General features: G+C 46.0%; 59 protein-coding genes, 1 tRNA gene and 1 pseudogene. 31 read left to right on the plus strand and 30 right to left on the minus strand.

Translation table 11 applies throughout. The features are described from left to right. Window positions 1-158: 158 nt before the first annotated feature. Window positions 159-1,034 carry a bifunctional methylenetetrahydrofolate dehydrogenase/methenyltetrahydrofolate cyclohydrolase FolD gene (gene folD, locus IQ270_RS02595; protein WP_193971692.1) on the plus strand — a complete coding sequence of 292 codons (876 nt, stop codon included), beginning with the start codon at window positions 159-161 and terminating at the stop codon, window positions 1,032-1,034. A gap of 173 nt (window positions 1,035-1,207) precedes the next feature. Here folD and IQ270_RS02600 read toward each other — a convergent pair whose 3' ends face one another. Continuing rightward, window positions 1,208-1,972, minus strand: coding sequence for a methyltransferase domain-containing protein (locus tag IQ270_RS02600; RefSeq protein ID WP_193971694.1), 765 nt, complete (start codon window positions 1,970-1,972; stop codon window positions 1,208-1,210). A 93-nt stretch (window positions 1,973-2,065) separates the two neighbouring features. Further along, entirely contained in the window at window positions 2,066-2,554 is a 489-nt protein-coding gene (locus IQ270_RS02605; RefSeq protein WP_193971696.1) for a GNAT family N-acetyltransferase, read from the minus strand. Between the two features lie 112 nt (window positions 2,555-2,666). Between IQ270_RS02605 and IQ270_RS02610 the strand changes: the two genes are divergently transcribed. From IQ270_RS02610 to IQ270_RS02620, 3 genes are all read left to right on the plus strand, one after another. After that, window positions 2,667-3,554, plus strand: coding sequence for a LysR family transcriptional regulator (locus tag IQ270_RS02610; RefSeq protein ID WP_193971698.1), 888 nt, complete (start codon window positions 2,667-2,669; stop codon window positions 3,552-3,554). Window positions 3,555-3,746: 192 nt separating this feature from the next. After that, a complete protein-coding gene (crtE, locus tag IQ270_RS02615) occupies window positions 3,747-4,673 on the plus strand; it encodes a geranylgeranyl diphosphate synthase CrtE (RefSeq protein ID WP_193971760.1) in 927 nt (308 codons plus the stop codon). Between the two features lie 14 nt (window positions 4,674-4,687). Next, a complete protein-coding gene (locus IQ270_RS02620; RefSeq protein ID WP_193971700.1) occupies window positions 4,688-5,146 on the plus strand; it encodes a divergent PAP2 family protein in 459 nt (152 codons plus the stop codon). Between the two features lie 67 nt (window positions 5,147-5,213). On the opposite strand, the gene IQ270_RS02625 is transcribed toward IQ270_RS02620, so the two are convergent. The 4 genes from IQ270_RS02625 to IQ270_RS02640 all read right to left on the minus strand — a co-directional run bounded on the left by IQ270_RS02625 (window position 5,214) and on the right by IQ270_RS02640 (window position 7,880). Continuing rightward, the gene (locus IQ270_RS02625) at window positions 5,214-5,717 is read right to left on the minus strand and encodes a YbjN domain-containing protein (RefSeq protein ID WP_193971702.1); all 504 of its coding nucleotides are present in this window, start codon (window positions 5,715-5,717) and stop codon (window positions 5,214-5,216) included. 385 nt (window positions 5,718-6,102) lie between these two features. Continuing rightward, window positions 6,103-7,014 carry a ferritin-like domain-containing protein gene (locus IQ270_RS02630; protein WP_193971704.1) on the minus strand — a complete coding sequence of 304 codons (912 nt, stop codon included), beginning with the start codon at window positions 7,012-7,014 and terminating at the stop codon, window positions 6,103-6,105. Window positions 7,015-7,317: 303 nt separating this feature from the next. Beyond that, window positions 7,318-7,551 (minus strand): hypothetical protein, encoded by a 234-nt coding sequence (locus IQ270_RS02635; RefSeq protein ID WP_193971706.1) that lies wholly within the window; start codon window positions 7,549-7,551, stop codon window positions 7,318-7,320. 2 nt (window positions 7,552-7,553) lie between these two features. Beyond that, entirely contained in the window at window positions 7,554-7,880 is a 327-nt protein-coding gene (locus tag IQ270_RS02640) for a hypothetical protein (protein WP_193971708.1), read from the minus strand. Between the two features lie 76 nt (window positions 7,881-7,956). Between IQ270_RS02640 and IQ270_RS02645 the strand changes: the two genes are divergently transcribed. After that, window positions 7,957-8,394, plus strand: a complete 438-nt coding sequence (locus IQ270_RS02645; RefSeq protein WP_368670076.1) for a hypothetical protein — start codon at window positions 7,957-7,959, stop codon at window positions 8,392-8,394. Window positions 8,395-8,706: 312 nt separating this feature from the next. Here the strand turns inward: IQ270_RS02645 and glnA are convergent, their stop codons facing one another. After that, on the minus strand, window positions 8,707-10,128 hold the full coding sequence (glnA, locus tag IQ270_RS02650) for a type I glutamate--ammonia ligase (RefSeq protein WP_193971712.1): 1,422 nt from the start codon (window positions 10,126-10,128) through the stop codon (window positions 8,707-8,709). A gap of 356 nt (window positions 10,129-10,484) precedes the next feature. Here glnA and apcB point away from each other — a divergent pair, with 356 nt between their 5' ends. Next, the gene (gene apcB, locus IQ270_RS02655; RefSeq protein ID WP_193971714.1) at window positions 10,485-10,994 is read left to right on the plus strand and encodes an allophycocyanin subunit beta; all 510 of its coding nucleotides are present in this window, start codon (window positions 10,485-10,487) and stop codon (window positions 10,992-10,994) included. A 114-nt stretch (window positions 10,995-11,108) separates the two neighbouring features. Here the strand turns inward: apcB and IQ270_RS02660 are convergent, their stop codons facing one another. Continuing rightward, the gene (locus tag IQ270_RS02660) at window positions 11,109-11,306 is read right to left on the minus strand and encodes a hypothetical protein (protein WP_193971716.1); all 198 of its coding nucleotides are present in this window, start codon (window positions 11,304-11,306) and stop codon (window positions 11,109-11,111) included. 125 nt (window positions 11,307-11,431) lie between these two features. Here IQ270_RS02660 and IQ270_RS02665 point away from each other — a divergent pair, with 125 nt between their 5' ends. From IQ270_RS02665 to IQ270_RS02675, 3 genes are all read left to right on the plus strand, one after another. Then, the gene (locus IQ270_RS02665; RefSeq protein ID WP_193971718.1) at window positions 11,432-11,617 is read left to right on the plus strand and encodes a hypothetical protein; all 186 of its coding nucleotides are present in this window, start codon (window positions 11,432-11,434) and stop codon (window positions 11,615-11,617) included. An 88-nt stretch (window positions 11,618-11,705) separates the two neighbouring features. After that, window positions 11,706-12,554 (plus strand): TlyA family RNA methyltransferase, encoded by an 849-nt coding sequence (locus IQ270_RS02670; protein WP_193971720.1) that lies wholly within the window; start codon window positions 11,706-11,708, stop codon window positions 12,552-12,554. Window positions 12,555-12,694: 140 nt separating this feature from the next. After that, window positions 12,695-13,384 carry a hypothetical protein gene (locus tag IQ270_RS02675; RefSeq protein ID WP_193971722.1) on the plus strand — a complete coding sequence of 230 codons (690 nt, stop codon included), beginning with the start codon at window positions 12,695-12,697 and terminating at the stop codon, window positions 13,382-13,384. A gap of 81 nt (window positions 13,385-13,465) precedes the next feature. On the opposite strand, the gene IQ270_RS02680 is transcribed toward IQ270_RS02675, so the two are convergent. The 5 genes from IQ270_RS02680 to IQ270_RS02700 all read right to left on the minus strand — a co-directional run bounded on the left by IQ270_RS02680 (window position 13,466) and on the right by IQ270_RS02700 (window position 18,992). Next, window positions 13,466-14,113, minus strand: a complete 648-nt coding sequence (locus IQ270_RS02680; protein ID WP_193971724.1) for a type I restriction endonuclease subunit R — start codon at window positions 14,111-14,113, stop codon at window positions 13,466-13,468. Beyond that, entirely contained in the window at window positions 14,110-15,561 is a 1,452-nt protein-coding gene (locus IQ270_RS02685; RefSeq protein WP_193971725.1) for a GTP-binding protein, read from the minus strand. The genes IQ270_RS02680 and IQ270_RS02685 overlap by 4 nt, the downstream gene beginning before the upstream one ends. Before the next feature lie 197 nt (window positions 15,562-15,758). Next, window positions 15,759-17,207, minus strand: coding sequence for a YcjF family protein (locus IQ270_RS02690; RefSeq protein ID WP_193971726.1), 1,449 nt, complete (start codon window positions 17,205-17,207; stop codon window positions 15,759-15,761). A 325-nt stretch (window positions 17,208-17,532) separates the two neighbouring features. Then, window positions 17,533-18,615, minus strand: coding sequence for an ATP-dependent 6-phosphofructokinase (locus IQ270_RS02695; protein WP_193971727.1), 1,083 nt, complete (start codon window positions 18,613-18,615; stop codon window positions 17,533-17,535). A 134-nt stretch (window positions 18,616-18,749) separates the two neighbouring features. Next, window positions 18,750-18,992, minus strand: coding sequence for a hypothetical protein (locus tag IQ270_RS02700; protein WP_193971728.1), 243 nt, complete (start codon window positions 18,990-18,992; stop codon window positions 18,750-18,752). Between the two features lie 137 nt (window positions 18,993-19,129). Here IQ270_RS02700 and IQ270_RS02705 point away from each other — a divergent pair, with 137 nt between their 5' ends. The 3 genes from IQ270_RS02705 (at window position 19,130) to IQ270_RS02715 (ending at window position 21,772) form a co-directional block, all read left to right on the plus strand. Further along, complete coding sequence (locus IQ270_RS02705; RefSeq protein ID WP_193971729.1) at window positions 19,130-19,633, plus strand: hypothetical protein; 504 nt, start codon at window positions 19,130-19,132, stop codon at window positions 19,631-19,633. Window positions 19,634-19,872: 239 nt separating this feature from the next. Continuing rightward, window positions 19,873-20,691 (plus strand): FkbM family methyltransferase, encoded by an 819-nt coding sequence (locus IQ270_RS02710; protein WP_193971730.1) that lies wholly within the window; start codon window positions 19,873-19,875, stop codon window positions 20,689-20,691. 109 nt (window positions 20,692-20,800) lie between these two features. After that, window positions 20,801-21,772, plus strand: a complete 972-nt coding sequence (locus IQ270_RS02715) for a substrate-binding domain-containing protein (RefSeq protein WP_193971731.1) — start codon at window positions 20,801-20,803, stop codon at window positions 21,770-21,772. A gap of 138 nt (window positions 21,773-21,910) precedes the next feature. Here IQ270_RS02715 and IQ270_RS02720 read toward each other — a convergent pair whose 3' ends face one another. The 3 genes from IQ270_RS02720 to IQ270_RS02730 form a co-directional block, all read right to left on the minus strand. Beyond that, window positions 21,911-22,960 carry a folate-binding protein YgfZ gene (locus IQ270_RS02720; protein ID WP_193971732.1) on the minus strand — a complete coding sequence of 350 codons (1,050 nt, stop codon included), beginning with the start codon at window positions 22,958-22,960 and terminating at the stop codon, window positions 21,911-21,913. Window positions 22,961-23,050: 90 nt separating this feature from the next. Further along, on the minus strand, window positions 23,051-23,434 hold the full coding sequence (locus IQ270_RS02725) for a hypothetical protein (RefSeq protein ID WP_193971733.1): 384 nt from the start codon (window positions 23,432-23,434) through the stop codon (window positions 23,051-23,053). Window positions 23,435-23,626: 192 nt separating this feature from the next. Then, window positions 23,627-23,698: transfer RNA gene (locus tag IQ270_RS02730), tRNA-Val, on the minus strand. Between the two features lie 71 nt (window positions 23,699-23,769). Between IQ270_RS02730 and IQ270_RS02735 the strand changes: the two genes are divergently transcribed. Both IQ270_RS02735 and mazG read left to right on the plus strand, forming a co-directional pair. Then, window positions 23,770-24,360: a metal-binding protein gene (locus IQ270_RS02735; protein WP_193971734.1), complete on the plus strand. Its 591-nt coding sequence runs from the start codon at window positions 23,770-23,772 to the stop codon at window positions 24,358-24,360. Between the two features lie 6 nt (window positions 24,361-24,366). Next, the gene (gene mazG, locus IQ270_RS02740; protein ID WP_193971735.1) at window positions 24,367-25,194 is read left to right on the plus strand and encodes a nucleoside triphosphate pyrophosphohydrolase; all 828 of its coding nucleotides are present in this window, start codon (window positions 24,367-24,369) and stop codon (window positions 25,192-25,194) included. 123 nt (window positions 25,195-25,317) lie between these two features. Here the strand turns inward: mazG and IQ270_RS02745 are convergent, their stop codons facing one another. After that, entirely contained in the window at window positions 25,318-25,719 is a 402-nt protein-coding gene (locus tag IQ270_RS02745) for a helix-turn-helix transcriptional regulator (protein WP_193971736.1), read from the minus strand. 181 nt (window positions 25,720-25,900) lie between these two features. On the opposite strand from IQ270_RS02745, the gene IQ270_RS02750 reads away from it, so the two are divergent. Further along, window positions 25,901-26,284, plus strand: coding sequence for a hypothetical protein (locus tag IQ270_RS02750; RefSeq protein ID WP_193971737.1), 384 nt, complete (start codon window positions 25,901-25,903; stop codon window positions 26,282-26,284). A gap of 130 nt (window positions 26,285-26,414) precedes the next feature. Here IQ270_RS02750 and apcD read toward each other — a convergent pair whose 3' ends face one another. Further along, entirely contained in the window at window positions 26,415-26,900 is a 486-nt protein-coding gene (gene apcD / locus IQ270_RS02755; RefSeq protein ID WP_193971738.1) for an allophycocyanin subunit alpha-B, read from the minus strand. 516 nt (window positions 26,901-27,416) lie between these two features. On the opposite strand from apcD, the gene rlmD reads away from it, so the two are divergent. Next, window positions 27,417-28,829: a 23S rRNA (uracil(1939)-C(5))-methyltransferase RlmD gene (rlmD, locus tag IQ270_RS02760; protein ID WP_339384233.1), complete on the plus strand. Its 1,413-nt coding sequence runs from the start codon at window positions 27,417-27,419 to the stop codon at window positions 28,827-28,829. 155 nt (window positions 28,830-28,984) lie between these two features. Here rlmD and IQ270_RS30630 read toward each other — a convergent pair. From IQ270_RS30630 to IQ270_RS02775, 3 genes and pseudogenes are all read right to left on the minus strand, one after another. After that, a pseudogene (locus IQ270_RS30630) lies at window positions 28,985-29,137 on the minus strand (type II toxin-antitoxin system RelE/ParE family toxin); the annotation flags it as partial. A gap of 165 nt (window positions 29,138-29,302) precedes the next feature. Beyond that, entirely contained in the window at window positions 29,303-29,434 is a 132-nt protein-coding gene (locus IQ270_RS30635) for a type II toxin-antitoxin system ParD family antitoxin (protein ID WP_228056026.1), read from the minus strand. 106 nt (window positions 29,435-29,540) lie between these two features. After that, window positions 29,541-30,041, minus strand: coding sequence for a DNA-binding response regulator (locus tag IQ270_RS02775; RefSeq protein ID WP_193971739.1), 501 nt, complete (start codon window positions 30,039-30,041; stop codon window positions 29,541-29,543). 638 nt (window positions 30,042-30,679) lie between these two features. On the opposite strand from IQ270_RS02775, the gene IQ270_RS02780 reads away from it, so the two are divergent. Continuing rightward, window positions 30,680-32,686 carry a hypothetical protein gene (locus IQ270_RS02780; RefSeq protein ID WP_193971740.1) on the plus strand — a complete coding sequence of 669 codons (2,007 nt, stop codon included), beginning with the start codon at window positions 30,680-30,682 and terminating at the stop codon, window positions 32,684-32,686. A 129-nt stretch (window positions 32,687-32,815) separates the two neighbouring features. Further along, window positions 32,816-33,574, plus strand: coding sequence for a calcium-binding protein (locus IQ270_RS02785; protein ID WP_193971741.1), 759 nt, complete (start codon window positions 32,816-32,818; stop codon window positions 33,572-33,574). Between the two features lie 146 nt (window positions 33,575-33,720). On the opposite strand, the gene IQ270_RS02790 is transcribed toward IQ270_RS02785, so the two are convergent. After that, the gene (locus tag IQ270_RS02790; protein ID WP_193971742.1) at window positions 33,721-34,056 is read right to left on the minus strand and encodes a DUF5615 family PIN-like protein; all 336 of its coding nucleotides are present in this window, start codon (window positions 34,054-34,056) and stop codon (window positions 33,721-33,723) included. Further along, window positions 34,049-34,369, minus strand: coding sequence for a DUF433 domain-containing protein (locus IQ270_RS02795; protein WP_027248967.1), 321 nt, complete (start codon window positions 34,367-34,369; stop codon window positions 34,049-34,051). Before IQ270_RS02795 ends, IQ270_RS02790 begins: the two co-directional genes overlap by 8 nt. A 318-nt stretch (window positions 34,370-34,687) precedes the next feature. On the opposite strand from IQ270_RS02795, the gene IQ270_RS02800 reads away from it, so the two are divergent. The 4 genes from IQ270_RS02800 to IQ270_RS02815 all read left to right on the plus strand — a co-directional run bounded on the left by IQ270_RS02800 (window position 34,688) and on the right by IQ270_RS02815 (window position 38,857). Further along, a complete protein-coding gene (locus IQ270_RS02800; RefSeq protein ID WP_193971743.1) occupies window positions 34,688-35,803 on the plus strand; it encodes an SPFH domain-containing protein in 1,116 nt (371 codons plus the stop codon). A gap of 391 nt (window positions 35,804-36,194) precedes the next feature. Beyond that, window positions 36,195-36,509 (plus strand): YkvA family protein, encoded by a 315-nt coding sequence (locus IQ270_RS02805; protein WP_193971744.1) that lies wholly within the window; start codon window positions 36,195-36,197, stop codon window positions 36,507-36,509. Between the two features lie 144 nt (window positions 36,510-36,653). Then, on the plus strand, window positions 36,654-37,694 hold the full coding sequence (gene lpxD / locus IQ270_RS02810) for a UDP-3-O-(3-hydroxymyristoyl)glucosamine N-acyltransferase (RefSeq protein ID WP_193971745.1): 1,041 nt from the start codon (window positions 36,654-36,656) through the stop codon (window positions 37,692-37,694). Window positions 37,695-37,993: 299 nt separating this feature from the next. Then, complete coding sequence (locus IQ270_RS02815; protein WP_193971746.1) at window positions 37,994-38,857, plus strand: CPBP family intramembrane glutamic endopeptidase; 864 nt, start codon at window positions 37,994-37,996, stop codon at window positions 38,855-38,857. 299 nt (window positions 38,858-39,156) lie between these two features. On the opposite strand, the gene IQ270_RS02820 is transcribed toward IQ270_RS02815, so the two are convergent. Next, window positions 39,157-40,152 carry a pentapeptide repeat-containing protein gene (locus tag IQ270_RS02820; RefSeq protein ID WP_193971747.1) on the minus strand — a complete coding sequence of 332 codons (996 nt, stop codon included), beginning with the start codon at window positions 40,150-40,152 and terminating at the stop codon, window positions 39,157-39,159. Window positions 40,153-40,264: 112 nt separating this feature from the next. Next, window positions 40,265-41,950, minus strand: coding sequence for a hypothetical protein (locus tag IQ270_RS02825; protein ID WP_193971748.1), 1,686 nt, complete (start codon window positions 41,948-41,950; stop codon window positions 40,265-40,267). A 317-nt stretch (window positions 41,951-42,267) separates the two neighbouring features. Between IQ270_RS02825 and IQ270_RS02830 the strand changes: the two genes are divergently transcribed. Further along, on the plus strand, window positions 42,268-43,767 hold the full coding sequence (locus IQ270_RS02830) for an NAD(P)/FAD-dependent oxidoreductase (RefSeq protein ID WP_193971749.1): 1,500 nt from the start codon (window positions 42,268-42,270) through the stop codon (window positions 43,765-43,767). Between the two features lie 184 nt (window positions 43,768-43,951). On the opposite strand, the gene IQ270_RS02835 is transcribed toward IQ270_RS02830, so the two are convergent. Continuing rightward, complete coding sequence (locus IQ270_RS02835; RefSeq protein ID WP_193971750.1) at window positions 43,952-44,965, minus strand: leucine-rich repeat domain-containing protein; 1,014 nt, start codon at window positions 44,963-44,965, stop codon at window positions 43,952-43,954. 252 nt (window positions 44,966-45,217) lie between these two features. On the opposite strand from IQ270_RS02835, the gene IQ270_RS02840 reads away from it, so the two are divergent. Then, on the plus strand, window positions 45,218-45,676 hold the full coding sequence (locus tag IQ270_RS02840; protein ID WP_193971751.1) for an ABA4-like family protein: 459 nt from the start codon (window positions 45,218-45,220) through the stop codon (window positions 45,674-45,676). A 259-nt stretch (window positions 45,677-45,935) separates the two neighbouring features. Here the strand turns inward: IQ270_RS02840 and IQ270_RS02845 are convergent, their stop codons facing one another. Further along, window positions 45,936-48,866, minus strand: coding sequence for a GAF domain-containing protein (locus IQ270_RS02845; protein WP_193971752.1), 2,931 nt, complete (start codon window positions 48,864-48,866; stop codon window positions 45,936-45,938). Window positions 48,867-49,203: 337 nt separating this feature from the next. Between IQ270_RS02845 and IQ270_RS02850 the strand changes: the two genes are divergently transcribed. Continuing rightward, entirely contained in the window at window positions 49,204-50,367 is a 1,164-nt protein-coding gene (locus IQ270_RS02850) for a quinone-dependent dihydroorotate dehydrogenase (RefSeq protein ID WP_193971753.1), read from the plus strand. On the opposite strand, the gene IQ270_RS02855 is transcribed toward IQ270_RS02850, so the two are convergent. Beyond that, window positions 50,329-50,547, minus strand: a complete 219-nt coding sequence (locus IQ270_RS02855) for a hypothetical protein (RefSeq protein WP_193971754.1) — start codon at window positions 50,545-50,547, stop codon at window positions 50,329-50,331. The genes IQ270_RS02850 and IQ270_RS02855 overlap by 39 nt on opposite strands. A 40-nt stretch (window positions 50,548-50,587) precedes the next feature. Between IQ270_RS02855 and IQ270_RS02860 the strand changes: the two genes are divergently transcribed. The 5 genes from IQ270_RS02860 (at window position 50,588) to IQ270_RS02875 (ending at window position 52,887) form a co-directional block, all read left to right on the plus strand. After that, complete coding sequence (locus IQ270_RS02860; protein WP_193971755.1) at window positions 50,588-50,848, plus strand: ParB N-terminal domain-containing protein; 261 nt, start codon at window positions 50,588-50,590, stop codon at window positions 50,846-50,848. Window positions 50,849-51,038: 190 nt separating this feature from the next. Then, the gene (dps, locus tag IQ270_RS02865; RefSeq protein WP_255532357.1) at window positions 51,039-51,464 is read left to right on the plus strand and encodes a DNA starvation/stationary phase protection protein Dps; all 426 of its coding nucleotides are present in this window, start codon (window positions 51,039-51,041) and stop codon (window positions 51,462-51,464) included. Continuing rightward, complete coding sequence (locus IQ270_RS31765) at window positions 51,379-51,591, plus strand: ferritin-like domain-containing protein (RefSeq protein ID WP_339384234.1); 213 nt, start codon at window positions 51,379-51,381, stop codon at window positions 51,589-51,591. The genes dps and IQ270_RS31765 overlap by 86 nt, the downstream gene beginning before the upstream one ends. A gap of 164 nt (window positions 51,592-51,755) precedes the next feature. After that, the gene (locus tag IQ270_RS02870) at window positions 51,756-52,355 is read left to right on the plus strand and encodes a helix-turn-helix domain-containing protein (RefSeq protein WP_193971762.1); all 600 of its coding nucleotides are present in this window, start codon (window positions 51,756-51,758) and stop codon (window positions 52,353-52,355) included. 205 nt (window positions 52,356-52,560) lie between these two features. Next, window positions 52,561-52,887: an STAS domain-containing protein gene (locus IQ270_RS02875; protein WP_193971756.1), complete on the plus strand. Its 327-nt coding sequence runs from the start codon at window positions 52,561-52,563 to the stop codon at window positions 52,885-52,887. A gap of 56 nt (window positions 52,888-52,943) precedes the next feature. Here IQ270_RS02875 and IQ270_RS02880 read toward each other — a convergent pair whose 3' ends face one another. After that, a complete protein-coding gene (locus IQ270_RS02880) occupies window positions 52,944-54,080 on the minus strand; it encodes a PP2C family protein-serine/threonine phosphatase (RefSeq protein WP_193971757.1) in 1,137 nt (378 codons plus the stop codon). A 533-nt stretch (window positions 54,081-54,613) separates the two neighbouring features. On the opposite strand from IQ270_RS02880, the gene IQ270_RS02885 reads away from it, so the two are divergent. Then, complete coding sequence (locus tag IQ270_RS02885; RefSeq protein ID WP_193971758.1) at window positions 54,614-55,123, plus strand: ATP-binding protein; 510 nt, start codon at window positions 54,614-54,616, stop codon at window positions 55,121-55,123. 16 nt (window positions 55,124-55,139) lie between these two features. Here IQ270_RS02885 and IQ270_RS02890 read toward each other — a convergent pair whose 3' ends face one another. Continuing rightward, window positions 55,140-55,907 carry a DUF1350 family protein gene (locus tag IQ270_RS02890; protein WP_193971763.1) on the minus strand — a complete coding sequence of 256 codons (768 nt, stop codon included), beginning with the start codon at window positions 55,905-55,907 and terminating at the stop codon, window positions 55,140-55,142. Window positions 55,908-56,066 lie beyond the last annotated feature (159 nt).

A 56,066-nucleotide genomic window follows, 5' to 3' on the forward strand; every position in this document is an offset into this window, starting at 1 on the left:
TCCCATAAGAACAATAAAAATGGTAAGTTATTTAATTCTCATTCCTTACTTTAACAGAATTCCCAGAATCGATCGCAAGTAAGAAATTTCTCTAGTGTAGTCCGAGTCTGCGATTAAGCTAAAATCTAAAATCGTCAGCCCCTAACCCAGAGTCTACAATGGATGCCAAAACTGCTCAAATACTAGATGGGAAAGCTTTAGCGAAAAAGATTCAAAGCGAGCTGAGCGATCTAGTCCGCACCCTACAGCCCCAGATTGGTCGTCCTCCGGGACTTGCGGTGCTGATGGTGGGGGACAACCCAGCCAGCGCGGCTTACGTGCGGAACAAAGAGCGGGCCTGCGCTAAGGTTGGCATAGCTTCCTTCGGCCAGCATTACCCAGCCAATGCGAGTCAAGCCGAACTCGAACTTGCAATTAAAGCGCTCAACGAGGACGATCGAGTAGACGGCATTTTAGTGCAACTCCCGCTACCAGAAAACTTAGATGCAATTGCGCTGCTGTACCAGATTGCTCCCGACAAAGACGCTGACGGACTTCACCCGATAAATTTAGGTCGCTTAGTGCGCGGGGAAGAAGGTTTGCGGAGTTGTACTCCCGCCGGAGTGATGCGGTTGTTGCAGGAATATCAGATTGATTTGAAAGGAAAAAATGCTGTTGTTTTGGGGCGGAGTATTTTGGTAGGTAAACCGATGGCGCTGATGCTGTTAGAAGCTGATTGTACTGTGACTGTAGCTCATTCGCGGACGCAAAACCTAGAATCAGTTACCAGCCAAGCCGATATTTTAATTGCCGCCGTCGGCCGCACAGAAATGATTGCAGCTAATATGGTTAAACCGGGAGCAGTAGTAATTGATGTTGGTATTAACCGCGTCGTCAATCCTGATGGTACTAGCCGTTTGGCGGGAGATGTAGATTTTGATGCTGTGAAAACAGTAGCCGGGTTGATTACACCGGTGCCGGGAGGAATTGGGCCGATGACTGTTGCTATGTTGTTGGAAAATACAGTTTCTAGTTATACGAAAAAGATGGTTTGACGAGCGCGCGCATCATAGCGGAAATGTGCAGTTTTGCCTTTATATGAGATTGCTGTATCCGCTTTTTTGATTGCCGAAGCAAGGAGCGGATACAAGACTAAAATCAGAAAATGCCTTTTACAAAAATGAGCGGTTCCTACTGAGATAATTCCGGCTAATTTGGGTAATGCCGACTATTTGTTGACAGCAACAACGCGAATTCGGCGATAATCTGCACTCCAATTACCATCGCGGTAAAGTGCAGACCGCAAACGTTCTTCAACTTGTTTAATTACGTGCGATCGCACTTCCGGCGACAAACCCGACAAAAACTCGCCAGCAAACATTTCAATCCAATTTACCATACCAGCGCTGCCGCCTGCTAGGGGAGTCGGGCGATCGAACAAAACCGCATAAACCACATCAAAACCATGATTTTCCAAAAGCCCAGCATACTCGCCGACACTCGGAAAATACCAAGGATTAAGCGATTGGGGTTCCCCCAAGCCAATTTCTGACAAAACACTCAAAAGCGTCCGGGCGATCGCCCCCACATTCCCCTTACCGCCAAACTCAGCCACAAAACGCCCTCCCGGGCTCAGCGCTTTTTCCACACAATCGATCGCAGCATCCGGCTGCTTAATCCAGTGCAAAACAGCATTAGAAAACACAGCATCCAGCGGCTGTTCCACTTGAAAATCCCTAGCATCCGCCACCGCAAAATTAATGTGAGGATAGTTAACTTTTGCCGTAGAAATCATAGACAAAGATGAATCAATACCTTGCACAAAAGCACCGCTTTCAGCAATTTTTCCAGTTAACTGTCCCGTACCGCAGCCCAGATCCAGAATTCGTTCGCCAGCCTTCGGAACCAGCAACTCCAAAAGCGACTCGCCGTACTGCCAAACAAAAGCGTGTTGTTCTTCGTAAAGAGCTGTATTCCAAGAATTTTGTGCCATAATAACTACCCTAAATCTGTCTTCTCTTTCTCTGTGCTCTCTGTGTTCTCTGCGGTTAATAAAAACAAATCCTCCTTCACAACATCAATCAAATTATTTGCTAGCAAGTTTTGAGATCGCACTTCCCTCAATTCTGCAAACCCTAATATTTTCCAAAATGCGAGCACCCTGCTTTTCGTAAAAAGCAATACCAGGCGCATTCCCACTATTAACAGTCCATTCAATCCGCCCGCAATTCGTGGATTCAGCAATTTGCGCCAAATGTTTCAACAGCGCTGTACCCACTCCCATGCCGCGCATAGGAGCTTGCACAAATAAATCATCCAGCCAGAGGCACGGCTGCGCCAACAGACTTGAATAGGAAGCATAAAACATCGCAAATCCTACCGCTTTTTCGGCAACTTCCGCCAACAATACTCGCACTAGGGGAGACTCGATAAATAGTGTTTGCTGCAATTTATCTGTTGTTGCTGCTAACAGATGTCTAGCTCCATCAAACTCGCTTTTTTGCAAAACAAAAGCCAGAATCACTTCTAAATCTGCCAGCTCTGCTTCTCTAACTTTGATATTTAAATTAGCCATTATTTGAATTTTCAATTTCGCCTATTAATCACTGTATTAAATGCCATCATAAATGTCCAATATCTGTTTAAATAACAACTGATACTTTTAAAATATTAATGAATGGGAAATCATGGAACTGCGACATTTGCGTTATTTCATTGCGGTTGCAGAAGAGTTGAATTTCACTCGCGCAGCCGATCGACTGCATATGGCTCAACCTCCGCTGAGCCAACAAATCCAGAATTTGGAGACCGAGTTGGGTTTTCAATTGTTTCGCCGCACCAAACGCACAGTAATGCTAACGGCTGCGGGACAGGTTTTTTTTGAGGAATCGCAAAAAATTATGCAGCAAGTCGATCGGGCAATTCAACTCGGCAAACAGACAAGCCGGGGCGAATTAGGCCAACTAACTGTAGGCTTTGTGAGTTCCGCCTCTCACAATGTGGTTCCAGGCATCTTGCAGGCCTTTGGCACTCAATGTCCCGCCGTCAAGCTCGAATTGCACGAACTGACGACAAACGAACAGTTGCAGCGGTTGCGGTTCGGCCAAATTGATATCGGCTTCGTGCGCCCTCCCGTCGAGGAAGATGGCATAAATTCGGAAATCGTGTTTCGAGAACCGCTGATCGCGGCACTGCCAGAAACGCATCCGGCGACCGATCGCGCGATCGTGGAATTGCGCGAACTTTCAGGCGAACCGTTCATCTTATTTCCGCGTTCTTTGGCTCCGGGATTGTACGATGCGATCGTCAGTCTTTGTCAACAAGCCGGTTTTAGCCCGATCGCGGGTCAAGAAGCGATTCAAATGCAGACAATTATCAGCTTAGTAGCCGCCGAGATGGGCGTGGCGATCGTCCCGGCATCAATGCAAAATTTCCAGCGCCGCGGGGTTGTTTACAAATCTTTGCCAGAATCAACCTGCGAGGTGGCGATCGCCCTAATTTGGCGCCACCATCCCGCGCCGGTGGTGCAGCGGTTTTTGGAAGTCGCCAGACAAATCAGCAGATTTGAGATTTGAAACAATTGTAAATTTTAGATTGACTGGTAATTTGACAAAGTTATCAAAACTCAAAGATTTTCTGTGCAACAACACCCGTAGAATGATTAATTGATGCTCCGAGTGCGGGCAACCACCGCCGTAAAAGTCGGCACGATCCGACCCGAACAACTCAAAGTATCCCCAGTCACATTCAGTACAAGAGAGCAAAGGATGGTATTGGCAACAGAAATGGATTCTTCCACACCCGAATCCGCTTTCGACTTATCTCGTTACCTAGTCGAGCAAAAAAAGGCGATCGATGTAGCTCTCGACAGTGCACTACCGGTCATCTACCCAGAGCAAATTTACGAAGCAATGCGCTACTCGCTGCTAGCGGGAGGAAAGCGCTTGCGTCCGATCCTGTGTCTGGCTAGCTGCGAACTCGCTGGCGGCACTACATCTATGGCAATTCCCACAGCTTGCGCTTTGGAAATGATCCACACAATGTCGCTGATTCACGACGATTTGCCGGCAATGGACAACGACGACTATCGGCGCGGCAAACTGACGAACCACAAAGTCTATGGCGAAGATATCGCCATTTTGGCTGGCGATGGTTTGTTGACTTATGCTTTTGAATTTATCGCCACTAAAACTCAGAACGTACCCCCTCATCTGGTGTTGCAGGCGATCGCCCATTTGGCGCGGGCATCCGGCGCAGCAGGACTCGTAGGTGGCCAAGTGGTGGACTTGGAATCGGAAGGAAAAACAGATGTTTCTCTAGAAACTTTGAACTATATTCACGCTCACAAAACCGGCGCATTGTTAGAAGCCTGCGTAGTTTGTGGGGGAATTCTGGCTGGGGCTTCGGCTGCAGATTTGCAGCGGATGTCTCGTTTTGCTCAAAATATTGGGCTGGCTTTCCAGATAATTGACGACATTCTGGATATTACAGCCACTCAAGAAGAACTGGGCAAAACTGCTGGGAAAGATGTTCAAGCAGGGAAAGTGACGTATCCAAGTTTGTGGGGAATTGATGAGTCTCGGCGCCAAGCCACACAGCTTGTTGCTGATGCGAAGTCTCAACTCGAAGCGTTTGGGAGCAAAGCTCTACCGATGCTGGGAATTGCTGATTTTATTACCAGCCGCAGTAACTAAAAATACCAAACACTATGCAGGAAATTTGCAGCGGCATTTTAAACAATCATGTACTAATGGTTGCTTTAATTGCTTGTCTGGCGGCTCAGATCATGAAGTTGCCGATCGAATTAGTCAAAAATCGCAAATTCAATCTTCGGAATTTAGTCACAACCGGCGGAATGCCCAGCGCTCATTCGGCCTTTGTCGGCGCTTTGGCGACAGGAGTGGGACAAACAATGGGCTGGGAAAGTTCAGAGTTTGCGATCGCCACGATTTTTGCAATTATCGTTATGTACGACGCTGCTGGCGTCCGCCAAGCCGCCGGCAAACAAGCCCGCATTCTCAACCAACTAATTGACGAATTTTTTGAAGAAGATCACAATTTTAACGAGGCTCGCCTGAAAGAGTTGCTGGGACACACTCCTTTTCAAGTGCTTGTCGGTTTGGGGCTGGGAATTGCTATTTCTTGGCTCGCCTGGCCTGCATATTAGTTAACAGTTAACTGTTAACTGTTAACTGTTAACTGTTGACTGTTGACTGTTGACTAATGACTAATGACTACTGACCGAATTCTGCTTGCAGCAAGTCGTCGTTGTCATCGGCAATAGTAGCGACAATAGTAATAACCCGAGAAATTTCCCCGGCAGAGATTTCTGCCATAGTCCGAGTCGATATTACCGCAACTTTATTGTCAACAATCGCAAAATGAGATTCCAAGGTAGACAGCCAATTCATTTCTAGGATTTTCCGCATTAATTGAGCTTCATTCTTCGCCGGCAACTGCAGCACAAAAGCCCAAACAGTCAAAGTATCATCTTCGGTTTCGCCGCTGAGTTGGACGAACAGTTCAACACTGCCGTACTTGAATTTCCAAAGATGCCCGCCAGCTTCATTTTGGCCTACCATGACTTTTTGGTCTACAGCCATGCTGGCAATCACAGTCTCAATTTCTTCTGCATAGCTGACTGCTGTGGCTTTTTCGACCTGGGCATCTACGATCGCGCTTTCACTCGATTGGCTTTCTGCGGAAGCAGTTTGTATGTTCGGCTCGCTGTTAGTCATGATTATATTTAAAAGGAAAACTATTCCAATAATTCAGTTTACTTGCTATGTTCTTCAGATTGTAAATTTTAAATCTTAAAGCTCCGTCAAGAGTAACTTGTTCCTAGGCTCTGCCTGGGAACCGATGTCCAGAGGCTCCGCCTCGCTTAACTACGAAAATTTGAGGCAGAGCCTCGGGATCTGCATTACCAGGCAGAGCCTGGTAACGAGTACAACTTGTTCCTAGGCTCTGCCTGGGAACCGATGTCTAGAGGCTCCGCCTCGCTTAACTACGAAAATTTGAGGCAGAGCCTCGGGATCTGCATTACCAGGCAGAGCTTGGTAACGAGTACACGAGTACATCTCTTAGTCTGCGGAGGCAGACTTCGTTTCTGTAGCCGCGGTTTCAACCGCCTTTTCTAGGCTTCGCCACCACCGGCTTTTTCTCAATGTTTTTCATCCCATTGAGGAACATCGGCACAAATTTCTCCACAAATGCCTGCGGGTCGCGGTTCCAGGCGCGCTGAGCGACATCAACTCTAGTCATTTGCAAGTCGGGGGCGAGCAGGGTTGCCGGCAAGCGCTCCATCAGATATTGCGGGCGTTCCCACATCGGCATGGTGTTGGCAATGTCCACCAGGCGAGTGACGCGGCGGAGTTCTGCTCCCAGCATAATATCCATTCCCGATTCAAATGCAGCTTGTTCGATCGCCACATACTTGCGTTTTGCCTGTTCCACATTCTGGCGGTGTTCCGGGCTTTTGGCAGCAATTGCGCCGAGCCAGCGATTCCCCCAGCGGACGTGGCCTGCTTCTTCAGGAAAAATCTTTTCGATAGTTTCGCGGATTTTGACGTTTTCGTCGGTTTGGGGAGCATTTTTCAGGGCGTGGATGTGGGCCGAGAAATACTCGCATCCCCGCTTCTCGGTGACATTAATCGCCGCTAGCGAAGAAATTACAAAATCTTCGCGGTCTTTAGTCGGGTCTTTTTGCTCGCTGTCGAGCAATCTTTCAAATTCATCGATGTAAGAGACCCCCGGCGGCGTTCCCACTTTCTCGCCGATGTCTACCAGCAAGTCGGTAAGCCACATAGCGTGCCGCGCTTCGTCGGAGATGTGCCGGGAAATGTCGCGCACGAGCTCTGCCGGTTCGCCGTCTAGCTGTTCGATCAAATCAGTGAGGTCTTTGCAACTGCGCTGTTCGCTGTAGCGGTAGCGGTTGAGGGTGATCAGGTGGATTTCGCGATCGCGCACCACTTGAGCTAAAATTTCACGTGCTCCCATTGCGTTGCGGAGCTTGCGGGGATAAGCAACTGTCATGATTTTATTTTGTTTTGTAAAGATACCCATATAAGTGTAACGCAGTTTTTGGGATAACCAATTACGTCCCAAGACGGAAAGTTTTTGTGTAGCAAGCAGAGAGATTTTTATACATAGAACTTTTTTTACTCGCATTTCTACAGACGAGCAATTGCATACATCTTCGATCGATAGAGAAACCGCAGATAATGGCAGATAAACGCAGATAATTTTTAGGTGCTTTTCGACTGAATCCACGATGTCTAATAGTTTTGAGTTGCTATCCCCGCAAGTGCTGTGCTTTCCCAAGCAATGGTAGCGCAATCAAAACTTTTCAGGTTCCATCAAATCAGAATCCTCAACACTAGCAGGCTCTTGTTGAAATTTTTGCGCCTCCTCCACTTCTAGCCTCGCCAGCGTTGTCGCCGCATCCGCTAACTGCAAAGCCAGATTCATTCGACCAACTGGGTTTTTCTCCTTCCAAAGGTCTTTTGCTAAGAAATGCACTCGATAGCGGAACATTTTAATTGACTGTGATGGAATAACTTTAGCTGTCATTGTCATAACCTCTCTTCAACAGTAGCTAGAATGCGAAGCAGTACCCGTTCCGGTTCTAGATAAACAAATGTCAGTATGATGACTCGATCTTTTTTGCCAATCGTCACATCCCAGGTGGCAGATTGTGGTTCAACCCGTTCGTGCCTGACTATTACAGTATATTGTCCTGGTACCAAGTCATCAAATCCCGCATCTGCTTCCATCAAAGCAACCGTTTCCTCGGCCAGTACCCGTCCGTCCCGATTCAGTAAAGTAATGAAGGCAATGCCATCAACTGAAGTCATTGCGACATTATTTTGATTGCGAACCATCACAAAAATATCGGACATCGTTTGGTAATTGCTAATGGCTAATTGCTACTTTATACTGAGAGCAGCATTTAACACACAAACAAGCATAATTACTGTGAATAATTTAAAAATATTGTTAATTTTGACGGCTTGTGCAGCGGTTCTAGGTTTGGGAAAAAGTGGGGCGCTAGCTGTCTCGAATATCTCCGAGACCAAGCCTTGCGTGCAGCTTCACAGTCTGCAAATAGCAGAAAAGAGCGATCGCAATTTAAGCAACTCGAAAGGTACATTAAAAGAAGGCAGTGTCCTCTCTGTCGATCCAGATGAAGTTACGGGCATACCAAAAGCTGAGGCGCGACAGCGTTTCATTTTGAATAAGATATATCGGGTTCAGGAAGGCACTACCGCTGACGATTTGTTTATTGTGGATGAGAAAGCAAATAAATGGGCTGTAGAGGATGTTTCTGATGCTACTATGGGCCCTACTACTCACAGCGTCGCCCTGATGGTTTCCGGTAAGGGTCAAGTCTGGGCGCTAATACAGATGTTCTAATATTTGGGAATTGGGAATGGGGAATTGGGAATTGGGAATTGGGAATTGGGAATTGGAGTTCGCATAAATTAAATCTAAAAAAAAGTCGCCGTTGAAGGCGACTTTTTTTAGAATCATATCATGTCCGGTCGATTCCCTTCGCTTCGTTTCGCCCATGATCAAAAAGGTTTGCAGCATCGGAATACAAGTCCTTCGATTATAAGGACTTTAGTCCTCACTACAAACGAAGCTTATTGTGGTCATTCCAGCGGAAATGATATCACACCTCAAAAAATAATAATTTTAATTTTTTGGGTGCGATTTTTAACTTATCTAACAGTCGTAGTAAAGAGAAAACTCGTAGGGGTGAGGACGCAGGCGCATCGGGTTGACTTCATTGTCGAGTTTGTAGGAAATCCAGGTTTGGATGAAGTCTTCGGTAAATACGCCGGTTTCTGTTAAGAAACTGTGGTCTTTTTCTAAAGCTTCTAAAGCGCCTTCTAAGGAACCGGGAGTTGAAGGAATTTTGCTCAATTCTGTCGGAGAAAGGTCGTAGATATCCACGTCCAAAGGTTCGCCCGGATCGATTTGATTTTTGATGCCGTCTATGCCGGCGCACAGCATGGCTGCAAAGGCTAAATAGGGGTTCGATGTGGCATCGGGACAGCGGAATTCTAACCGCTTGGCTTTGGGGTTGTTGCCGGAAAGGGGAATGCGTACTGATGCCGATCGATTTCCTTGAGAGTAAGCTAGGTTTACAGGCGCTTCAAAACCAGGAACTAACCGCTTGTAGGAATTAGTCGTCGGGTTGGTGAGTGCCAAAAGTGCCGGGGCGTGCTTGAGAATGCCGCCGATGTAATGCAGTCCCATTTGACTGAAACCTGCATATTGGTCGCCTGCAAATAGAGGTTGGCCGTCTTTCCAAATCGACTGGTGAACGTGCATCCCGGAACCGTTGTCATTAAACAGCGGTTTGGGCATGAAGGTGATGGTTTTGCCGTATTTTTTGCCGACGTTTTTGATGACGTATTTGTATGTCAGCAAGTAGTCGGCGGCTTGGACTAATGTTGCAAAGCGGAAACCGAGTTCGCATTGACCGCCCGTGGCGACTTCGTGGTGGTGCTTTTCTATGGGTACGCCGCACTTGGCCATTGTCAGCAGCATTTCCGTTCTCATGTCTTGAGAGGTATCGGTTGGTGCTACTGGGAAATAACCTTCTTTGTAACGGGGTTTGTAGCCGAGGTTGCCGCCTGCTTCTTCTTTGCCGGAATTCCAGCGACCTTCGATCGAATCTACGTAATAGTAGCCGGAATTTTGGGTTTGGTCGAAGCGAACGTCGTCAAAAATGAAAAATTCTGCTTCCGGGCCGAAGAATGCTGTATCGCCGAGACCGGTCGTCGTCAAGTAGTCTATCGCTTTTTGGGCTATGGTGCGGGGACAGCGGCTGTAGGGCTCGCCGGTGCGGGGTTCTTTGATGCTGCAAATGAAGCTGATGGTGGGTTCTGCCATGAACGGGTCCATCCAAGCGGTGGTAGGATCGATGACCATCGTCATGTCTGATTCGTTGATGGCTTTCCAGCCCCGAATGCTGGAACCGTCGAAGGGTACGCCGTCTGTGAATGCGGTTTCGTCGATTTGGTCGTGGTACAGGGAAAGGTGTTGCCAGATCCCCGGCATATCGATGAATTTGAGGTCAACGATCTGGATCTTATTTTCTTTTATGTAGTTTAAGGCTTCTTGGGGTGTCTGGAACATGACTTACTCCTGATATTGGTTGTTTCTTGGCGATCCTGTTCGAGGGCTTCGCTAACGGCAGATTTCAGACTGTTTGGGCGATCCTAGGCTTTCATCTACCAACTCTTTGTAACAAAAAGTACAAAGATTTGAAATCGACTCAGTGCGGTCAGAGAGTTTGTGATTGTTGCCTTGTCTGTGTTTCGGCTGTTGATCCCAGGCAAGCGGCTGAATTTTGCGGTCATTTGCCGGAGATTTACTGCTGAGAGTGCAAATCCTATCTCAAATCTTAATCAAAGGCCGATTTGTAGTAGTCTACAATAGGCGGTCTATCTCAGATAGCAAAGTATTGATAAAGATTTTTGGGAGAGAAACTTATGCGCGATGCAGTGACGAGTCTGATTGAAAATTATGATGTTGCTGGTAGGTATTTAGACCGAGATGGTATCGATCGGTTGAAATCTTATTTTGCAACGGGCACGGCACGGGTACAGGCGGCGGCGGCGATTAATAGCAATGCTGCGGCGATTGTCAAGCAAGCTGGTATCCAGTTATTTGCCGAACAGCCGGAACTGATCCGTCCCGGTGGAAATGCCTACACGACTCGCCGTTACGCGGCTTGTCTGCGGGACATGGATTACTACTTGCGCTATGCTACTTACGCCTTGGTGGCTGGAAGTACCGACGTGTTAGACGAGCGCGTGCTCCAAGGTTTGCGGGAAACTTATAATTCTCTGAGCGTTCCCATTGGCCCGACGGTGATGGGGATTGGGATTATGAAGGAGATGGTTAAGGCTCAGGTGGAAGCTGCGGGTCTGTCTGTAGGGTCTTTTCTGGAGCAGCCTTTTGATTACATGATTCGCGAATTGAGCGAACAAGATATTTAAGTCAAGCAAGCTGGTTGTTTGAGCTGCAAATTGCCATTGTCGCTTGCTGTTAGCCACTGTTGAACGGATCGCTTTTTTTGGGATTTGTGCCTCGAAGCGATCTTTTTTTATGGGTTAAAAATCACCAACACATCCCCAGACAAGGCATTTGTCGAGAGGATTTTTGGTTTGGCGGCGATCGATTTGCTCGGTGGTTGTTGCTTCTACTTCGCCGTTGGAGTAAAGAATGTGGACGATATCGCCGCTGACGAAGGCTAAGGGATTTTCTTGAGTGTTGACTGAATTTGTAATTGGAAAGTTGATTGTTTTCACGCTCGCTCGCCTTGATTTTGTTTGTAGCGCATTTCCTGTATTTATATACTCTGATAGTTGCCAAAGTTTTGATGTGATTCTAGGAATTGTCGCTCTGTGATAAAACTACACGCAGAGAGCGATCTGTGTCACATAATATGAGGTGGGGGCGATCGCCCCGCATCGAAAGCAGGGAAACAATTGCGGTGAGGATCGGTGGCGGTGATTCTGCGGGGAAAACCAAAATAATCGCCAAAAATCGGCAGTCTGGTTTTTGGGTAATACCAGCTACCCAAAAAATACAACTGTACATCCGCGCTCAAAAGCTTTAGGCGATGGGTGATTCCCAAATCTCAAATCTCAAATGTATAAGTGGTAATCTGATACTGTCCCAAACCAGATCCGTACAGATTAAAAACCTTGGCAAAACAACGAATAGACACTTTATTAGTAGACCTAAATTTGTGCACTTCTCGACAGCAAGCTCAGGCCTTGATTCGGACGGGGAAAGTCTCGATCGACCAACAAGTAGTTGACAAACCGGGCACTGAGGTTGACATTGCAGCAAAAATTCAGATTAAAGAGCGATCGCGCTACGTTTCCCGAGGCGGCGACAAACTAGCGAAAGCTTTAGAAGTTTTTGCGATTCCCGTTGCAGGCAGAATTTGTCTCGACGGTGGCATTTCCACGGGCGGTTTTACCGACTGTCTGCTGCAAGCCGGCGCGGCCCTAGTCTACGGCGTAGATGTTGGCTACGGTCAAGCTGATTGGCGCTTGCGTAACGATCCGAGGGTAATTTTGAAAGAACGCACCAATTTGCGATACATGACTGCTGTTGAGCTTTACGGCGAGTCACCGCGAGCCGATTTGGCGGTAGTAGATGTGTCGTTTATTTCCCTGGATAAGATTTTACCGGCACTGTGGGAATTGTTGGCACCGCCGCGAGAAGCGGTATTGTTGGTAAAGCCGCAGTTTGAGGTTGGGCGCGATCGCGTCGGGAAAAAAGGCGTAGTGCGAGACTCAGCAACTCAAGCCGATGCGATTTTTCAAGTGTGGAAAGCAGCCACAGTTTTAGGATGGCAGCAGCGTGGCTTAACGTGGTCGCCTTTACTTGGCCCGGCGGGTAATATCGAGTATCTTTTATGGTTGGGGCTCGATCGCCAAGAGGAACCACAGCCGGAGGCGATCGCAGAAGATGTTGTGAAGGAACGGATCGCACAAGTCGCAAAAGCGGCAGCGCGCGAACTTGTCGATCGATTGAAAAATTGAACAATTGAAAAATTGAACAATGAGAGATTGACTTCAAAATCTCAAGCCAATCAATTTTAAAAGTCTAATTTGGAATTCCATATTGAGCAATTTTTTTTCCTCAATCAGATTCCCAAATTTTCACAAGAGTGAATAATTCCATGCAGTCATTAAAAAAAGTCCGTTCAATTTTACTGTACGTTCTAGGTGGCATCGGGTATCTGGCGATTGCAGCTACTATTGTAGGCGTTTCAATTCTGATCAAGTTCGCAGCTCTGCTACTGGCAGACAAATTATTATATACAATTTTGATTATCGGTGATTTGTTGAGAGGCATCGAAATTATTGAACTGTTAAATATATTAGTGTTTGCTTTTATTGGCATGGGATTTGGTGTCGCTACCAAACTTTTGATTCCTCAATACGGTCGCCAAATTAGTGCAGCTTTGTTAATAGTTGTAGTTCCCTTGGTTTTCATGAGTACGCCAGTAATTAGATATAATTCTTGGTTAGAAAAAGTAGCAGAATCGGATCACCTATTGCCTGCGGAAACAGCAACATTAACTAACTCATTTTTGCAGAGAAAAGTAGGATTGCAGGGTTTTCTCGGTTATTACGTATATACCGGTCAGTTTCCAGTGATTCCGACGAAACAATCTGAGATGAAAGACTTAGACAGCTTTGAAAAAAAAGTTAATTCCAGATTTGTGCAGTTAACAGGTGTTGCTCCGACTATTGTTTCTTGGTCAATGCTGGTTTGTTTTTGGCTGATTAGACTATTTTACTTTTCTATCGCGATAATTGCCACGATCGCTCATTTTAGGGAAGGTGTGAGAATTGCGGGACGGTAATACGATTTTCGATTTTGGATTTTAGTTGTAGGATGCGTCAGTTCTGACGCATCCTAGTCAACTGAGAAATTATAGATATTTTTAAGGCTGAGCAATTAGTTGACCAATTTTTATGAAGATTTGAAGCACTGTATAAAGTTCGTTGGTTAGAGGAAGCGGTGAAAATATTCTTGATAAGTCATATTGAGGTGGATTCTGAAAGTCTAGCTTGACGAATACAATTTCACTGCCATTTGCGATCGCAGCAAAACTCGGTCTATCCTTCCGGGGATTGGCTGTCATGTATGCTAATGTTTGGGGAAGCGCAGACATTACTGAGATGGTGGTGCGCTTTGACTCTAAAAGTGTCACCCAAAACTGATTTTGCATCACTAAAACATCAATCCGTCCTTTGAGAGTTTCTATTTCTTCATCCTGCTCATCTAAAACAATTTGTACAGATTTTTCAGCAGTCATTTTAAAAGGTGAATCGTAAAAACCCGCTCGTTCTAATAGAGGCGAACCCATAATTAGCGTGACGGTGCCTTCTGTAAGGCTTCCATCATTTAAATGATAGAGATATCTGCGCCGAATTAAATTGAGCGCGGCTTTATCGGCTTCTGTAATTTCGGGTAAATCTGTATACCATTCTGGGAAAAATTCCTCTGATTCAGTTCGCGCAATATTGAATCGAGATTCCACATCTGCTAAAGTTTGGATGATTTCTGTAATGGCTGTTGTTTGTGTCATATTTTAAATTCTTGCTGGAGGCGATCGATAATTGTATTGCGCTCGATGGTGGCGAGAATTTCTTGAATTACCGTATCTTGTCCCAGGGGGCCCCAGGTGCAGCCTTTTTCTAAATAAACTTGGGCGGCGCGACCGACGGCGTAGGTTCCGTAAGCTGCTAAACTAGCTTGAGTGACAGCGACTCCGGCAAAAGTAGAAAAGCCGATTTGTGGAGCTGCTGCTGCGGCACTTTTGCCAAATCCCAAGAGAAAACTGCTACCTAATTCTCCCAATAGTACGCCGCCTGCGCTAGAGAAAATAGTCTGCCAAAGTTTCCCCGCTTCGTAACCAGTCATGGGTAAACCGTAAAGTCTGGATAAGGAGCGAATTAATGCTAAATCTGCGACAGTTGCTCCCATGACATCTAGGAAAGCAACGGGATTTAAGCCTACAGCTAAAGCCTTATATTTGGCAAATTGCCAGATTAAATCGTCGGCTTCTGCTTGTCGCAATTTGAGAACTTGACGCGCAATGTTTGATTCGGCATCTCTAGCTTCTACTAAAGCATTGAGGGCGAGGAGCGATCGCCCTTCTCTGTTAAGAATTGTGAGAATTTTGTGTTTGAGTTGGTCTATCTGCGCGGGCGGCGACTCCCATTCGTTAGTTACTCTTCCGTCGGACCATTCGACGCGCACTTGTACCGGCGCGGGTTCGGCGGCTACCATGACTATTTCTAAAGATTTGGCAGTTTTAGGAGCGGATTTTGGTGTAGATTTATCGGCAGAGTTGTTTGGTCGATCGTCCGAATTTTCGCTATCTGTGGCATCTGTTGCCGAATCGGCTGCTAGCTGTTCGTAATTTCCCAGCGCTTGCAAACTTTGGTAAATAGCTTTTCTGTCCAATTCTGGATACAAGTCAATTTTATTAAAAACTAAAATCAGCGGTTTTTGAGCTGTTTGCAATTCGCACAAAGCTTGATATTCAGTGCGGGTGATATCGCCAGCTACCACAAACAGAATTAAGTCAGCTTGGCGAGTTACTTGTTTGGCCATGTCGCCACGCACTTCGCCGCCAACTTCATCAATTCCCGGAGTATCAATTAATTCTACTTGGATTTTTTCTGTAGCTTCTGCGGCCTGAAGAGCAGGAATTGTCCAACGCACCGAACGTGGCCACTTAGTAACGCCGTTGAGGGGGCCTGTTTGCAGGATTTTTTCACCCAGAAGTGCGTTTAGTACCGCTGATTTGCCACGGCTTACCATGCCAAAAGTGGCAATGCGAATGACATGGCCTTCTAGCTTTTCTGAGGTGTAACTTAAGATATCTAACTGAGTTTGCAGCGCCGCTTCTAATTCTGTGTTGTTCGAGTTTTTTTTGCCTTGGCGCAAGTGAGAATACCGCGCGAGGGCTTCGCGCAAACTGGCACGGGCTAGGGACAAGCGATTTTCTTGGATGGAATTGTCAGCCATTGGCGATCGGCTTTTTTAAGCAATGTAATTGAGCGTCGAATCATAAATCCTATTTCTTATTTTAATACAATTTTTGATAAAATTCTAGTTTTTTATTAGGGAGTTTTTCAAAAAATATTGAACGGGCAAGATGCCCGTTCCACAATCAACAAAACTTTCTTGTGGAACAGGCATCTTGCCTGTTGCTTTATTTCAACTTAATTGGCCGCTGAATTTACTGCCTGGGACTCAGACATTTGAGGCGAGAGACGACTCGCCACTTGGTTGATGAAACCTTGCAAGAAGGAAACTTGCTGATTTTGCATAAATACTGCTTGCAAAGTTTTCGTCAGTTCCGTAAGATTGAAGATGCCTTTAGCATTTTCCAATTCTTGAGTTGAGAAATATTCAATCAAACTCAGTCCGGCTATTCTGGTAAAGTAGGCTGCACTAATTCCCTGCACCGCGCCTCCTGCTGCATAGGTGACGGCATTGCTTTTCAGCAGTCCAGTAATTGTTTGGGTAGACAGTTCTACTAATCCGAGTTTGAACATTTGGCTTGCTAAAGTTCCGGCTACTGTTTTAGCTTGGTCTAAGGAAAACTTTTGCTGGTAGATAGCGCCGAGGTCGATGACGAGTTGGGTGCTGATGGCGGTTGTTGCTAGCAAGTCTAAGGCGGGAACTGGGTTAGCAAAAACGGCGGCGGCGGCGATGTACTGATATTGTTCGATGATGGGAATCGATCGATCGCGCCTGACTGCATTTAACAAAGTTTTGGCTTCTAATTTAATACTTGCAGCCTCGCGCACGGCACAGGCCCAGACCAACTGTTGCCGTTCTTGGGTTACGATTTGAGTCAATCTTGCTGTCAGCGGTTCGAGTTGAGAAACTTGATTTTCGATCCGTTCTTTAACAGTGCCGTCTGCTTGGTGCTGCCGCACTTTAATAGCATTTGGGGAAGCTGCGATCGCAATTATATCTTCTGTTCCCAATATTCCTTGCATTCTTTGGTGCAACTGCTGCAAAACTTGCGACTGCTGTGTTGGCAAATATTGGTCGAGTTTGTTCCACAGTAGCAGCACGCGCTGACCTGCTGAAATTAGCTGAGATAATGTTTTAAATTCAGAATCCGTGATGTCGCCCGCTGTCACAAACAACACTAAATCATCGCTGATTTTAGCATCGACATTTGTTGTATTGGTAAACAGCGGTGCTGTTTCTGAGAAAATCTGCTTTGACGCTTGTTGGGATGCCCAATTAGAATTTAAAACTTGAATTAAGGCAGTTTTGCCGACAGCTTTGCCGCCGGTTACGGTTATCCGCAAGTCTTGTCTGTCTAATTCGGTTCTGAGCCGATCGAGCTTTGCTGTTAGATTAGCCGGATTTGCCGAGTTTTCAGCTTCCTGAGCTAGCAAGTTAATAGTGGCTTCGGAAGAGGCGATCGCTTTTTCCGCAGCTTCCCTGTTGGCCAGAGGTTGCGGGAGTGCGAATTCGAGTTTGGGGGATTGTTGGCGCCACCACCAATAACCCGCACCGGCAGCCGCTAAGCCGATCAGTGCCGTTTCGCCCATTTCTGAACCCGAATGCTGTAGAGTTTCCAACAGCCACAGCGCTGCTGAAAGTCCTATTCCGCCTATCAAAATCGGTCGCCGCAAGTTAAGTGTCATTTTTCCCTTCCTGTGGGTATTATCGCCAAGCTTAACCTTACCGCGCTTGGCCTTTTTCCCTCTATTCCATCGTACCTCTGCGGCATCGAAACTGACAGGCGGGCGATCGGAATTTTGGGCGGATTGCACCCTATGGCGATATTGTCGGGGGTGCAGTACACGCCCTAGAAACTACTTATTTATGGGTATGCAGAAACCGGGTTTTCTCATCAAAATATTAGCCAGAAACCATCTATCTCGGTTAACAAACTCGGTTGAGCGAGTCTGAGTGTCTCAGCAATGTAATTGCTAGACGTTTTTCACCAAAATTGAAAACTGCTACAGTCTAATCTCCCAAGCAAATTCCCAAACCGCGGGCAGTTTTTACCAGAGTACCTTCAAAGTCTACAGCTCTGTATTTGGCGATCGCATCTTCCAATGGAACGCTGACAACTTCTCGCTGTTGCCAAGATACCATGCAGTCGTATTTCTCTTGAGCAATTAAATCAACTGCTGCCACCCCAAAAGCAGAAGCAATTAATCTTTCTAGCGAAGAAGGTGTTCCCCCCCGTTGAGTATGTCCCAAAACGGTAACGCGGGTTTCTGCACCGCTACATTCCGAAATTGTATCAGCTAAATACTGACCTATTCCGCCTAATCGACTTTGACCTAAGCGATTTGTATGCATTACTAACTCGCCTGCTTCCGTGCGAACTGCCTCCGCTACTACAATTAAACAGTAGGTTTTTCCCCGCTCTTGGCGTTCTTGAATTTTGGCACAGATTTGGGAAATTTTGTAAGGAATTTCGGGAATCAAAATTATATCAGCTCCCCCAGCAATTCCGGCACTAATTGCAATATGTCCCGCGTCGCGTCCCATGACTTCAACAATGATCACGCGGCTGTGACTTGCCGCTGTAAAATGCAAGCGATCTAGTGCTTCTGTAGCAATATTGACAGCAGTATCAAAACCGATCGATCGCTCGGTAACTCCGACATCATTATCAATAGTTTTAGGGATAGCAACTAAATTTAAATTACCTAGTTTTGCAATCTTCCTGAGAATGGCGAGACTACCGTCGCCCCCAATGCCAATTAAGGCATCCAGACCCAGCATATGATAGCCTTCGATAATGTCATCGGAGCGATCGCGCACAGTCCCGTCAGCCATTGGAAAGGCAAAAGGGTTGCCCTTATTTGTCGTACCCAGCATTGTACCGCCAATGGTGAGCCAAGAGTCTACTTTCTCAATATTCAAAGGAATTGCTTGAGGGGGGCGACTCATCAATCCGTTGGTGGCTTGACGAATGCCCATCACTTTCCAATTGTAAGTTGCCGTTGCACGGTAAACAACGGCTCGAATCACTGCATTTAAACCTGCACAGTCACCTCCGCTAGTGAGAATGCCGATACACTTTTGTTCTCCCATAATTAATACCAGACTTTTGTTACTCAAAACATGGGTTGATATTTTTAGAACCAGATCGTCCAATCCTTATTTTCGACCTAATTTAGTGGCTCTGGCATCCCAAATCACCGTCTCAATCAAATACAATATAAATTTTACTTGGGATTGAGGCGTTTAGAAACTTGGTTAATGATACCGCTGAGAATTGCACCGCCCATCAGAATTCCGAGGGCGGGATTGAATACGGGCTGCCAGAGACTGTACCACAAATCGAAACCGAGATTCACTCCGGTCGATCGACCAGCTACGGCGATCGCAAACCACCCAAAAATAGCAAAGACGAAAAACACATCGGCTACTAGAATCAAGTTGAGGAAGTTAAGAATTTTATCTTTCATGGTCGATTGTTCCTTTTGAGTGTATATGTGTCAGTTTTTGGCAAGCGGTTGGTAAGGGAGTGGATCGATCGCTGCAACAGGCGATCGAATCAAGATAAAATATCATTCAATTGTTGTCGCACACTTGTGGTCAAAAGATGGTTCGTTATACACTTCCTCAAAGCCCCGAAATTATTTTAACTGTCAGAGGGAAAGATTCAGCCAAAGCCCGCGAAGATGCGATGGATAAGCTGATGCTGCTGATGGATGAAGGTAAGCTACCTACAGAGCTCGCAGAAGGATTTGGGCCCAAGCAGTTTGTTGAAGTTATGGAAGATGCTGCTGTGTCTGACGGCGAGGACGCAATTACTGAAGCAGTGCAGATTTTGAGCAATTTGGCAAGTCTCAAATTGAAGGTGATGGAATCCCGGGAAGAAGCCCTCAAAATCCGGGAGGCGATCGACATTTTGTTTACAGATGAGCCTGTGACTGCGGAGGAAATTGGTAGTCTGAAAGATGGTTTCAAGGTTCTCAAAAACTTCGCTCAAGCTAATGTCCGCTATCGAGAAGCTAGAGGTAAAGCTGAGGAAGCCCGGGCCATTCTCGACGAAGCTTTGCAATCTATGGAAGCGGAAAAAAAGGCACAGAAGCCTGCAAAATAGTAGCTAACTGTAGGGTGCGTCAGGGCGCAAATTCTGAGTTGGCGATCGTAACATTCTGACTTAACGCACCCTACAATAACTACAATCAATTTAAAAAAATCAGTCGTAGGATGTGTCGCCACCAACAATCTCTAGCTACCTCTCGACAATTTAAGAGATCAGCACCCGATCGCAATTGTATTATACACAAAGATCACATTTATTGTGTAGCCATTTTTTGTCAAAAGGATATAAATATTATGAGCGAACAACAAACAGGAATTGTCAGAAACACGATGACAGGTAGCCTGGTACTGGCGAAAAAATTAGGTTTTGAGCCAAAAACTGTGATAGATGTCGGTGCAGCCTTGGGAACATTTAACCTTTACGAAACTTTCCCCAATGCGCGACATTTGCTAATTGAACCCATCGTCGAAAATGAACCTTACCTCGCCAAAATTTGCCGCAAGCTCAAAAATGCAGAATACATTATTGCTGCTGCGGCCAAAGAATCAGGAGTTTTAACTCTCAGTGTCAGTCCAGGTATGGTGCACTCTTCGGTTTCTAAAAATCCCGTTACTGATAGCAGCAATCCTGATTTGAGAAAGATCCCAGCTATTACTCTAGATGGCATATGCAAGGAAAGAAATTTGCCGGGCCCGTATTTAATTAAGGTTGATGTAGACGGCAAGGAATTAGATGTTTTAGCGGGAGCAACGGAGATTTTGCAGCAGACTGAATATGTCATTGTCGAAGTTACTTTGTTCGGTCAAATGTATGATGTAATGAGTTTTATGAAGTCCCAAGGATTCGTAGCTTACGATATTGTTGATTTGGGATATCGTCCGATTGATGCAGCTTTGTGGCAAATTGATATGGCTTTTGTTAAGGAATTTGGTCAATTTAGAAGAGATAGCAGTTACGCGACAAAAGAGCAGGATATCGAAGCACTTGAATCGCATCTGAAAGCTTATCGGGAAGGTTTCATCGCACATATTGATGCTTATTACAGCGACCCATTGGAGGCGAATCCAGAAGTTACTCAAACTGAATTTACTGAAGAATATGTGATAATTTAAATCAAGATAATTCGGCGATGATTCGGCGCTCGAAATCGGGGAAACTACTGGGTATCGCCGCTACACAAACTTTCCCTCATCTTTTAATTCACGTCAAAATTATTCACTTATGACTAAAAAAAACGAAACAGCATCTCTAGTTTTAGCCCTCACAATTACCAGTGGCTTAATCGGTTTGGTTTTTTGGTGGTTTACAAGTAATTATGCTTACAAAATTGTGCCTTTAACCAATCAAACCGACCAATCTAACGGTAAAAATTTTACTCAAGTCAAAAACGTCCCAAACAAACTATTTAGTTATGGCGGTAGCACGACTTGGGCCACAATCCGACGCGATTTAGACCCAAAAATTCAAACCGTTTGGCCTCAATTTAAACTGCGCTACACTCAAACGAATCAAGGTAAGCCTAGCACTGGTTCAGGTATCCGTATGTTATTAGACAATCAATTGTCTTTTTCTCATGCTTCTCGCCCAGTTGAAGATCAGGAATACGAACAAGCAAAACAACGAGGTTTTAGTTTAGTAGAAGTTCCAGTAGCAATTGATGGGAGGGCGATCGCAGTTCACCCAAGCTTAAATATTCCAGGCATAACAATGCAGCAAAAAGATGATATTTATGCAGGTAAAATAACCAATTGGAATCAACTTGGCGGCCCTAATTTGAGAATTAATCTTTATGCCATACAAGGCGAGCAAGGAAACAATCGTCAAATAGTATCAACCCCTACCGATGCTATTCGTAAAGTTGCCGTCGATCCAGGAGGAATATTTGAAGCTTCTGCTCCATTATTGGTATCGCAATGTCAAGTTAAAACATTACCGCTTGGTCGGAACTTGAATCAACTAATTCCACCTTACAAACTACCTTTTGTGCCACTGTCTGAGTGTCCTTATAAGCGTAATGAAGTGAATACAGAAGTTTTTTCAAGCGCAGAATATCCCTTAACTCGACGATTGTTTGTAGTTGTTAAAAAGAACAATCAAGTCGATCAACAAGCTGGAGAAGCTTATGCCAATTTACTGCTGACAGAACAGGGCCAGGAAATGATTGAAAAGGGGGGATTTGTCAGAATTCGCTAAGAAAACTTTCGTAATATCAAGTTCGGTTAATTGCCGATCGTCACCGATCGGGCGGGTTTATGAGATTGTCGGTTTTAGGCAATTATTATTAGTGCACCCGCCCCTACAGGAATTATATCTATTCGATTCTTCCTGTGGCTATAAACTTAAAAAAGGTACGTTTACCACTTCCCCGGAAATTTCTCCTACCTGAACTTTTAATCCTTCGCCTCCAGCTTTAGTACGGATATAAGCCAGACCAAAAAATCCAGATTCAGTCTCAGTTAAACTGGTAAGTTTGCCGACTTTTTCTTCTCCGATTGTCACCACAGTACCCGGTGCAACATACCCGCTCAATTGCACCCCCCAAAGTTGCTGTTTTACTCCTTGGTAAGTGTTCAATCGGGCAATTGTTTCTTGGCCGATGTAGCAGCCTTTGTCATAAGTAATTGTGTGTAAAAGGCGCGCTTCTAGGGGGTTGTAATCGTCTGTGAGTTCAAAGTCGGGTGCGGGGCGGCCTTGTTCGATTCGCAGTTGTTCCCAGACTCGATCGCCCATTGGTACGGCCCCAGCTTTAACTAACTCAGTCCACAAGCGGGCTGCATCGCTGGCTGCTGCAATTAAGGTGTATCCAGGAGTTGCTAAACCGCTACCAACAGCAACTCGGATGTTCATTCCTGCGAAATTTATCGATTTGTGACTAGCGTAGGGTTGATTTTGAAGTTCGGTAACTCCGAGTTTTTCTAGTAGTTGAGTGCTTTCGGTGCCGAGGAGACTGAAGGTAACTGTTGTATCGGTTATATCTGTTAATTCTACGCAGTCCATTGGGAAAATATAGCGATCGAGCAATTCGAGAAGTTGGCGGCGGCGGTTGGCTGAAACTAGCAATATTACAGCATCTTCTGTAGCATAAGCGGTGGCGAGGTCGATCGTCCGGGCGGTGGATGTGAGGAAAACGGTGTCGCAACCTTGACCGGGTTTGAGTATGTTAAAGTTATTGGTACTTTGATTGTGCAGGAACCGCAGGCGATCGCTATCGGAGATTTGAATGCGTCCCCAGTGAGTGCGATCGTACAAAGCCACACCTTGTTTAGTTGCTGCGATGGCTGCTGCGTCATTACCAAAACTGACTGGGACTGTTTCTGTGGTTGTTAATTCTGCAAATGTAGCGCCTGCTGCGGCTTGAATGTCGTGCAATTCTTGAATCATAAGATTTTGTTGGCTGTTGACTGTTGGCTGTTGGCTGTTAACTGTTAACTGTTGACTGTTGACTAATGACTACTAACCAATAACCAATAACTAATTGCCTAAATTAGCGAAGATTTCTTGGATTAATTGGCTGGCTTTGGCATCAAGACGATTCCAATCTACATCGCCAGTGTCATCTTCAATCAAGCTAGTATCAATTATGACTTCCTGGCTTTGCATTGGAGTGTGGGCTGGCGGGTAGTTGACAAAGCAGATGCGATAGCAAAGTTCCCAAATATCGACGGATTTTTGCTCGCCTTGATGCTCTAAAATTAGTTGATAGCCGGGAATGGGAACCTCGACGTTGTGATAAGTTCCCGTCCAGGCGGAGTCCTCTAATTGTTTGCGGATATTGTCGATCACTCGGATCATGGCGGGCTGCATGAGAAGTTCAGCTTGCTTCCAGGCGATCGGGCTAGTTATTTTAGGCTTCATATACAGGCTTCTAAAAAGGAAAATCTATGAATTAATTTTCCTGCATTGAGTACCTATTTGCGGGACATCTGCCACAGAATGTTAAATTTATTCGTCACCAAATTCAAAAGTCAACCGTCAACAGCAACACTTAAAGCCGTTCTCGGCTTGACGGCTAAAAACGGATTTAAGTGTTGATATTGACTTTTGGTATGGGCGATGTAGGATTTGAACCTACGGCATCCTGCGTGTAAAGCAGGCGCTCTACCACTGAGCTAATCGCCCAATTGCGCTTACAGGGACTTATCATATCACAATACCCCAGAAAGATCAACTAAAAAAATCATAAACTTTTAATGCCCTCTGGCCGCACGCACGATCGAATAACCCTATGGAGTTTGCCCCTGGTGGCAGGCGTCACCTTTGGCCATACTCAAAACAGCAATCTGACTTTGCTGGTTTCCGGCAGCTTCTTAATCGGCGGACTGATGTTTGGTCCGGATTTAGATATCTACTCCTGTCAGTATCAGCGCTGGGGATGGTTCAAATTTATTTGGCTTCCCTACCAAAAAAGCCTGCGCCACCGCTCTTTTTTGTCCCACGGGCCTCTGATCGGCACGGCTTTGCGAATCTTGTACCTCGCTATCTGGATCACCGTTATAGGAGTCTTGGGATTGACAATCGCCGAAAAAATTGGCAACTTAGCCGGAAATTGGCAGGAAGCGGTTTTGGGTTGGGGTCGATCGATCTCGGAACACTACATCGAATTTATAGCCATCTACGTCGGTCTCGAATTGGGCGCGATGAGCCACTATTTGAGCGATTGGGGTGGTTCTGCTTACAAACAGTTCAAAAAGAAAGGATTGAGCGGGTTGCGCCCTCCCAAGACAATTAAGAGGCGCAAAAGCAAAGCTCCCCGCCGCACATCTAGCAAATCTAACAGGTGAATTCTAATGTCTAATTCCCACAGTCGATCGCTCGCTGAATTGGAAAACTTGATAGAAGTTGTGGCTGCGTTGCGATCGCCCGACGGCGGATGTCCTTGGGATTTAGCCCAAACTCCCCAAACCCTAATTCCTCACATCATCGAAGAAGCCTATGAAACCGCCGACGCAATTCGCAAAGGAGATCAAGATGCGATCGTCGAAGAATTGGGAGATTTGCTGTTACAGGTATTTCTGCAAGCTCAAATTGCCAGGGAATCCGATCAATTTACCTTGGCAGAAATCGCTGGGGGAATTACCGAAAAACTGATTCGGCGACATCCCCATGTTTTCGGGGATGTGGAAGTCAACAGCGTGGATGAAGTCAACGAAAACTGGGAAAAAATCAAAGCAGCAGAAAAAGGTACAAATTTGGAAAAACCGCCAAGTTTAGCCTCAAAAATGAGCCGTTATGCCAGCACTTTGCCGCCAATCACGGCCGCCGCAAAAATCTCTCAAAAAGCTGCGGAGGTGAGTTTTGATTGGGACAATGTAGAGGGCGTTTGGGATAAATTTCACGAGGAAATGGCGGAATTTGAACACGCTCTCAAACACGAGGATAAGGCCGCGCAGGAGTCGGAATTGGGAGATATTATGTTTGTGTTGGTTCAATTGGCTCGCTGGTACGATTTAGATGCGTCGGCTGCTTTGCAGGGAACGAACGATCGTTTCGTGCAGCGGTTTGCTAGGGTGGAGGCTGCGTGCGATCGACCTTTGTCGGATTATCCGCCCGAAGAGTTAGATGCTTTGTGGCAGCAAGCTAAAGCAATGCTGGCGAAACAAAAAGGCGATGCTTAACATCAAATCCGTGGGTATCAGAATGATTAATCTCTCTCATTTATCCTCCTCTGCGCCCTCTGCGCTCTCTGCGGTTAAAAACTCCAAATCTAACTAATTTGGTTTAATAAGTTCAGATATCAACTACTCATAGAGCTTTGCATCGTTGTACGGCGGATGTTCGCAAGCTATATAAAGGGCATTTGTGGGTTCCAGGGCTTCTCCTGTCACCGGATCGATCGGCTTGAGGACAAAGCATAATAGGGAGAGCGATCGCCAATCTAGATTATCCAACTTCCCGCGTTCGTAGCGGTTGACTGTGGCGGCACTGATACCAACATCTTTGGGTACGGGTTGATTTGTAGCTGTGAACAGCGCCTCTTCATATCCCTTTGTTTTGAACTCTGTTTCGCTGACAGACCAACCTGTTGTCTGTCTTGCTGCTTTTAAAATCTTCCCCAAACGCATCCGCCCCGTTTCAGTGAAGCGAACGGGACGCAATTCCTGCTGTTTGTCTACCACAACCTTGTTAGAGAGTCTTGACATTTTTCCCACCTACGTTAACTCTCAAACTATCACAGCATCAATGATTGAGGGTTGCACGAGCAACATCTGAGCTTAAGAAGTTTAAATTAAGTTTTCTTTCACTTGTGCAATAAGAGTCTGATATATTAATATATAATTGACTCTAAACAGAACTTGCCTCTCAAGCCCTTAGTATACAGCCATGACAGCACTATTTCGCCGCGTCCAACCCTCGAAAAAGCTCCGGATCGCTGTTCGGTCGATCGCCCAACTGCTCAAAATCAGCCCCAATCAAATTAAGCGAGTCGAATCCTGGGCTTTCGTGGTTTTCGTGCATCGGCTCGACAGAGGCGGACAATTTATCTCGTACCGCAGGCTGGAAGAATGGCAAAATGCGATCGCCCATCACATCCAAACCAGTCCCTCTCTTGCAGAACTCTCGCAGCTCAAAACATCCATTCACTACGACAGCCGCAAATTCCAAAAACAATATCTCCCAAAAACACTTGACTTTCTCAAGCAAATATGCCTTGAAAAACAAGAAGTTCTCGAAATCTGGGAAAGCTTAAACTGCATTGCTTCCTAACAGAAATTAGGCAGATTTCCTTTCCAAAAACAGAAGCGAAACATTTGCGAGCAATTGCGAGATCCAATCGCCCCAAAAATCACCCGCGAATGCTCCGCCACATCAGTCGCGAAAACGATCGCCAAAACAATTAAGACATTGCTTGAGCGATATAATCAAAATAAGGAGCAGCTTCCTTAGCATCATCCTGATTGAGCAAAGCTAAAGCAGCTTCCTTCAAACAGCGGATAGCTTCCACCATGCCAGGAACAGGAACGCCCAGAGAATTGTACATTTCCCGAACGCCAATCAAACCGATACTTTCGATCGGCTCTTTGTCACCGGCCAAGATACCGTAGGTAATCAGGCGCAAGTACCAGCCGTAGTCGCGCAGACACAAAGCCCGTTCGCGCTGGCCGTAAGCATTGCCCCCAGGAGAGATAAAATCAGGTCGTTTTTTCCAGAGTTTTTTGCTAGCTTGTTCAACAATTTTTTTCTCACTGTCAGACAGCGCAGTAGCAATACGCACCCGCTGTTCTCCGGTTTTAAAAAAATCTTTGATGCTTTGAAGTTCGCCGGTACTGGGATAGCGAAGTTCGTCGTCGGCTTGGAGAATTAGTTGGCTAACTACGCTCATTGTTATTCAAAAAATTGAGGATATTTGAGAGTAAGATTAATTGACATTCCCATCTCTTAAAGATGAGATTCTTGGTTAGGCGATTTACTTTGATTCTAACATTGATCAATCTTAGAAGTAGGTGGTAAATCTCCGCAAGCGTTATGCTTAGTGACTAAGCCAGTTTCCTTGTGCCCCAAGGTACTGTGGGAAAAATTCGGGAAAAATTCGGGAAAAATTCGGGAAAAATTCGGGAAAAATTCAAAAACTGCGCTTGAGAGTTTGAATGCCGGCAGACATTTAGACTGTAAGGGCGAGTTTTGGTCTCCCCGGCCCCAATAGCATATCGCACAGGCTCGATCGGGGGCAATCTCCCCGGTTGAAGCTCGCGGCTGTAGCAGCAAGGGGTTCGGAAGCAGGAAGACATCCTGTAATTGAGCTTGAGCGCGATGGCTTGCGCCCAGCTTCGCTACGACTGACTCTGAGGAAACAGATAGCGATATTGCATTACCATATTAAATCCTACCACGACTACTTGTGACCAAATCTAAATTCCCCACCCCAAACTCGACGAAATTGGCAAATCACTGCCAGCAAGGTCAACTAATTGAGATAGAGATTACCGGCTTGACAGACACCGGCGACGGAGTTGGCCGCTTCGGCGAGCTCGTGGTGTTTGTGCCCGATACCGTGACGGGCGATCGAATCCTTGTCCGCCTCGTGCAAGTCAAATCCAGCTACGCTACAGGCAAGCTGGACACACTTCTGGAAGCATCCGAACACCGCATCCGAGCTAACTGCATTGTCGCCGACAAGTGCGGTGGCTGTCAGTGGCAGCACGTAGACTATCAATATCAACTTGCAGCCAAGCAAAATCAAATCATTCAAGCCTTAGAAAGAATTGGCGGATTTAGCAATTTGCAAGTCAATGAAATTTTAACTGGAAAAATAGAAGGATATCCCCAATTTTTGGGATACCGCAACAAAGCGACGTATCCCGTGGCAATTTCTGCTACAGGTCAAGTGCAAGCAGGTTACTATCAAAAAAGCACCCACAAATTAGTCAATCTCAATCAGTGTCCGGTGCAAGACCCGCGCCTCAATCCGTTATTAAAAGAAGTCAAAGAAGACATCCACTGGCGGGATTGGCCTGTTTACGACGAAAAGAAACATACAGGAGAATTGCGTCACTTGTCCTTGCGGATCGGACGGCGCATCGGCGAGATGCTGCTAACTTTAATAGTTCGCACTGGAGAGTTGCCGGGAATCGAAGAACAAGCATCTGAGTGGCTGAAACAATATCCTCAACTTGCAGGTGTTTGTTTGAATATAAATCCGGCTCAAACTAATGTGATTTTTGGTACAGAAACTCGCTGCATTGCCGGAAAATCTTATTTACGAGAAAAATTTGCTGGATTGAATTTTCAGCTAAGAGCAGATACTTTTTTCCAGGTAAATACAGAGGCTGCTGAAGCGTTGTTGGAGGTGATTGTAGGGGAATTAAGTTTGCAGGGAAATGAGGTTTTGGTTGACGCTTACTGCGGAATTGGGACGTTTACTTTGCCGCTGGCAAAAAAAGTAAAAATAGCTATAGGTTTAGAAGTGCAATCGGCGGCGATCGAACAAGCCCAATTAAATGCTGAGTTAAATGATTTGAAAAATGTCGAGTTTCACGCCGGAACTGTAGAGAGTTTGCTGCCTTCCTTGGGATTGACACCGGATATTGTGCTGCTAGATCCGCCGAGGAAAGGGTGCGATCGCGCGGTTTTGGAAGCTATCAAGGAAATGCAACCAAATCGGATTGTTTATGTTAGCTGCAAGCCTGCTACTTTGGCGCGCGACCTGAAGATTTTGTGCGAAAATGGGGATTATAAGTTAGCGCGAGTGCAGCCGGCGGATTTCTTTCCTCAGACTTCTCATGTTGAGTGTGCAGCTTTTTTGGTGCGGTGAATGAAAGGGCGATCGTTGTTTAGTTAAATTCAATCATCAGCATCGGCGAACAGGGCTGACAAATCTCGATAACCACTGACTACTCGAAAAATCTCTACATCTTGTCCGATCATCATATAGAGGATGAGATAGTTGTCTGTGGAGAGACTGCGAAGCTATAGTAAAATTTCGTCTCTTTGTCGTCCAATATTGGGAAATTGAGCAATTTTGGCGAATTTAGCGTCAAGATTGCTTAAAAAGCGATCGGCTCGCTCCAGTCCCGATCGACTAGCGATGTAGTCTGCAATTTGCTCGATGTCTTGAATTGCGGGTTGGGTGAGGCTTGCATTGTGGACTCATGCTTCTGAGGAAGTGTAACGCGAACGCAAATTAGCTCGAATTTGTGCCATTGCGGTTGCACCGTCTACGACTTCACCGCGTTGGGATGCAAGATGTCCAATCAGTGCGTCTCGTTGGAGTTCTTGCAGTCGTCCTTAATAAATGTCTTGCTGTTGTTCGAGTAGTTTAATGGCTGCAAGGATAACGTCGATCGCGCTGTTGTATTTGCCGCTGGTGAGTTGGTGCTGCACGAGGGCTTCGGCTTCAGGTGGCAAAACAATTTGCATGGTGTTTGAGATGAGGGGTGTTTATTCTATTGTAGGCGATTCTCTATAGGATAGCGGCGCTTTACGCCCTTCAGTTAGATTGGTTGGTTGAGGTGCGATCGCCCATCTAGTCTTTTTTATCCAAGTCTTCTGTTTTTGGAGTCTCTGAAGTTGAGGGGAATTCTAGTCGAATATTAATATCAATTGATACTGTACTTTCTTTAAAACCTATATTAACTATTTTTACTAATGCTTCTGTAGGTACAGAATTATTTATTTTAAATTCAGGAGAAGACTGAGTTTTATATCCGGCTTCCTGTAGCCGATCGCAAATATTGCGCCAATTTCCGACAGGTTCGTTAGGTACATCTGCGATTTTTTTTACATATTGGTATAAAGTTTTACATAGATAAACCTCAGCACTTTTGGAAGTCTGAAACAGTTGGCGGGCGATTTCGGCGGGACTGCAACCGGAAAGCAAGCCTCGGAGGTAGAGTTTTTCGGTTTCTGTAAGTCCCCGGCGCGATCGGGGGGAGATTTGCCGTTTAGCTTCTGCGAAAGCTTGGTAAAGCCTTTCTAAGTCCCAGTTTTTGGCGGCTTCGGCAAATAAGTCTTCCTTGGATGCCATTGTCGGATGTGTTGAGATGTGACTAACGATAGCATAACCGAAATTGCTAGTGTTTGTTAGTTTACTTTTTGATTTGCCTAGTGTAATGTTACAAATATTAACTAGGGTTGAGCTTGTTGACGAGATGTGATGCCGAGTAGAGATACTCAGATTCAGTGATGGCGCGATCGTTGCAACCAACCTCAAAGCTAATATCTGCGAACGTCTGACGGCGCTAAGTAAAGTTTTGTAACAAAAAAGCAGTATTTTGCATAAAACTTGCGGACTAAGCCTGATAGATAAATAGAGCTTGAGAAGCACCGCTACTGTTGCGGTTCATCGGGGCTTGCGGGTGTATTAGGGCGATCGCTCTAATTCAGCTCAAACCTACTATCTGCCAGCGTCGGGAAAGATTATGTAAAGTTTTGTAACAAAAAACAGTATTTTGCATAAAACTTGGGGACTGAGCCTGATAGATAAATAGAGCCTTAGAAGCACCGCTACTGTTGCGGTTCGTCGGGGCTCATGGTGGATTAGGGCGATGGCTACGCCCCGGCTTACGCCTACGGCCGATCGGCTTTTAGAACAATTTGTTTATTTAGTCTAAGCAAACACAGGCAAGTCTATGTACTTGTCTCTAATCAACACGAGGAAATAACGTGTCTAATTTTTTCACGCCTGAATTTAATAACGAAAGTGCGATCGCTCCTTGGAATGCCAGCCTAGAACCGACTAAGGCTATTATCCCGCAGCTAGATGCTAACCGCGTCCTAACGGGGGGTGTCGGTCAAGAAGTTAATCTCCCGACTTTAACGCCAGAAGCCTATGACAATATCATTTTGCCTGACGCTTCGCCGACTCTGATGGCTAGCGCGCTGACAACCGACTCCAACAGCAGTTTACCGGATAGCTCTGTCGATTTGCTAACAGGTCAGGCGATGTCAGAGGTTTATGGGGATTTGAGTAAGTTTGCGGCCGATCCAGATTTCGCGGCTAAGCTGAATGTGGCTTTTGCGGAAAACTGGGATGCTGCGGCTGCGAAAACCTTAGCAGAAGAATGGTTTCAGGGAGATTTTAGCGATATCCCGCCAGTGAAGGTTGTCTCGTCTGCTGAGATTGGTGGGGCGAATGGGGCTTTTGCTGCGGCGACGGATACGATTTATTTATCGAAGGAATTTTTGACTGAGAATGCGGCGAATCCGGCGGCGGTTGCGGATGTGTTGCTGGAAGAAATCGGGCACTCTGTTGATGCGCGGTTGAATGTTACGGATTCACCGGGAGATGAGGGGGCGATTTTTGGGGCGATCGTTCAGGGGAAGGAGTTGAGTGAGGGTGAGCTTCAGGGGTTGAAGGGTGAGGATGATATTGGGACTGTTCTATTCAATGGGCAAACAATTTCGATAGAGAAGGCAGGTTTTGATATTCAAAATAAATGGGCTACCAAAGCTTTTAATTGGGATAGTAATTCAAAGTCATGGCAACAAGTATGGAATGGTAATGGTTACAAAGATTTTGGTTCTAACACCCGCATCGATGGTAAAAAAGGTTTTGCAAAGGATTGGGGAGATGGGAGTCCCGGTGATGGCGTAAACAATGACTTCTTCTTATTGAGCTTTTTGACACAAGCCGATTTTGAAAAAGATCAAAGTTACAAATTCCAAGTTAGGGCTGACGATCGTTATTATATAGCAGCACTCCCAGTTAATGGCGACAAGTGGGAATACATAAATTGGGAGGGAAAGGAAGATGCTTACGGTGGCAAGGAGATTCAGTGGAAGCCTGAAAATAATGGAAAATATTGGTTGTTTTCCTACTATATGGAAAGAGATAGCAAGGCTTATTTCGATATCTCTTGGCAGAAGACAGGTCAGGCACAATCAAATTCTGTACCTAATGGATTTACTTCGATCAAGAGTGCTCAGGGGGTTAATCTATACGAGGGTAATAACAAATCTGATTATGTACAGGTCGTAGACTTGAGCCAAGGTGCTTCCATAAAATTGCTAATCGGTGAGAAGGATAATAATACAAGCAGTGGAACTATCCCTGAATTTAAACATAAAAAAATTGATGATTTCTGGAATGACTTAAAAACAAGCAATTCCAATGCTTTTTCGATAGCTAATGGTGCATTTTTTACTACTTTTTATAAACATTGGAGCAATGCTTACCAAGCTACGGATACTAACTTATCTTATCCCATCAAAATAGATAATCAAGTATTCGATGGCTCTCGGACAAGTGAAGAAAACATCGGAACAAAATTGAAATTAGAAATATGGGACAATCAGGCATCAATTACTCAATTCAATGACAATATTGATTCTATCAAGAATTCATCTGCTTCACAGGTGCTAGTCGGTGCTCCAATACAGACTAATGGTCAAAAAAATAATCCAAATGCTTTAGATGGTAGAACTTATGTCGGTGTTAAAGATCGGGACTCTAATGGTAGCAATGAAACAGTTTTAATTTTAACATCACAAGATGATACTCAGACTATACCAGGTGCAGTTAAAATCCTAAAAGATTTTGGAGTGAATGAGAACAAAATAATGCAACTTGATGGATCTGGCTCTAGCCAACTGATTGCTCAAGGACCAACGTTGGTTAAGGGTGATGGTCGATTGATTCCCCAAACAATAGGAGTAGTAAGTGGATCTTAAAAAATACATAGAAATGATATTGACTTGCTGACAATAAAGGATCAGAAATAAGTTAAGTTTTGAGGAAGACGAAGAACTATAAGACACCTCAATCACATCCATTAAAGGCTACAGTGGGAAGCACAAAACATGGCATTACAATCTAACGTAGAAAACGGCATCTCTCGCTTACTCGGCGATAACACCTCTGAATTTATCACCCTCTCGCCAGGACAACTAACAAATATTCCAGGTGGCGCGTGGGTTCTCGGTGGCAATGATACAGTCATAGGCTCTGCTGACAGCGAATTAATTTTGGGAAACGACGGTCAAGATAGCATTTCAGGCGGTGCTGGTAACGATACCCTGATAGGTGGCAAAGATAGCGATTTTGTTGATGGAGGCATTGACAACGATTTAGTTCGAGGTGATCTAGATGCGGATACCGTCAGAGGCGGAGACGGCAACGACAGTTTATTTGGTGGGAGAGGTACCGATCAACTATTTGGCGATGCTGGAGATGATTTTCTATCAGGTGATAGGGACAGGGATACACTTACCGGCGGAGAAGGAAGCGATATATTTGCCTTGGCAATAGGTGGCGGTTTAGATATCATCACCGACTTTGGAAATGGAAGCGATTTCATCCAAGTACCAGCAGGTGTAAGTATCAGTGACATTTTAATTGAATCGAGCAGTGCTTTTACCTTACTTAGTCTTAGAAGTACAGGTGAACCATTAGCGCAACTGAATAATGTTCCGGCTTCCAGTATCACAACTGGAAGGCTTTTGCTGCCTAATCAGCAACGTCTTGAGAGTCCGCCTGGGCCTATAAATATACCACAGCCACCTTCAGAACTTCCTATTCCTCTGTTGCCTGATGTGCCACTTCCTCCTATTCCATTTTAAAATGTAGTGGTATCGCCCCTTTTCTTCTTAGGGGCGATGGTCTTTTTTCCCAAAGTGCGATGTGACTTTCAGTGTCGGCATCTATGAAAACTCGTCAAAGCTCGATCGCCCTTATTGTCCGAAAGTGCGATCGGCTTACAATCATGTCAAATATATTCAATCCTCCCGATCATTTCTTCAGGTGCATAGACTTCATAAATTAAAATCAAACTACGGATAATCTCGCCCACAGAACGAGAATTAGGAGGACAATAGACAATCCCCGGATAATCTGTGGTATCGCTTGCCATAATTAAAAAATCGTCATCGTGAGTTACTATCACGCGCTGCTGTTCGCGAATAAATGCCAGATGTGACTCATCGCTTTTAGTACGCAACCCCGCATCAACTGTTGTTGTAACATCTATCCCGTAACGACGTAAACCGCGCGCAATATTAGAGTCAATATGTTCGTCTAAATGAAAACGAATTTGCTCACTCACCTCTAATTGCCCTCAATTTTTCTTGTAACGGAGATGGTGGACTATTGCGCTTTAATTCTTCCACAATAGCTCGACTTTCAGCCGTGCGACGATCGATTTCTTCTCGACGATCGTAATAGTAGGTCATTGCTGCATGAACCGAGGCGAGTGGCAGATCGTATTTGCCCGCGATTTCTTCTATAGAAATCCCCATTTTCAGATACATTTCGGCGATGTGTGCTACAGCAATTCGATGACCGGCAATGCACGGTTTACCACCAAGCACCCCAGGCGTAATTTCGATATGTTCTGTGATGACTGATTCCTTAGACATCTTAGTTAAAGGCTCTTAATTGGTAATTTTTAAGCTCTTTAATCTTAGCAAAAATAGTCACAGTTATAGCAAATTGTAGAGTGCGTCAGACATTAATTATTTCGATTTCAACAAGTTTTTCGGATCTGACGCACCCTACGAACAGTATTTCGATCGCCCCCACCATCAACTAGATGCAAGCTAGATCCAGTCCGGCCTGAATCGCGGGGAGTCCAGAAGTATAGAATAGAGGTTGCGAAACCGGCACAACGCCCGATCGCTCGCCGCCAGCAATTTGTTACCCTAAAAATAGAATCAAACCTCCCTCAACTCCCTGTCATGAACAACGCTTCTCCCCTGATTCAAACCGTCACACCCGAACGCTGGGCCGGCTTTAGTATGGACTTTATCGGGGCGGGTTACACGGGGCTGTTGGTCAAAAACGGCCGCGCCGTGCGTACCCTGAAATCCGGGCGGCATTTCAGCTTCGCCCTTCCCCTGCTAGAACAGTGTCAAATTGTCATAGTAGACACCAAACTCCGAAATTTGGATGTACAGTCCCACGGAGATTTTTTATCTAAGGATCGATTTTTAATTGATGCCACTCTGACTGTTATTTATCAAGTTATAGATCCGAAACGAGTAGCTTTGGAATTGTCCGATCCTATCGCTGTTTTAGCAAGTGCAGTTAAGGATTGTATGGGAGTGGCGATCGGGCAATTTTCTTTACAACAGCTGATCACCCAAGGCCGGCTGTTGCTGCGCCAAAATTTGCTCGATCGCGTCCAAGATTTTTATACCCTAGGTTTTAACTTAGAAGACGTGCGAATTGGCGATGTCAGCTTTCCCGAAACTAACGGAGTTATTCGCCAAGTTGAAGGAATGAGTGCTCGACAGGAAGCCGAAAACTCCGCCGCCTTGCAAATGAGAATTGCCGAAGCCGGCCGGCCGATTGTTCCTCAAGCTCCCGTACAGCAGTTAAACTTAATTTCAGGTAATTCTCCTGTTCCTCTTCCAGCTTCTGACACAGCAGCAGGGTTCGATCGCGATTTGCAACAACTGACAGAACAACTCGCCCAAAACAGTCTCCCACCTGCCAGAAATTCACCTTCACTTGCACCGACGGTACTCGCCAGTAGCGATCGCAAAAACACCGCATATTTAATCTACAAATTTTCGGGACAGGCGATCGGTTTAACCGCGAATCCTTTTACAATTGGACGGGAACCGAACAACACTTTAGTATTGCAAGATCCGCAAAGTTCGCGCTACCACGCCCAAATCCGCCGCGCTACTGACGAAGTTGGCAAACAGCGATATCAACTTATAGATAGCGGGAGTTCCAACGGCACTTTTGTCGGAGGACAGAGGCTGGCTGCTAACGAGCCTTTTTGGCTGGCGAACGGTTGCGAAATAGCGATCGGCGACCAAAAATGGGTGTTTCAAGATTCGTGAGTGAGAGACATGAAGATTTGTTTAAACAGCAGATAAACACAGATAAATCCCATCAGCGTTCATCTGTGTTTATCTGCTGACATCTGCGGTTTAAAAAACCCAATCCAAGTAACTTGCTTTAATCACGATATACAATTAATAGATGAAGATTTGTTTAAACAGGAGATAAACACAGATAAACACAGATTAATTCGATCGGCTTTCATCTGTCAGGTTTCTGTAGGGGCGTTGTCAAGAGTCCCCGCCTTTGGGACACAGATGGACAACTTCTCCCTCCTCAATTCCCTATACTTCCAGGTAGAAGTCTCTTCCCAACCTTAGGGGGGATATCTCCACAAGCGTTTCGAGCGATAATTTGTCAAGATTGAAAATATAACGAGAGGACAACCCCATGAACTTTTCTATACAATCTGTTTACAACTGGTATCGCGACACGCTCCGCAACCCCAAGTACCGCTGGTGGATTATTCTGGGAACCATGGCATATCTGGTAAGCCCGATCGACATTGCACCAGATTTTCTCCCCGTCGTCGGACAAATTGACGATGTGGCGATCGCAGTATTGCTGATTTCCGAACTATCCCAAATGGCAACCGACTACTTTAAATCCCGCAAAACAGAGACAGCCACAGCATCCGAAGCCACCGGCAGCCCTTCTGAAGCCAAAGGCAGCACCGTTGACGTAGATGCAGTTTCCGTACAATAATTGCCCAAAACAATCGATCGCTACAACCCCGATTTCTTGAAGAAATCGGGGTTTTTGTTTTTTCCAAGGCAACTGCTCGGAGCGTGCTCCAAAGCTGGTACTTTTAACTATGATCCATCTGTGTTAACAGCAAATTTTTTATAGATGAAGTTTAGCGAAATAGTACAAAAACTTAACTTAGCCACCAGTCGCAGCCTCGCAGCGTCGGTTGCTAGCGATCCAGAAATTACAGGCGCGGCCCCAGTTGATGAAGCTGCACCCGGTACTGTCAGTTATATAGAAGGTGCTAAATTTGCCGCTCATACAGCCACTACAAACGCTTCGGCTTTAATTTTACCGTTAGATGAAAGTCTCCAAGCTCAATGCGACGATCGCAACATCGCTTGGATAGCCGCAGCAGATCCGCGATTGTTATTTGCTCAAACGATCGCCCTTTTCTATCAACCGTTTCGCCCAGCATCCGAAATTCATCCCTCAGCCGTCGTTCACCCCTCCGCAGAAATCGGTGAAAATGTCTATATCGGCCCCCACAGCGTGATTCAAGCAAAAGTCAAAATTGGCAGCAACGTTTGCATTCACCCCAATGTCGTAATTTACCCAGATGCACTAATTGGGGAAGGCACAGTTTTACACGCTAACTGCGTCATTCACGAACGTACTCGCATCGGGGCAAATTGCGTGATTCACAGCGGTGCGGCGATCGGGAGCGAAGGTTTTGGGTTCGTGCCGACAGCCTCCGGGTGGGTGAAAATGGAGCAGTCTGGCTGCACTGTATTGGAAGAGGGCGTTGAAGTTGGCTGCAACAGCACGATCGACAGGCCCGCTGTCGGAGAAACCCGCATCGGCCAGAATACCAAAATCGACAATTTAGTACACGTAGGTCACGGCTGTCAAGTCGGGAAAAATTGCGCTTTTGCCGCCCACGTCGGCATGGCTGGCGGAGTAAAAATTGGTAACAATGTCATTTTGGCCGGTCAAGTAGGAATTGCCAATCAAGCTAAAATCGGAGATGGGGCGATCGCCACTGCTAAAGCCGGAATTCACAGCGACGTGCCCGCAGGTGCGATCGTCACAGGTGTTCCAGCAATTCCCCACAAACTATTTCTCAAAGCCACAGCCATCTACAACCGCTTGCCCGAAATGTACCAATCTTTGAGGCAAATTCAGCGCAAGTTCGATCGGTAGTCAATTGGCAGTTGACAGGAAAGCAGTTGACAGGAAAGCAGTTGGCAATTAGAACGAACAACTAAGAATTAACAAATAACCACTGACCACTAAAAACAGTTAACAGTCAACAGTCAACAGTCAACAATCAACAATCAACATTGCAAGTTCGATCGGTAGTCAATTGGCAATTGGCAGTTGGCAATTAGAACGAACAACTAAGAATTAACAAATAACCACTGACCACTAAAAACAGTCAACAGTCAACAATCAACAGTCAACAATCAACAATCAACATTATTATAGTTGCAACCCCTTAAATGTGGAATAGTATAACTAACCTGCGACTCCTGTCGCCGTCAATACCAGCAATTGTCAAAATAATCTTATTTTTCTCAACTTGGATTGTTGTGTGGCTTCCCGCAGCGATCGTGCTGGCGAGATCCCTCAAATGGCATCCGCCCCAACCCCTGGAAAACAAAAAACTGCCTTTACTCGCTTCCCTCTACCTAATTGTTCCCTTCATTTTATGGGCAACAATGTGGATTGAAGACACATCTTTTGTTAACTGGGGTTGGGATTGGCAACCCGCAGTTTTGATGTCATTACTGCGGGGATTGGGAATAGGAATAGTCAGCTTAGTAATTTTATTCGGCTTGCAATTAACCGCAGGCTGGATCGATCTAAAAAAAGGAGAGATTTCCACCGAAACAGGCGAAAAAACAATTAATTTTTGGGCTTTAATTTTTAATCCTGCTAGTCTGCTGACTCTGTTATTAGGACTGTGGATTAGCGCCACAGAAGAGTTAATCTTTCGCGGTTGCTTGCAAACAATCCTCCAGCAAGATTACTCAATATTAATAGCAGGTGCGATCGCCAGTTTCATTTTTGCGATCGCCCACCTCATTTGGGCAGCCAAAGAAACTCTACCGCAACTGCCCGGATTGTGGCTGATGGGCATGGTTTTAACCTTAGCCCGCATCGCCGACAATGGCAGTTTAGGATTGGCGATCGGCATTCACGCAGCTTGGATTTGGGGTATAACTACTGTAGATACAGAAGGCGCAATTAAACCTACTTCTAGGGTACCAGAATGGATTACAGGAATAGCAGCAAAACCCCTAGCAGGTGCAGCCGGAATTCTGTTACTGCTAGCAACAGCAGCCGTACTTTTGTTAATTTAAATAATACTTACCCTAAAAAATTTGGTTCATTCTATAAAAATTGGCTTTCCCTGATTTGTGCTGGAAATGAGCCTCTTTCGGATATTTGGGGAAAAATGTATATTTGGCTACGGGGTAATGCGGAAAAAGGTAATTGGTAATTGGCGATCGATTCCGAACTCATTACCATTACCCATTACCAGACATTAGATTAACTTATAGCCCAAATTTCAGCAGAGCCAAAACTTTGAAAAATCAATCAGATTCATCCTGAAAGAAGACGACTAACTGACCGATTCCCCATTACCAATTCCCAATTACTATCCGTGCATTTCTCCACTCGGCATGATTGTACCGCGCAATTGAGCTCCAGCTAAATTAGCAGTGCTCAAATCAGCCCTAATCAAATTTGTGCGGTGCAAAATTGCCTCCCGGAAATCTGTTTTAGCCAGGTAAGCATCAGTCAAATCCGCTTCAGTCAAATTTGCTTGATTAAAATTAGCTCGACTTAAATCAGCCCTCACCAAATTAGCTCGACTCAAGTCAGCCATAACTAAATTAGCATTGCTGAACTTTGTATCAGGAAGAAATGCACCTTGCAAATTAGCGCCAGCCAATTCAGCATCCACTAACACAGCTCTTTCCAACCTAGCATTTGTCATGACAGCCCAAGAAAAATTAGTTTCTACCAAAGTTGCTTCAGTCAAAAATGTGCCATTTAAAATAGCTTCGCTCAAATTCGCCTGAGTTAGATTAGCTTCCCGCAGAGACGCTTCAGTCAAATTTGCTTGACTGAGATTAGCTTTAGTCAAATCTGCACCTAGCAAATTGACTCCCCGCAAATCTGTACCTTGCAAATTTGCACCGCGCAAATTTGCACCCTCAAAAATTCGCTGCTCCTTCCGCAAATTTGCGCCGCGCAAGCAAGCGCCGCGCAAGTCAGCAGCTTGCAAATTGACGCCTCGCATATCTGCATCGCTCAAATTTGCATCGATAAAAACTGCCAAAGAGATGTTGGCATTGCGAAAGTCTGCACTTTGCAAAGTCGCTCCGTGGAAGTCTGCATCGGACAAATTTGCTCCGCTCAAGTTGGCCTGATTTAAGTTAGCACCGCACAACTTGGCATTAGTTAAATTTGCGTGCTGAAGGTTAATTCTGCTCAGATACGACATCGTGAAGTTTGCGCCCCAGAGGTCAGCACTGGTTAAATTGACACCTATTAAATCCGCACCGCTCAGGTAGACGCCTCTAAGATTCATACCTTGAAAATCTAGTTCTCCTGATGTATATCGCCTTAAAATTTCGCTGGCATTCATATTTTTTTGTGGAACTTTTGGTAAAATATGCTATTTGAAAATTTCTTGAATTTCAGTTCTTGCTTTGATTACTTAGTTTGTGCAGCCCCAGACATCTGGGCATTTTATCAGTTTAATTCATAAATTCTTGAGTCCAAGCGACTGTTTTGTTACTTAACTGCCGCCCGTGAATTTTCACGTGAGTCAGAGATTTTGATTTTAAAGTACACAGTTTTTTGTAAATGTATGTAGCTGTGGTCTCTTGGTTTGGTACTTCGGCGGACTCCAGAATAACGTGCAGCCAACCGTCTTTAAATCCCGCTGTAGCAGTAATTCCCCTAGGCTGTAGCAATTGATTTATCAATAGGGCGATCGCCTTTGGTTTGCCTTGTTTTGCCATTTCCACAAGCTGATACTGATTTGGCTTTTGGCTAGAATTTGGCTGCTCTGTTGCTGAAATATTCTCGACCATATTCTCCGAGGTTTCAGAAGCAGAAACCCCGCTTTCTTTTAACTCCACTTCCCTCAAGATTTCCATTAATTTCTCTGTGAATTCTTGAACTTTTCCTACATAATCTTTGAGGTTTTTATATTTCCAGTACAAACGCTCCTCTGCACTTTCTGTCGAAAACTTTCCGTTCAAAGCAGCTTCTAAGTCGCTGAATATTTTTTCTATTTGCGCCGTTGCTAAGTTAGCACTTTCAGTGACTAACCCTTTCATTTCTTCTTCCAATCCCAACTTGCGTTTGATGGAATCGCTAATATTTATAGTAACCGGATCTGCGCGATCGTAACTTTCTATAAGTGTGGGCGTTTCAGAAACTGGTAATTTTTGAACCAATTCCTCTCGGAAATTGGCACCAGAATTATTGCTGCTGGTTTCGGGTTGTTTGAACTTGAGATTTTCTGCCGTATCCGGCACTAAGCAACTCTGATCGGGGTCATAATGATAGTGAGTTGGAGCAGCTTGAATGATGTGAGTAATGTCGCCCGCTTCAAAATAATCGATGCGCCTCTCAACAGGCTCATTCTCTTCATAAAAACTGTTGTTTAAATGGGTTCGATCGTCATCTTCGCTAGCCGAATCTTCGGTTTTGTCTTGTTCTTCCTGCGGCAATTTTGCGTAACAAGAATTCATCGCTTTAATAATCACGCTAGCGGCTTGGTCGCATTCGTCTGTGTTGTCGAGACTGCCGGCAGTTCTGTACAACTGAGATTCGAGTTCGGCTAGGCTGCCGCACACATTAAACAGTTGTCGCAGCAGATTGTCAAGTTCTTGGGTTTTCAGCAGCAGCCAGTCGCGCTCGCTAAAAGTAAACTGGTGATAAAGAGTAGAAAAAATGAGGATTTTCGCCCTCAGCGGATTTGTTTGCTGTAAAATTTTTTGTCTGACATCAAATAAATTTCCCGGGTTTCTTTGGTTCGACTCATCGGGTGGCAGTTGGGAACTGAAGTGCTCGTCAAATGCAGGTGCTTCATAACCGCCAAAATTCGATATGTTTGTTTCTAATTTTGTGAAATCTTGGTATTCGTAAAGTCTGCTCAGTTGGCAGACGATTTGATCTGCCATTAAAGCGTACTCGGTTTTTTTATTAACCTTGGCAATTAGACTGCTTAAAACTGCTTCAATATCTTCTAACCTGTTATATTTAGCGCAGAGTTCTTCTATTAAACTCCTGACATCGGCGCTGGCGAGTTGGGTCGGATCGTTTTCCCAACACTCTTTGCAAGCAAAAAACATGATTTTTTTTATGCGCGAGAGATTGATGTCTTGTTCTAATTCGCGAACAACTTCATCTAAAATAGATAAAGCTTGCATAGTTTTCCTCCCCAAAAAATACCCTGTTAGTCGATTTTAGATTTAGATGTTAGATTTTAGATTGACTTGCACCTTTGAATCTGGGAACCCCAATTTTAGTCTAAAATTTTAGTATTTCCGCGACGATTGTCGGGGGCTTCCGTTTTTGGGCGGGTCAAGAGTCAGTGGATGTTAGATTTTAGATTGACTTGCAGCTTTGAATCTGGGAACCCCAACTTGGGTTTCAAATTGTGCGATGATTCACGAGGATTGTCGGGGGCTTGTTCTCGTTTCTTGCGGGTGAGCAAGAAATAATAAAATTATATCACATTTGATCGATGCCAGACTTTGATGCGATCGTAATTGGTAGCGGTATTGGCGGCTTAGTTGCCGGCTCAATGCTAGCTCGCTACGGCAAGCGGGTACTCGTCTGCGAGAGCCACACCATAGCGGGCGGGGCGGCTCACAGTTTTTCGCGCCGGGGATTTCACTTTGATTCGGGGCCTTCTTTTTATTGCGGTTTGACCGATCGACAGTCCCTGAATCCTTTGCGACAAGTCTTGAATATGTTAGACGAATCGATCGCAGCCATTTCCTACGATCCGCTGGGGCATTACCATTTTCCTGAGGGAAGTTTATCGGTTTATGCTGATGCAAAAAATTACTTAGATGCTGTAGCTAAATTCGCACCGCAAGGTGCTATAGAATTGCAGCAATTTCAAAAGAATTTATTAGTTTTGTATGAAGCTTTGCGCCCAATTCCGGCTTTAGCGCTGAGATCGGACTGGCAGTTGATACCTGTGTTGCTGTCTCGGTACTCGCCTGCTTTGCTGAAGCTGTTACCGTCATTAGGGGCGATCGGCAGTTCGGCTGGTACATTAATGGATAGAGACGTGCGCGATCCTTGGGTGCGGCGTTTGATCGATTTGGAATGCTTTTTGCTGTCGGGGTTGAAAGCCCACGAAACTGTCGCCCCGGAAATTGCTTTTATGATTGGCGAACGATCGCGAGTGGCGATCGAATATCCTGTAGGAGGCAGCGGTGCGATCGTCGATGCTTTGGTTCGAGGCTTGCAGCGCTGGGGAGGGAAGTTGCGATTGGGAACTCCCGTCGAGCAAATATTAGTTGAATCCGGCAAAACCACGGGCGTTCGCTTGCAAAATGGCGAAATTGTCCGCGCCCCAATTGTTATTTCAAATGCCACCGTTTGGGATACTTGCACAAAATTGCTGCGGCCCGAAGATTTGCCCGAAAGCTACCGAAAAACCGCTTTGTCGGTGCCAGCAATACACAGTTTTATGCACCTGCATCTAGGAATTAAAGCCGAAGGAATCGAAGGTTTGACCGGCCACCACGTCGTCGTTCACGACAGCAAAATTGACATTACAGTACCCGGAAATACCTGCATGATTTCAATTCCTACAGTGTGGGATGCTAATCTCGCGCCGCCCGGACATCACGCTATTCACGCTTATACATTGGAACCTTACGCAGGTTGGGAGTACGGCGACGGTTATCAGGAAAAAAAACGAGAGCGATCGCAATCTCTGTTTAAAGCTTTAGAAAGAATTATACCGGATTTGCGATCGCGAACAGTCTTAGAGTCGATCGGCACACCGCTAACCCACGCCCGATATCTGCACCGGTATCAAGGAACCTACGGGCCTGCAATCGCGGCCGGAAAAGCCACATTCCCCGGGCCGCAAACCCCAGTCAAAGGCTTATATCGGGTGGGAGACAGCACCATGCCGGGAATTGGGGTTCCCGCCGTCGCAGCATCGGGTATTTTGTGCGCCAATACCTTGGTAAATTCCGATGTAACTGCACAATTTCTGTAAATTAGCGGCAACAGGTTCGATTATCCACCAGCCGCAAAAGTGCCCATAATTGCGATCGACAAAGCCAAACCCGGCAACAGCAGCAATCCTAACATCAAAGCATCGTGTCCGCTCATCACTTTCTCCTGATACTGACCTTGAATAGCTTATCATACAAACCGCAAGTTCGCCACCGTCTTCAGAATTAAAACCTGCAGATTGATTCGGGATTAACAGGGCAAATCTTATTCACAATCGGATTCCCGCGCAAGTCCAGCGCTGTCAACTTTTGCAAAGATTGCAGCGGAGTGATATCAGAGATTTGATTGTTGTACAAATCGAGCACAAATAAGTTATTCAAAGCTTGCAGCGCCCTGCTATCGGAAATCGGATTGTTAAACAAATAAAGCTGAGTCAAGTTAGTTAAGGATTGCAGCGGAGTGATGTCCGAGATTTGATTGTTGCCGAGGTTTAGTTCCACTAAATTAGTTAAACCAGCCAAAGGACTAATATCGGATATCTTGTTTTCAAATAAAACCAGTTTTTTTAAGTTAGTCAAGGTTTTCAGCGGAGTTAAATCAGATATCTTGTTTTCAAATAAAAACAGCGCGTTGAGATTTTTCAAGGAAGCCAGCGCGCCGATATCTGATATTTTGTTTTTGTAAAGATAGAGAATCTGAATTTCAGTTAAATTCGCTACAGGAGCGAGATCCGAAATTTGATTTTTGTAGAGAATCAGCGCCCTTAAGTTATTTAAAGATTTCAATGGACTGATGTCATGAATTTGGTTGTCAAACAAGACAAGTTCGGTAAGATTAGTTAGAGCAGCTAAGGGAGTGATGTCAGATATTTGATTGCTGTCGAGAACCAGTCTCGTCAGATTTGTGAGAGATGAAAGCGGGCTGATATCTGATATTTGATTGACATCCATCACCAGAGTTTTCAGCTTGGTTAAAGATTGCAGGGGAGTGATGTCAGATATTTGATTGCTGTCGAGGATGAGACTGGTAAGTTGAGTGAAAGATGAGAGAGGGCCGAGTTCAGTAAGTTGAACTTCTTTGAGGTTAAGTTCTGTTATACTAGAAAGCAGTTCGTTAGCTCGATCGCACTCAGTAGTATCGGATATTTGCAACAGTATTTCTACGGTATGTTTAGCGCCGGGGGATAGATTGTCTTTGTGCGAACACCAATCTAGGAAATTATTATAAGTTGTTGTCATGGAATTTGAGATTTCGGATTTTAAATATCATTCCTGAACGCATCAGTACCTTCAAAACATAGTTTTCTAAGGTTCGTACTGCGGTTAATATATCGCACATGACATAAGTCTTAGATTTGGGATCAGTATAGCAACTATTTTTAATTTTGGAATTAAATTTTTTGCAGATTTTGATAATTTTTAGCAAAAATTGTGTAAAGTAATCTAAACAGCCTTGATTGTATCGCATTTCGCCGAAAAAAACACCAAATTATGACACCAGAACTAATTTTCAATGCAGGCAATCTGTTTGTTTTGCCTTTCTGGGCAATTATGATTTTATTGCCAAACTGGGGAATTACCCGAAAAGTGATGAATTCCTTAATTCCGTTTGCGATCCTCGCACTCTTGTACATATATTTGTTTGGTAGCAGCCTGACTGCGGAAAATGCGGCGGCTTTGTCCAATCCCAAGCTGGCAGATATTGCTAAATTTCTGGGGGAAGAAACGGCGGCGGCTACAGGATGGATTCATTTTTTAGTGATGGATTTGTTTGTGGGGCGGTGGATTTATTTGGAAGGACAGCGCACGGGAGTTTGGACGGTTCATTCTTTGGCTTTGTGTTTGTTTGCCGGGCCGATGGGATTGCTTTCTCATATTGTAACTGCTGGGATTTCTGAAAGGTTTTTCCCGAGTTCTGAGGCGGCGGCAAGCGTTAATCCTTCGGTTTAAGTTCCTAGCCAGAAGCCACACAATTTACTTTCATGTTGCTGTCGGGATGGATAGTATTTTGTAGAGTGTGCCAACCAGCACCGGTGGAGTTTGTCGCCAAGTACAAAGTCAATCGGTGCGCCGCGAACATCCTAAAAAGCAGACAATATTGGATTCATCGCACTTGAGGAAATTATCTGCGTTCATCTGCGTCAATCAGCCTAACATCTGCGGTTTGCTAATCTAAAACTCAGGCAATTCAAGTTTAGTCAACAGAATATTAAGACTTGGCTAGGGGTAGCACTAAACGAGCAACAATTAAATTATTTTCTAACATTTCTAGAGAAAAGTTTCCCCCCATTAAGTGTACTGCTCGCTGACAAATTAAGAGATTTTGCACGATCGACCTATGTGACGAAACATATGGCGAAACCACCAATATATCTGGGTGAAAATTGTCGTTGAAGACAGCAATTAACTGTCGATCGCACTTGAGACCGCTATCGATCACAGACAATTCTAGCAAATCTTCCCCCAAAACCTCGGTGCGAATCTCAATCTTGTCCCCAACAGAAGAGCGCCTGCAAGCCATCGCCAGCAATTCGCACAGGATCAAATCCAGCTTGATGCTGTCGGCGCGAACGCTCAAAGTCTTGCCAGCAGGCAGCGACACAGCAGTCTGGGCGTTAACTTCCAGCAAGATTTCCGACTGTTTGACCATCGGGGCCGCGCGATCGAGCGATCGCCTCAGCCAACCGCTCACAGACACCGCATCTTGTCCGAATTGCAACCGCCACGGCTCGTGTTTCAGCATCAAATGAGCTGACCCCAAAGCATTGCCAATTTGCCGCAAAACCTGTTGGTAGCGCAAAGTTTTCAGAGCATCCTTTTGTTCCTTCGCCGACTGCAAAATCGACTGGCTCAACTCCCCCAACTCCTTCACCCCCGCTCCCACAATCCGGTAAAAATCCTCGAAACGGCGCTGCTTGTACCAGTTGAGCATTTCCAGATCCAACCGCTGCGACTCGGCTGCCGATTGCACCGCCAAATACCTGTGCCACCAAGCCAAGTGAGACACCATCGATCTCAGTAAATTCACGGACAACTCCGACCACTCGCGGCCGCTAACGTCCGCCACAATCACAATGCCAGCCGGAGCGTGTTCGGGGGCAGTCTGCAGCGCCACCGCCAGAATCTCGCCAATTCCCGGACTGCGGAGCCACCCCTTCGTCGCCAGCGCCAGTTGACTCGTGTTTTGTTGCAGCACGCCTCCGCGCGCGAGGGTTTGCTGGATCAAAGCGTCTGTTTGCACGGGAATCACCGCCTCGGGATTGAGCGCAAATACGGGATTTGCAGCTACTGCCGCGGCGATGGAAGCAAACTCCTGGCCCGGATGCCAAGTAATTACGGCTACTAAAGGACAGGAAATTGTCTGGGAAACGTCTCGAGCAAAGTTACGATCGAGCTTTGGCCGCCGCAAGTCTGAGAAAATCATCGCCGAAGCAGATTTCTGCTGTTGGGATTCCTCCTCCCCAGAATGCTGCAAAACCGCTAAACCCGATTCGAGCGATCGCCAGAATTGCTGATATTTGTCGATTTGGGAACTTTGCTGCCACGAATGCAAGATTAATCCTAGCTGTTGGCTGACTACCTGAACCAATTCTCGCTCCGCCCCCTTCCAGGTGCGAGTTGCGCTGTGCCCGACAACCAGCAAACCCTCGATCGATTTTCGATTTTCGATTAGCGATTTGGGATTGCGGTTTTCAGACTTAGCCTTTTTCCCCTTAGTGTTCGACGCCAAAAGCGATCGCACCCCCGACTCCGCCAGCACTTCTCGCCAAGCGCCCAACCGTCTGTCTTCCTCCCAATTTTCAATCGCCAGAGGTTCCCCGCACGCTTGCAGCAGCAGCAGGTCAGCCGCATCGAGGGAGTTGAGTGGCGAGGGTACGGGTCTGCGGTTGCGGGGCAGATTTTGGCAGACAATTTCAAAGCGATTTTGTTCTTCGCCATACAGAAGCAGCAAAAAGTATTCGCATTTGAGCCGAGAGCACAACTGTTCGGCGGTATTTTTCAAAGTCACCTCCCAGTCAGCATCGCTGTAGATGGCGCGAGCAATGCCGGCGGTTAAATCTCGATCGAGCTGTGTTTGCTGAATTTTTTCCTCCATCTCCGACAGAGGAGCGATCAAAGCCACTAACTGAGCGGCTCCCCGCAGGTAATGTTTTTCATTGTCCAACCAAATCCGGGGCTCCGTCGCTTCCACTGCCAAAAATCCCAACAATTCGCCTTCGGAAACAATCGGCGCAGCCAACAGAGAGCGAGCGCGGATTTGCTGCATCAACCGCGCAGTCAGCTCAGTTTTCAGAGAACTGTGAGATTCACCGATCCAAACCATTTGTTCCCCAGTCAAGGCCTGATAAAACTCGCCCAAGTCTTGGACAGTGATCCCCGAAGCCGGTCGCTTGGGCCCCAAACCCGGAGCAACTTGGCGGTTGCTGACTCGGCGCCAAAAATAGCGCCGCTCTGGCTCGAACCAATAAACATTAGTCCGCGTCGGCTCGATAAATTCATGGGCTTGTTCGACTACCGCTTGCAAGTATTGGTCGATCGAGCGCAATTCCCGCAACTGCGAAATCAGCAGCAACAAAGACTCATCCGGGCGTTTTACTTGTTGTAGCTGCCAATCTTTTTCTATTTGATAAAGAGCAGTTGCCAGCGCTCCAAAGACGATCGCCAACTGCGTTTTTGGAGCCGACTTTGGCGACGCTCCCCACTCGTCCGTGCCGAGCAAAATCACGCCGTAGCAGCGGTCTTTGTAGCGCAGCGGAAACAGAGTCGTGCCTTGAACGTTGAAATTTTGAGCTGCTTTGCGCCATTCTCCGGCTCTGTTTTCCGATCGCAAATCCGGGACATCCACCGGCTGCAGTTCAATCACCACTTGTTCCAGCAAATCCCCCGGATTCAGGGCAAACCGCTGTTTGAGAAAAGACAAATCCCCATTAGGAGTCATGCCTCCTTTCCCGAGCAATCGGTGAGCCTGTCGATCGTACAACCCGATCCAAATCAACCGCCAGTCAAATTCCGCTTGCAAGTAACCGAGCGTAGTTTCCAGTAGCACCTCAACATTCTCCTCTTCTCGGAGAGTTTGGAGAACGCGATCCAGGTCCGCGATTTCTTCGTCTAAATCCTTCGGTCTTTGCTGATGCCCCATTTCCCAGATTCCCCGCACCTTTGTCCAAGTTCAAATTACCAATTAAAAAACAATCAACTCCTAATATAATCGCCTCACCCTTCCTTCAATTTAAAACATTCAATCAAGCCGATAGAAATTGAAATAAAAACCTCAGATTCCCAGTCTCATTCTGAATATTTTTATTGAACCAGCCCAAAAACTGATACTTGCTTTCCCACAGGATGGGTAAAAATCTCAAAATTTTAGACTTTTGTTCGCTCTCCCAGATACATCTGTGGATTCAAGCTCTCATTCTTCAATTATTTAATCTAAAATCGATAGCGTTATCAGTTATCAATTGCCCCAGGACAAGTCATTGGATATATATCGATCGGGCGTGCAGCCCCTGTTGTTTTCCCTATTGAAAACCGACGCTGAGTGGCTCCACAACCGCACTCTCCAAATTCTCGAACTCGCAGCCAGAACCCAGTCAAACCCAGCAACCAGCCAACTGCTATCCCGACTGCAAAAATCTTTGGGAGTGCAAGATTCTCGCCTCGAACAATCGAAGTGGGGGCTGAGCTTCAAAAATCCCATCGGCTTGGCCGCCGGATTTGATAAAAACGGCGTAGCAGCCGACATTTGGGCAAATTTTGGCTTTGGCTTTGCCGAACTCGGTACAGTCACCAGCCAAGCGCAGCCAGGAAACCCCCAACCTCGATTGTTTCGCTTGCGGGCCGACAGCGCAGCCCTAAACCGCATGGGATTTAACAATCAAGGAGCCGCCGCTATGGCAGCCCGGTTTCAGGCAGCGCAGCAACATTCAAAATTCAATGCCTCGCGTACAGTGCCTCAGTCCCCCTTCCCCTCGGGCATCAATCTCGGTAAATCTAAAGTAACACCGTTAGAGCAGGCAGCAGCCGATTATTGGGAGAGTTTTAAGCTGCTCAAAGATTGGGGGGATTATTTTGTAGTCAACGTTTCATCTCCGAATACGCCGGGATTGCGATCGCTCCAAGATGCTGCTGGACTTAGCACTATTTTGGAAATTTTGCAACAAGAAAATCGGGGAATCAAGCCAATTTTAGTCAAGATTGCGCCGGATTTGGAGATGGAGGATATCGCATCAATCCTCGACTTAGCAAAAACCTACAAACTAGCAGGAATTATCGCTACAAATACCACAATCCGCCGCGACGGATTGAAAACCCAAATATTGCCAGAAACCGGGAAACCCATCAGCGAAGAAGCAGGCGGAATTAGCGGGATGCCAGTGCGGGAGCGATCGACAGAAGTCATCCGATTCATCTGGCAATATACAAAAGGCGAATTACCAATAATTGGAGTTGGTGGCATATTCACCGCGCAAGATGCTTGGGAAAAAATCGCAGCCGGCGCGAGTTTAATTCAAGTCTACACAGGCTGGGTTTACGAAGGCCCGATGATGGTGCGCCGAATTTTGGAAGGGTTGCTGCAAAAGTTAGACGAAAAAGGATTTAATTCAATTTCTGAAGCCGTTGGTTCCGAAAATATTAAGTAGTGCAGTGCCGAAATTTTCAATCTCGTCTCGCGCTGCAAAAACACCATTCTCAGCCTCTAGAATGCGTCCAACTTCTGCTGCTTTCTCTGAGTACCGGCGATTCTCCAATCCCTCCCCGATCGCCCCGGCGCGATCGAAAATACGAAAATATCGAACATTTGCTTGGCAAGTCGAAGTCATTACGAGTATGATTTAAGCAGAAACCAAAAAGATAGCCGCCATGAGGATCGCAGAAATACCCCTCAACCAGATTCGCCGCCCGCTGCCGCGAGTCAACGACCAAACTAAAGTAGCCGCCCTGATGGAATCGATCCGCGAGGTAGGTTTAAACGAACCCATCGACGTGCTAGAAGTAGATGGTCAGTATTACGGATTTTCCGGCTGCCACCGCTATGAAGCTTGCCAGCGTCTGGGTTTAGAAACTATCCGCTGTAAAGTCCGCCGAGCTCCGCGTGCCGTGTTGCAGATGCACTTGGCCTGAGCCTCTCAACAGCAATTCAGATCAATTCCGGTTGCACTCCTCATGATGTTAACTGTTGACTGTTGACTGTTAACAGTGAATTTACTATTCCGATGAAGAGAGGATTTGAGATCACGACAGGTTTTCGTTCGATCGCCCAAACCTTTCTCAGATATTCGATCGACAATCACTACTAACAAGGGACAAATCTATGACTGGCAACAATCACAAACAACATCTTTACCCGACGCGCATCGATATGTCAGCGGCCACCCGCACTCAAGTAGTCGGGCTGCTCAATGCAACGCTGGCTACGACTCTGGACTTAAAAACTCAAGTCAAGCAAGCTCACTGGAACGTCAAAGGCATGGACTTCTATCAGTTGCACTTGCTCTTCGACGAAATGGCCGGAGAACTAGAAGAATATGTGGATACGGTGGCTGAACGAATCACAGCTTTGGGCGGTTTAGCTGTAGGAACAGCCCGCACAGCCGCCTCCGACTCGATCGCTGCCAGAATTTCCTTTCGACATTGTAGACGGCAAAGAATACGTGACTGCTTTGGCCGATCGCTATGCAGCCTACGCCCAACACCTGCGAGTGGCGATCGATCTCACAGCGGAATACGGCGACGCTGACACTGCCGACTTGTACACTGAAATTTCGCGGACAATTGACAAGCGCTTGTGGTTCCTAGAAGCACATTTGCAAGGTTCTGCGACAACTGCAACAGCAGTCGCACCGGAAAAAGTTGCCGCAAAATAGCCAATTGTCGTTGTGGGGCCGACACTTTTACCAGTAGGCCCCAAATATGTATTGTCCTTAAGACTCGCGACAGTTTACGATCGAGAATATGTCCATTTATTAATTTGGATGAATTTTTCGTGGCAGCTAACATTCCTGATTGTGCTCCTCAACTGCAACGCCTGATGCAGCAAGCCGGGTTTTCGAGCGATCGAGAACTCAGCCAAAAAGCAGGAGTTCCCGAACTTCAGCTCAGCCGGCTGCGTCGCGGCTTAGCTTTGAAAACCCGAGCCGACATCCTGCTCAAAATTAGTCAAGCTTTGGAAATTTCCTTAAATGAACTGCTCGCCACCTTGGCACCGGACTTTGTAGAGTTAGAACCTGCCGCACCGAGTGCCCTAGAACAAGAATATCAGCGCCTGCAAGCTACGATCGAACAGCAGCGAGCATCTTTGATCCAGGAATTTCAGCTCGCTAGCGTGCAAATTTTAGAATCTTGGATGTTGCAGTGGCCGACTGCTGCGAACAAAGCTCAAGAAAATCACAACTTGCGGGCCCAGAAACTGCTGCCGCTGTTGCGGCCGGTCGAGCAGTTATTGGAGCATTGGGGAATAGAGTCGATCGCCCCAGTCGGAGCCTCGCTTCCCTACAACCCGCAACAGCACCAGCTCATCGAAGGAACGGCCGAACCCGGAGAACCCGTCAAAGTCCGCTACACAGGCTACATACAAGGCGAGAAGCTCCTCTACCGCGCCAAAGTTAGCTTGGTTCGGTCGATCGCGTAAGGCATTCGGTACAACAAAAATTTTCCAGTTCAAAAATAACTCGCCCCCTGTGCGCCGATATTCTGATCGCCATCTCTGGCACTCAAAACCCTTGGGGCGCTGCGGGGTTCTGGCGCTTTCCTCCTCTGTTATTTGGATCTGAGTCCATCTCGCAGCTATACTAACCCTAGTCTGGCTACAAATTCTGACATTCCCACCGCAAAATATGAGTCCTGTAGTTAAAATTATTCAGCCCTCTGGCATTTTAGACGGCACCAAGGCAAGTCAATTCCGCCTAGAGATTAGTGACCTAGTGGAAGCGGGAGCCGATGTGGTATTGATCGACTTCCAAGATGTGACATTTATGGATAGTTCTGGTTTGGGCGCTTTAGTCTTGGCGCTCAAAACAGTCCGGGCCGCTGGAAGTCAATTAGTTGTCTGTTCTATCAACGAGCAAATCCGCATCTTATTTGAACTCACCAGCATGGATCGAGTTTTCGAGATATTTTCCACCCGCGATGCTTTTAATAGCAAAATTCTCTCAACTAACTAAATCCAGTGGCTGCTGTATTCTTGCTATTTGGTCGCAGATGTGCTGCCATAACTCAGCTAGCCAAAGTTTACCTTGAGTAAAGACCAATCATCATCAAAAACTGCTTTGGCGTTCAACTTTTGAGTGTATTTCAAAACTTGCTCTAACTGGTCGGCACTTGCATCGTTGTAAGCTGCTAGCAGGTCGATGAAAGGGTCAAGCCCCCAGATATTGCCGTCAGGTTGATGGATCTCGTATACCCCGTCGCTAAAGATGTAGAGAGTGCTCAAATCCTCGACATCGCAGCAATTATCGACATATGGGGCGTCGGGGAACATCCCGACCGGCATTCCGGGGGTTTTTAATCGCTGGATTTTAGCAGGGCTCGCGGGCGACTGCGAAATCAACACGGCCGGGGGATGACCCGCGCTGGCGTACAGGAGCTGGCGAGAAATGCGGTTGTAAACGCCGTACCAGATGGTGAAATACTTGTCATTTTGGTAGCTCATCTGGAAGGTGGTGTTGAGGGCGCGCAAAACGTCGCTGGGTTTGTAGTAGTCAATGTTGGGCAGCGCCCGCGATCGCAGCAAATTCAGCACGGCGACAGAAGGCAGCGCCGCCCGCAAACCGTGACCGGCTACGTCGAGCAAGTAAATCGCCAAATAATCGGCATCCAGCCAGTTGTAGTCGAAGCAATCTCCCCCCAACTGCCGGGAGGGAATGAATTTTGCTTCGATGCTGACAGGTTCCGTCATCGGATCTGGCAGCAGCGATTGCACGTACTCGGCTGCCTCGGCTAACTCGGCTTCCAGGTTTTGCATCGCAATTTTCAAGTCTCGGCCGAGTTGGTGCAGCCGCAATCCGGCGCGTACTCTCGCCTGCAACTCGTTGAGTTCGATCGGCTTGGAGATAAAATCGTCGGCACCTGCGTCGAGCCCTTTGACTCGATCGGAGATCGAACCCAAAGAAGTCAACAAAAAGAATTGTGTAGTTGACAGATTCGGATCTGCCTTAACTCGACGGCAGACATCTATACCCGTCAATCGCGGCATGATCCAATCGCAGATGATCAAGGCCGGACGCAATTTTTGCGCCTGGGCTACACCGTCTTCGCCATTACTTGCTACTGTCACTTCGTAACCCTGTTTTTTGAGGGTTCTCCTCAGCAGTTCTTGAACAGCAGTATCATCGTCAATAACCAGAATTTGAAACATGGGCACTCAGGTACTACAAGTCTTTCAAGGTCTGGGGGTCATTAAAAATATATCCTGTCAGCGCGATTGTCTGAGATTGAGTATAGTCTAATAACTTCGCTTTCCAGGTAAATGCTTTTGCCTGCCAGCCATCGAGTTCGATTTACCTTTAAATTTGAGCCAAATTTTGGCGAAGTCGAACTCACCCAGTTTATACTCAGAATATAAACTTTTATGGACTTTTTTGGACTGCTGGCGCGAATTGACATCCGGGCTGCAGTTCTGGTATCATAAACAGCTAATTACTCGATTTGATATTTATTTTTCTAGCAGCAAAAGCTAGTATAATCTAACTCGGATTTAAGTTTGCCTGGTTTAACATAGCAAAAAGGTCGATCGAGAACCCGGAAAATGACGCGGCTGGTAGAATAACTGGCACGGGCGATGTTGGCCCTAGCAGTTGCCCGCCTTGTGATCAAAAAATGAAAAACGTAAAGTAGAGGCAAAACAATATTTGCCTATATTTTATGGAACTATAATTTCAGTGGCAGAGCGTGATTGAATTAAAAGGTTCCAAAAAGTTGCAAGTCCTAAAGAAAGCGACTCTTCAAGTCAATACTGGTCTGAGTGGTTTAGAAAGAGTTTTGTCGTGGTTTGGACAATTGTACGACCCGCGAATTCCCACAAGTGTGTGGATACGCTGTCAGTTGGCTTTGGCTGAGGGCTTTACAAATGCGGTGCGTCATGCCCACGAGGGTAAACCAGCGAATTTGCCGATTGACATTGAGGTGGCAGTGTGCACTGAATGTTTAGAGATCAATATTTGGGATTCGGGCGCTGCGTTTGATTTAGAGCAAAAAATTAAAGATATGTCGGAAAAAAAAGCTCGCGAAGCTGGGGGCGGGTGGGGCCTAAAGTTGATGAAAGACATCTCAGACAGTCTCAGTTACAGCAGAACGCCTGATGGACGCAACTGTCTGTCGATCGTCAAAAATTATACCCCGCTCTCGCAGACGGACGATGAAAATGATATTTTGCAATTACCAGAGGAACTTTCTGGTTGACGAACAACCGCAGCTTTTAAACGCGAGAGAGTGGGTTTAGCCACAGCAAAATTGTCCGTTTTAATTGATTTAATTCTCGATACACTTCTTGTTTTACCCATTGTCCGATCGCGTCGAAGGGAGTAAAAATTTGACCCACAGGCCAGCTAACATCTTGACCCAAGGGCGTTTGATGGTTCCCCGTCAGGGTTTGAACTGTAATCATATCGCGAAATCTGGGTTTGAGCAAATCGGTCAACAGTAGGGTTTGGTCGATGTTGTCGCCGTTAAATTTGACTAAAAGATTGCGCCGGATTTGATAGCTATCTTGGACGAGGCGATTGGTGTCTTGCGGGGAAGGGGTAAACTCTACTTTAAAGACGGGGGAAATTTGCTCGACGATCGGGATGGCTTCGGAGGCTGCATAATTGTTGAAAGAGATCAGAATATTGCCTGCTCTTTCGACGTCAAACACGGAACCGATGAGGAGGTGGAGTTTGCATCCCATGCTGTGTCCCATCCCGTAGACGGGGAGATAGGAAGATTTGAGCAATTTAGTGGCGCGCAGGCGATCGATCGCATTTTCAAATTTGTTGAGGACATCGCGGGCGATCGCAATATGATCCAAAGTATTGACAAACGGTGTTGCTACTACAACATATCCTTGATTCGCCAAAGCCTCTAACAGCCAGCGATAGGTTAGTTGCGGCGCACTTGCGACAAATGCACCGCCGAGAAAATGTACGATCGCGATCGGTTTAGAGGGAATTAATACCCAGTTGCCAGAAACTTCTTGCCAGTCCATAAATTTCATCAAGTTCAAAGTAAAAAGGCGATCGTCCTCGGAAAAGTAAAAACTATAAAACAGAATTTTTTCTAAATTTTTGGTTTTACTTTCTGCCTAAAAAAGAGGTTTGATACCTGTTTTTTCTTTCAAAAAACTTTGCTTTTTACTCAAGCAATT

This window comes from Microcoleus sp. LEGE 07076 (genome assembly GCF_015207455.1).
Taxonomy (GTDB): domain Bacteria; phylum Cyanobacteriota; class Cyanobacteriia; order Cyanobacteriales; family Microcoleaceae; genus Microcoleus.

Bases quoted from the DNA above. Each gene is read 5' to 3' on its own strand.
- IQ270_RS02840 (WP_193971751.1), top strand. From the start codon at position 45,218: ATGACACCAGAACTAATTTTCAATGCAGGCAATCTGTTTGTTTTGCCT.
- IQ270_RS02800 (WP_193971743.1), top strand. From the start codon at position 34,688: ATGAACAACGCTTCTCCCCTGATTCAAACCGTCACACCCGAACGCTGG.
- apcB (WP_193971714.1), top strand. From the start codon at position 10,485: ATGCGCGATGCAGTGACGAGTCTGATTGAAAATTATGATGTTGCTGGT.
- apcD (WP_193971738.1), bottom strand. From the start codon at position 26,900: ATGAGCGTAGTTAGCCAACTAATTCTCCAAGCCGACGACGAACTTCGC.
- IQ270_RS02855 (WP_193971754.1), bottom strand. From the start codon at position 50,547: ATGACTTCGACTTGCCAAGCAAATGTTCGATATTTTCGTATTTTCGAT.
- IQ270_RS30635 (WP_228056026.1), bottom strand. From the start codon at position 29,434: ATGCAAATTGTTTTGCCACCTGAAGCCGAAGCCCTCGTGCAGCACCAA.
- folD (WP_193971692.1), top strand. From the start codon at position 159: ATGGATGCCAAAACTGCTCAAATACTAGATGGGAAAGCTTTAGCGAAA.
- IQ270_RS02815 (WP_193971746.1), top strand. From the start codon at position 37,994: ATGTGGAATAGTATAACTAACCTGCGACTCCTGTCGCCGTCAATACCA.
- IQ270_RS02845 (WP_193971752.1), bottom strand. From the start codon at position 48,866: ATGGGGCATCAGCAAAGACCGAAGGATTTAGACGAAGAAATCGCGGAC.
- IQ270_RS02635 (WP_193971706.1), bottom strand. From the start codon at position 7,551: ATGACAGCTAAAGTTATTCCATCACAGTCAATTAAAATGTTCCGCTAT.
- IQ270_RS02605 (WP_193971696.1), bottom strand. From the start codon at position 2,554: ATGGCTAATTTAAATATCAAAGTTAGAGAAGCAGAGCTGGCAGATTTA.
- IQ270_RS02700 (WP_193971728.1), bottom strand. From the start codon at position 18,992: ATGAAAGATAAAATTCTTAACTTCCTCAACTTGATTCTAGTAGCCGAT.
- IQ270_RS02625 (WP_193971702.1), bottom strand. From the start codon at position 5,717: ATGACTAACAGCGAGCCGAACATACAAACTGCTTCCGCAGAAAGCCAA.
- IQ270_RS02750 (WP_193971737.1), top strand. From the start codon at position 25,901: ATGACAGCACTATTTCGCCGCGTCCAACCCTCGAAAAAGCTCCGGATC.
- IQ270_RS02735 (WP_193971734.1), top strand. From the start codon at position 23,770: ATGCCCTCTGGCCGCACGCACGATCGAATAACCCTATGGAGTTTGCCC.
- IQ270_RS02695 (WP_193971727.1), bottom strand. From the start codon at position 18,615: ATGGGAGAACAAAAGTGTATCGGCATTCTCACTAGCGGAGGTGACTGT.
- IQ270_RS02795 (WP_027248967.1), bottom strand. From the start codon at position 34,369: ATGTCTAAGGAATCAGTCATCACAGAACATATCGAAATTACGCCTGGG.
- IQ270_RS02785 (WP_193971741.1), top strand. From the start codon at position 32,816: ATGGCATTACAATCTAACGTAGAAAACGGCATCTCTCGCTTACTCGGC.
- lpxD (WP_193971745.1), top strand. From the start codon at position 36,654: ATGAAGTTTAGCGAAATAGTACAAAAACTTAACTTAGCCACCAGTCGC.
- IQ270_RS02600 (WP_193971694.1), bottom strand. From the start codon at position 1,972: ATGGCACAAAATTCTTGGAATACAGCTCTTTACGAAGAACAACACGCT.
- IQ270_RS02675 (WP_193971722.1), top strand. From the start codon at position 12,695: ATGCAGTCATTAAAAAAAGTCCGTTCAATTTTACTGTACGTTCTAGGT.
- IQ270_RS02680 (WP_193971724.1), bottom strand. From the start codon at position 14,113: ATGACACAAACAACAGCCATTACAGAAATCATCCAAACTTTAGCAGAT.
- IQ270_RS02825 (WP_193971748.1), bottom strand. From the start codon at position 41,950: ATGCAAGCTTTATCTATTTTAGATGAAGTTGTTCGCGAATTAGAACAA.
- IQ270_RS02610 (WP_193971698.1), top strand. From the start codon at position 2,667: ATGGAACTGCGACATTTGCGTTATTTCATTGCGGTTGCAGAAGAGTTG.
- IQ270_RS02870 (WP_193971762.1), top strand. From the start codon at position 51,756: ATGCAGCAAGCCGGGTTTTCGAGCGATCGAGAACTCAGCCAAAAAGCA.
- mazG (WP_193971735.1), top strand. From the start codon at position 24,367: ATGTCTAATTCCCACAGTCGATCGCTCGCTGAATTGGAAAACTTGATA.
- IQ270_RS02630 (WP_193971704.1), bottom strand. From the start codon at position 7,014: ATGACAGTTGCTTATCCCCGCAAGCTCCGCAACGCAATGGGAGCACGT.
- IQ270_RS02880 (WP_193971757.1), bottom strand. From the start codon at position 54,080: ATGTTTCAAATTCTGGTTATTGACGATGATACTGCTGTTCAAGAACTG.
- IQ270_RS02835 (WP_193971750.1), bottom strand. From the start codon at position 44,965: ATGACAACAACTTATAATAATTTCCTAGATTGGTGTTCGCACAAAGAC.
- IQ270_RS02705 (WP_193971729.1), top strand. From the start codon at position 19,130: ATGGTTCGTTATACACTTCCTCAAAGCCCCGAAATTATTTTAACTGTC.
- dps (WP_255532357.1), top strand. From the start codon at position 51,039: ATGACTGGCAACAATCACAAACAACATCTTTACCCGACGCGCATCGAT.
- IQ270_RS02890 (WP_193971763.1), bottom strand. From the start codon at position 55,907: ATGGACTGGCAAGAAGTTTCTGGCAACTGGGTATTAATTCCCTCTAAA.
- IQ270_RS02720 (WP_193971732.1), bottom strand. From the start codon at position 22,960: ATGATTCAAGAATTGCACGACATTCAAGCCGCAGCAGGCGCTACATTT.
- IQ270_RS02640 (WP_193971708.1), bottom strand. From the start codon at position 7,880: ATGTCCGATATTTTTGTGATGGTTCGCAATCAAAATAATGTCGCAATG.
- IQ270_RS02690 (WP_193971726.1), bottom strand. From the start codon at position 17,207: ATGACACTTAACTTGCGGCGACCGATTTTGATAGGCGGAATAGGACTT.
- IQ270_RS02820 (WP_193971747.1), bottom strand. From the start codon at position 40,152: ATGAATGCCAGCGAAATTTTAAGGCGATATACATCAGGAGAACTAGAT.
- glnA (WP_193971712.1), bottom strand. From the start codon at position 10,128: ATGTTCCAGACACCCCAAGAAGCCTTAAACTACATAAAAGAAAATAAG.
- IQ270_RS02860 (WP_193971755.1), top strand. From the start codon at position 50,588: ATGAGGATCGCAGAAATACCCCTCAACCAGATTCGCCGCCCGCTGCCG.
- IQ270_RS02620 (WP_193971700.1), top strand. From the start codon at position 4,688: ATGCAGGAAATTTGCAGCGGCATTTTAAACAATCATGTACTAATGGTT.
- IQ270_RS02775 (WP_193971739.1), bottom strand. From the start codon at position 30,041: ATGGCATCCAAGGAAGACTTATTTGCCGAAGCCGCCAAAAACTGGGAC.
- IQ270_RS02710 (WP_193971730.1), top strand. From the start codon at position 19,873: ATGAGCGAACAACAAACAGGAATTGTCAGAAACACGATGACAGGTAGC.
- IQ270_RS02715 (WP_193971731.1), top strand. From the start codon at position 20,801: ATGACTAAAAAAAACGAAACAGCATCTCTAGTTTTAGCCCTCACAATT.
- crtE (WP_193971760.1), top strand. From the start codon at position 3,747: ATGGTATTGGCAACAGAAATGGATTCTTCCACACCCGAATCCGCTTTC.
- IQ270_RS02685 (WP_193971725.1), bottom strand. From the start codon at position 15,561: ATGGCTGACAATTCCATCCAAGAAAATCGCTTGTCCCTAGCCCGTGCC.
- IQ270_RS02875 (WP_193971756.1), top strand. From the start codon at position 52,561: ATGAGTCCTGTAGTTAAAATTATTCAGCCCTCTGGCATTTTAGACGGC.
- IQ270_RS02805 (WP_193971744.1), top strand. From the start codon at position 36,195: ATGAACTTTTCTATACAATCTGTTTACAACTGGTATCGCGACACGCTC.
- IQ270_RS02745 (WP_193971736.1), bottom strand. From the start codon at position 25,719: ATGTCAAGACTCTCTAACAAGGTTGTGGTAGACAAACAGCAGGAATTG.
- IQ270_RS02830 (WP_193971749.1), top strand. From the start codon at position 42,268: ATGCCAGACTTTGATGCGATCGTAATTGGTAGCGGTATTGGCGGCTTA.
- IQ270_RS02725 (WP_193971733.1), bottom strand. From the start codon at position 23,434: ATGAAGCCTAAAATAACTAGCCCGATCGCCTGGAAGCAAGCTGAACTT.